Below are 55153 nucleotides of genomic sequence, written 5' to 3'. Positions count from 1 at the left end.
GAAGTTGCGGCGCTGGCGGGCGAGCATGGCTGGTCGGTCGAGCGCGATGCCGCGAACGCCGACGAGGGACGCTGGCGCGTTCGCCGCTGACCCAAAATGGGGCGGCCTTCTTCGCGACCCCCCTGACACCGTAACGTCTTTTTTACCCAACTTGGGCATGGACCGGTTGGGACCACGACCGAATTTGAACACCAAGGGACTAAAGCATTGGACGAAATCCTGGTCGATTGGGATGAGTTTCGCGCGACACGCACCCAGTTGGGCGCTGCGTTTGTGCGGATTCTCGGCTATTTTCGCGAAGACGGCACCAAATCGGTCGCCGCGATCGAAGAGGCGATGCGCGCACGCGATGCCCGCGGCCTCGTCATGCCCGCGCACACGCTGAAAAGCGAAGCGCGGCAGTTCGGCGGCGAGAAACTCGGCGCGCTCGCCGAGGATATCGAAGTCTTCGCGCGCCATTGCGTCGAAAGCCAGACCAGCCCCGAAGAATATCTGCCGCGCGTCGTCGAACTGCGCCGGCTGTTCGAAGAGACGCTCGGCGCGCTGGAGCGCGAAGCGAACCCGCTCGTTCAGCGCCGCCCGACGGGTTTCGGCCGCGCCGTGGGCTGCTGACGCATCGGTTGCAATGACCCACGCGCGAGACTGCGCCACAGCCATTCGAGCGGGCCATAGCGAAAGCGGTCGAGCCACGGCTTGGACCACAGCAGCATGACCGCCCACATGGCGATGCAGACAAGATAAAGCGTCCAGCGGCCGACGTCGCCGAACAGGCCGATCCCGTAGCCATAAAAGATGGTCGTCATCACGATGCTGGTGCCGAGATAGTTAGAGAAGGCCGCGCGGCCCGCTGCCGCGACGCGGGCTATCCATACGCTGGTAGCGGCGCGCCGGATCAGCAGCACGAGCAGCGCGGCATAGGCGATCGTCATCATCAGCCGCCCCGGCCCCGCCCACGCCATGAAGGCGTTGACCGCGACGAGATAGTCGAAGCCCGCGCGCCACTGGAGCCAGCCGACGAGCAATGTCAGCAGCACGCCCGGGGGTAGCCAGCGCAGCGCCGTCCGCCGGTAATCGGCCGCCGCCCATGCGCCCGTCAGGAAGCCGTTACGGAACAGCGCCATGCCGAGCATCATCAGCGGCAGCGTTTCGAGGATCGTCATCAGCACGCCGACGAACGGATTGATCGCTGTATCGAGCCGTGAGTTGAGGATCGGAAGATAGGGGCCGCGATAGAGCGCGAGTTCCTCGGTCACCTCGCCATCGATCTTGGCATATTCGGCGCGGACCTCGCGCCCGGCCTCGACCATCGGCGACGCGGGATTGTCGGCCGCATTTCCGACCGCGAGTTGCGCGCCGAAGAAAAGCGACGTCAGGACAACGCCCAAAGTGAAGATGCCAAGTGCCCATTTGATCAACCGGCGCGATTCCCACGCGCGAAAGCGGAAGGCGACGCAGCCGACGGCGGCATAGAGGAAAAGGATGTCACCCCACCAGAGGAAGAAATAATGGCAGAGACCGAAGACCGCGAGCCACGCCATCCGGCGGTAATGGACCGAGCCCGGATCCTGTCCCGACGCCGCCGCGCGATCGATGATCAGGACCATGCTCGCGCCGAACAGGAGGGAGAATAGCCCGCGCATCTTGCCGTCGAAGAGGAGGAAGCCGAGCGCCCAGGCGGCGATGTCCGACCGGGTTTCGCCGCCATAGGCCTTGGGCGAGACATAGGCCATTTCGGGCATTGCGAAGGCGACGATATTCATCGCCAAAATGCCCATCACGGCGAAACCGCGCAGCGCGTCGAGGGTAACGAGGCGTTCGCTCGCAACTTGTCTATCTTCGCGCATATCGCCCTCCACTGTATTATTCGCCTATAACGGCTGGGGCGATGATCCGTCCAGCGCTTTAACGTACTATTGACATCTATGTCAGTAATGCTATCTGGACAGCATCAAATGATTCGAACGGGAACGACCCATGACCCCCACCATCTTCTCTCACCCCGACCGCCAGCCGCAGAAGTTCCGCCCGTTCAAGGCGTTCCAGCACTTCCGCAAGCTTATCAAGGACAAGGAAGACACCGAGCAGGTGTTCCACATCTTTGAGAATCTGCCGCGCAAGGGCTTCATGGACGACGCGCGCGCCTTCGTCGAAAGCGATTTCGGCCAGAAGCTGATGGAACGCGAACCCTATCTGCCCGACCTGCTCGACGACCATGCATGGATCGACGAACTGCCCGAAGGCAGCGTCGGCCACGCCTATGTCACCTTCATGCGCCGCGAAGGCCTGTCGGCCGCGGGCCTTGTTGCCGAAGCCGACAAGATGGGCCGCCCCAAGTTCGACGACCAGGTACAATGGTATTCGAACCGCCTGCGCGACACGCACGACCTGTTTCACATCCTGACCGGCTATGGCCGTGACGCGCTCGGCGAACAGTGCGTGCTCGGCTTCACCTATGGCCAGACGGGCAATTACGGTAATGCCTTTATCGCTTATGCCGGCGGTTATGAAGTGAAGCGCGGCGTCAAGAGCAACGCGCCGGTGTTCGGCGCGATCCGCCAGGGCCAGCGCCACGGCAAGGCGTCGAAGGCGATCATCGAGCAGGATATCCGCTCGCTGCTCGCCGAATCGCTCGAAGCCGCGCGCGCGCGCCTCGGCATCGGCGAGCCGACGCTCTATCAGGAAGCGCACCGCGCCTACCGCAACCGCGGGATCGATCCGTATAACTTCCTCGCGGCAAAGGCCGCGATGGCCTGAACTGTTCCCCGGCGAAAGCCGGGGAGACCCAGCCAGCGCCGGGGAACCCGGTACTCAACCTACGCTTTCCGGCCAGACCCGCGGGCTGCGCGGCGTCTCCAGCCTGTAGTCGGAATAGGATCGGGAAAATATCTCGCGGCCCAGACGTTCGGCGTCCCCGATCGGGTTCGCCGGATCGTTGCGCACTTCGCCGCGGCTGTTGCCGGCCCCGCGCACCACGCTGACAAAATCCGAATTCGTGTAGCGGGAAAACTCCTGAATCTGGTGGACGATGCCGAGGGCCACGCCGGGATATGTTTCCTCGGACGCCAGCACCAGCCCGAGCCGTTTCCGCGCCATCGCCGCAAGCGCTTCCTGCGAGCCCGGATAGGAGGCCGCATAATAGCAGAAGCTGCGATCGAAGAACGCCTTGATCTGGGCGGACACGCCGTACCAATAGATGGGCGAGCAAAAAATCACCCCGCGCGCGGGCAAAAACTCGTCGAAGAACAGCGCGCGATACGGATCGTCGATCGCGCATTCGCCATCGGAGCGGCGGCATTGGCGGCAATCGCGCAGAAACCCCGAAATATGGTCATCCAGAAATCGCAGTGCGACATCGCTGCCCGCCGCCTCGGCGCCGCGCCCGACGGCTTCGGCAAGCGTCGCGGTGTTTCCGTTCCTGCGCGGGCTTCCGACAAGAATGAGCAGTTTTTCCGGCATATCGGCCGATCCTTTCGCGTGCGACACGGCGCGGCTGCCATGTCTTGTTGACGCAAAGGGGTGGCGTGATACTTTCTATTGATCAACTACCTACTATTTTGTCAGGTACATACTTTCAGGTAAGAATTGGCGATCATGTCGACACGCAATCAACCCTATAATGACGGTCTCGGGCCGGTGTTCGGGATTATCGGCGGGAAATGGAAGGCGCTGATTCTCTGGGAACTTCACGGCACGCCCGTGCGCTTCGGCGCGCTTAAGCGGCGTATTGCCGGGATCAGCGAAAAGATGCTGATCCAGCAATTGCGGGAAATGGAAGCCGATGGTCTGGTCCACCGCGAGATGTTCCATCAGGTTCCGCCGCGTGTCGATTATTCGGTCACCCCCTTGGGCGCATCGCTCAACGAAGCGCTGACGCCGCTATGCGAATGGGGGAAACATAATCTGCAACCCCCGACGACCGGCGGCCGGTGAGGTTGGTCAGCCGAGCTTCGCGATCAGCGCCTGCGCCGCCGCCGGGTTGCGGACCTTCGCGCCCGATATGAAGAAGAGATAGACGTCGCGGTCGCCCTTCGCCCAGTCGCGCGCCTGCTTCGCCCATTGGTCGAGCGCCTTGGCGTCATAGCCCGTTTCGACATCCTCTTGCGAACGCTGCAGGCGCGCATAGGTGAAGTCGGCGGTCTGTTCGTCGATGCAGGGGAAATCGTCGCTGTCGGCGAAGACGATCGCCATGTTCCGCTCGCGCACCATGTCGATAAAGGCTGGGTCGCGGAAACTTTCGTCGCGCACCTCGATCGCGTGGCGGAGCGGCAAGCCGTCCTGCGTATCGGGAAGCAGGTCGAGGAAGCCCGCGAAATCGTCGCGATCGAATTTCTTCGTTGCCATGAACTGCCAGTGGATCGGGCCGAGACGGTCGCCGAGCCTCGTCAGCCCCTGCGTCAGGAACTTCTCGATCGACGCAGCACCCTCTTTCAATACCTTGCGGTTGGTCGTGAAACGTGACGCCTTGACGCTGAACTTGAACCCGTCGGGGACCGCCTCCGCCCAATTGGCGAAGGTTTCGGGCTTCTGGCTGCCATAATAGGTGCCGTTGATCTCGATCCCGGTCAAATGCTGGCCGGCATATTCGAGCTCGCGTTTCTGTGCGAGCCCGGCGGGGTAAAAGGGACCGCGCCACGGTTCGAAGGTCCAGCCCCCGACTCCGACATAAATGCTCATCGGCCCCTCTCTTTCACGACGACGTCAGGCGAGCGCCGCGTCGGCTCCCATCAAATTCGGGAAAAAGCCCTCATGCGCTTCGCGAAGTTCCGCCAGCGTGACCTGATGGTCGCTGCCCTCCAGTTCGAAGACGATGCGGTCCTTGATCGTGCGGCCGACGGGATCGACGGGCACGTCTGCGCGGCCCGCGGCGTCGAGGAAGTCAGCAAGGCAGGTGTCGCAGACAGTGACGAGATACAGCCCCTGATCTTCGCCGAAGAAACTTTCGGCGACGCCGAACGGCTGCTCTTCGCTGACGAGCACGCCGATGTTCGACTTGAGCGCCATTTCGGCGAGGGTCACCGCCATGCCGCCGTCCGACACGTCGTGGCACGCCGTGATCCAGCCGGCGTTGATCGCGCCGCGGATGAAGTCGCCGGTGCGCTTTTCGCAGCGGAGGTTAACCTCGGGCGGCGGGCCTTCTTCGCGGCCATGGATTTCGCGCAGCCACACCGACTGGCCGAGATGGCCGGCGCGTTCGCCGACCGCGAGCACGATGTCGCCGGTGCGCTTGAAGCCGATGCCGACCGCCTTGTTCCAATCCTCGATCACGCCGACGCCGCCGATCGCGGGGGTCGGCAGGATCGCGCTGCCGCCGCCGGTCGCCTTGCTCTCGTTGTAAAGGCTGACGTTGCCCGACACGATCGGATAGTCGAGCGCGATGCACGCCTGCGCCATGCCGTCGAGACAGCCGACGATCTGGCCCATGATTTCGGGACGCTGCGGGTTGGCGAAGTTCAGGCAATTGGTGATCGCGAGCGGGGTGGCGCCGACCGCGCTGATGTTGCGCCAGGTTTCGGCGACCGCCTGCTTGCCGCCCTCGACCGGGTCGGCGTAGCAATAGCGCGGGGTGCAGTCGGTCGACATGGCGAGCGCGCGGTCGGTGCCGTGGATGCGGACGAGTGCGGCGTCGCCGCCGGTCTGTACCGTGTCGGCGCCGACCTGGCTGTCATATTGTTCCCAGATCCAGCGGCGGCTGGCGATGTCGGGGGTGCCCATCAGCGTCTTGAGGTCGGCCGCGACGTCCTTCGTCTCGGGGACATTCGTCAACTCGGCCTGTTTCGGGGTCGCAACGTGGGGGCGGTCATAGAGCGGGGCGTCGTCGGCGAGCGGCGCGAGCGGGATGTCGCAGACGATCTCGCCATGATGCTCGAGCACCATGCGGCCGGTGTCGGTGACGGTGCCGATCACGGCGAAATCGAGTTCCCATTTGTGGAAAATCGCGGCGGCGAAATCCTCGCGGCCGGGCTTCAGCACCATCAACATGCGTTCCTGCGATTCGGACAGCATCATCTCATACGCCGTCATGCCGGTTTCGCGCTGCGGCACATCGTCCATCTTGAGGTGGAGGCCGACGCCGCCCTTCGACGCCATCTCGACCGAAGAAGACGTGAGGCCCGCGGCGCCCATGTCCTGGATCGCGACGATCGCGTCCGACGCCATCAGTTCGAGGCACGCCTCGATCAGCAATTTTTCGGTGAAGGGGTCGCCGACCTGCACGGTCGGGCGCTTTTCCTCGGCATCCTCGCCGAAATCCGCGCTGGCCATGGTCGCGCCGTGGATGCCGTCGCGCCCGGTTTTCGAGCCGACATAGACGATCGGATTGCCGACGCCGCTGGCGGCCGAATAGAAGATCTTGTCCTGCTCGGCGACGCCGACGGTCATCGCGTTGACGAGGATGTTGCCGTCATACGCCTTGTGGAAATTGACCTCGCCGCCGACGGTCGGCACGCCGACGCAATTGCCGTAGCCGCCGATGCCGTGGACGACGCCCGAGATGAGATGCTTCATTTTCGGATGGTCGGGGCGGCCGAAGCGCAGCGCGTTGAGGTTCGCAACAGGGCGTGCGCCCATCGTGAAGACGTCGCGCAAAATGCCGCCGACCCCGGTCGCCGCGCCCTGATAGGGTTCGATGTACGACGGGTGGTTGTGGCTCTCCATCTTGAAGATCGCGGCGAGCTTCTTGCCGCCTTCGCCTTCGCCGATGTCGATCACGCCGGCGTTCTCGCCGGGGCCGCAGATCACCCAGGGCGCTTCGGTCGGCAATTTCTTCAAATGGAGGCGCGAGCTCTTGTAGCTGCAATGCTCGGACCACATGACCGAGAAGATGCCGAGTTCGACCAGGTTCGGCTCGCGCCCGAGCGCGTGGAGGACGCGATCATATTCCTCGGGCGAAAGCCCATGTTCGGCGACGATTTCGGGGGTGATGGCGGGCGCGTGCTGAGTCATGGCGCGCCTTTAGCCGCACAGGCGCAAAACGAACAGACCCCATGATGCGAAAACATCATGGGGTTGCTGTCGGAGAGACGGTTTAGCGCGAGGCGAGGGTGGCTGCCGGCTTCACGAGCGGCGCGACGTCGCGCAGCGCGAAGCTGACCTGCTGCGAGCCGACGGCGCCGCGCACGCGGTGCTGTCCGACGCGAAGCGTAAACGGCTTGCCGGTGCGTTCTTCGACGCCGCTGATCACGCGCGTGTCGCCAACCTGCGTGACGCTATAGCTGTAGGTGCTGCCTTCATGCTCGAAGCGGTTGGTCGGCGCATCCTTCGCGAGGGCGACGGACGGTGCCAGCGCGAGCAGGCCGAGGGCGGGGAGAATGAATTTTTTCATGATGCAAGTCCTTGTCTAATGAACAAAACTTGCCTTCGGAGCCCCTCTCTTCTTGTGCAGTGCAGCATGACTGGCTCGCGCGGCGCGAGCAATTGCAAAAAACAGAACCGCGATTGCGCGGCGCGAAGAGGTCAGGTGTGGACGGACACCACAAGCCGCCGGCGGGCGCCCGCCCACGCCGCGGTCCCGGCGAGCAGCGCATAAGCGAAGAGCATCGTTGCAGGGATGGCGAGCGAATAGGCGGGCTCCTTCGGACCGAACCAGTCGACCGCCTGCGCAAAGGCGAGCAGCCCGGCGAGTATCCACAGCCGACGGTTGCCGCCCGGCGCTTCGGTGCGGCGCAGATAATAAAGAAAGGCGCCGCCGATCAGCAGGATCTCGAGCGGCATTGCGATCAGCGGATGGTTCCAGAGCCCGAGCCCCAGTTTGGGCGGCATGCCATAGAGCGTCAGATCGGGGATATGGACGATGAGGTCGATGAACCAGTGCGACACCACGACCAGCGCGGCGCCGATCGCCGCCTCTTTGCGTTTGGTCGCGAACCAGACGAGCAGGCCGAAAATCTTCGCCCAGATCAGCGCGCCGAGCAGGCTGTGCGTATAGGGCATGTGGTACAGATCCATCGGGTTCATCGCGGCGATGCCGGGGACGATCCGCATCGCCTCGATTCCCGGGATCAGCAATGCGGCAAAGCCGACGTCGACGAGCTGCGCCGCCACGAACAATGTCCCCAGCCCCGCCGCCTTTGGACGGGCCGCGACGATCAGCGCCGGGGCGAAATGGCCGATGAACATGGCGCGACGCTATAGGGCAAAATCACCACGTCAAGCTTGACCGAACGGGGGCGAAGGGGCCAAAGCAGGGCCATGACGGACACCCCCGACACTGCTGCCGCCGCCGCCGATATCGCTTCGCTGTCGTTCGAGGCCGCGATGGGCGAGCTTGAAACGATCGTGCGGAGGCTCGAGAGCGGCGATGTCAGCTTGGAAGAATCGGTGACGCTCTATGAGCGCGGCCATGCGCTGCGTGGCCATTGCGAGGCGCGGCTCGCCGCGGCGCAGGCGCGCATCGAACAGGTCAGCCTGGGCGCCGACGGCCGGCCGGCGGGAACGACCCCCTTCGGCGAAAGCTGATCCACGGTGACGCTCGTCGACAGCGAAGCTTCGCGCGAGAGGCAATTGCTCCTTTCCACCCAGAATGAGGTTGCGGCCGGGATCGACACGCTGTTCGATCAACTGCTCGCCGTTCCGTCCGACCCGCGCCGACCGCTCTATGAAGCGATGCGCCATGCGGCGGTGGCCGGCGGCAAGCGGCTGCGTCCTTTGCTCGTTCGCGCCGCGGGCGATCTGTTCCATGTCGACCGCACGCTGACGCTGCGCGTCGGGGCGGCGGTCGAGGCGATGCACGTCTATTCGCTGATCCACGACGACCTGCCATGCATGGACGATGACGACATGCGCCGCGGCAAGCCGACGGTGCACAAGGCGTTCAACGAGGCGACCGCCGTGCTCGCGGGCGATTCGCTCCATGCGCTCGCGTTCGAATGGCTGTGCGATCCGGTGACGAGCGCCGATCCGTTCGTGCGCGGCGAGCTGTGCTGCGAACTGGCGCGCGCCGCGGGGCCGGCGGGGATGGCGGGCGGCCAGATGATGGACCTCGCCGCCGAGACGTCGAACTTCGACCTGCCGACGGTAACACGGCTCCAGCAGCTCAAGACCGGGGCGCTGATCGCCTTTTCGGTCGAGGCCGGTGCGATCCTCGCGCGCATCCCGCCCGAGGGCCGCGCGCCGCTGCGCGCCTATTCGCGCGACATCGGGCTCGCGTTCCAGATCGCCGACGACATCATGGACGTCGAGGGCGACGAGGAATTGGCGGGCAAGGCGCTGCACAAGGACGACGCCGCGGGCAAGGCGACCTTCGTCACCCTGATGGGGCTCGAGCGCGCGCGCGAACAGGCGACCGCGCTCGTCGAACAGGCAATCGGACATCTCGCGAGTTTTGGCGATGAGGCGGCGCTGCTGCGCGCGATCGCCCGTTATGTGGTGGAAAGGGACCGTTGATGCGCATTGGGGTTTATCCCGGAACCTTCGACCCGATTACGCTGGGGCATATGGACATTATCCGCCGCGGCGCGAAGCTGGTCGACCGGCTCGTCATCGGGGTAACGACCAATATCACCAAATCGCCGATGTTCGACGATGATGAACGTATCGCGATGGTGCAGGCCGAGGTCGCGTCGATCGAGGGTGACATCCGCGTCGTCGGCTTCAACTCGCTGCTGATGGATTTTGCGGAGCGCGAGGGCGCGAACATGATCGTCCGCGGGCTGCGCGCGGTTGCCGACTTCGAATATGAATATCAGATGGCGGGGATGAACCAGCAACTCAACGACCGGATCGAGACGGTGTTCCTGATGGCCGACGTCGGGCTGCAACCGATCGCGTCGCGGCTGGTCAAGGAAATCGCGATTTTTGGTGGCGACATCCAGAAATTCGTAACGCCGTCGGTCCGCGACGCCGTCGTCGCGCGCATCGCCGAGCGGGGCTTGCTCCAGGGCGAACGCTGATACCGATCATTGAGCGTTCAGCTTTTTCCGGCTAGGGCGCGCCATCGGGGCGCAAATCCAGTTTATTATCCAAAGGCCGATCCAGCATGAAATCATCCTTCCGCCCCTTGATTCTTACGGCGATGGCATTCGGTCTCGCGGCTTCGGCCGTTGCGCAGGATGCGCCGCCCGCACCGGGGCCGAACCCCGAGCAAAGCCAGCCGGCGCCGCCCGTCGAAACGCCCCCGCCCGCGCCGGTCGAAACCCCGACCGCGCCCGCGACGACCGAAGCTGGCCCGGCGACCGTGGCGCCGCCTGCAATCCCGGCGATGGCCCCCGACCAATATATGGGCGTCCCCGAATATATGCTCAACATCGACCTTTCAACGGGCGGCAGGATCGTGGTCCAGCTCTATCCGAATGTCGCGCCGAACCATGTCGAGCGCATCAAGCAACTGGCGCGCGCTGGCTTTTACGACGGGGTCAAGTTCCACCGCGTGATCGACGGCTTCATGGCGCAGACGGGCGATCCGACCGCGACGGGGCAGGGCGGATCGCAGCTCCCCGACATCAAGGCCGAATTCAACCCGACGCCGCATCTGCGCGGCACGCTGTCGATGGCGCGCGCCGAGAGTGAGGATAGCGCGAACAGCCAGTTCTTCATCATGCTCCAGCCGCGCTTCAGCCTCGACCGCCGCTACACCGCATTCGGCCGCGTCATATCGGGCATGCAATATGTCGACGCGATCCATAAGGGCGAGCCGCCCGAAGTGATGTCGCGCATGGTGCAGGTGTCGGTCGCTGCCGACAACAAGCCGATCCCGCCCGCCTCGATGCTGACCGAAACGGTGCCCGCTCCGGTCGCTGCGCCCGCGGTAACGGTCGACGAGCTCAACGCGCCGATCAAGCAGTAAGCGCGGGCGCGCGCACCAAGATTATGCGCGTCGACGCCTTCGATTTCGATCTGCCTAATGAGCGTATCGCGCTCCGCCCCGCGCGGCCGCGCGATGCGGCGCGGATGCTCGTGGTCGATGGTGACGAGATCGCCGATGCGGGGGTCGGCGACCTGCCGGCATGGCTCCGCCCCGGCGACTGCCTCGTCTTCAACGACACACGCGTCATCCCGGCGCAGCTTGAGGGGCGGCGCGGAGACGCACGGATCGGCGCAACGCTGCACAAACGGATCGACCTGCGCCGCTGGCAGGCGTTCATCCGCAACGCCAAGCGGCTGCGCGTCGGCGAGACGGTCGATTTCGGCGCGGGGGCCGCGGCGCTCGCCGACGAGCGGCTGCCCGACGGTAGCTTCATCCTCGCCTTCGCCGGCGACGAGCCGGTCGAAGTCCTGCTCGAACGTGCGGGCACGATGCCGCTGCCGCCCTATATTGCGGGCAAGCGCCCCACAGACGACGCCGACCGCGCCGATTATCAGACGATGTTCGCGCGCGAGGATGGCGCCGTCGCGGCGCCGACCGCGGCGCTGCACTTCACGCCGAAGCTGCTCGAAGCGCTCGCGGCGGCGGGCGTCCTGACCGAGACACTGACGCTGCACGTCGGTGCCGGCACCTTCCTGCCAGTAAAGGCCGACGATACCGAAGATCATGTCATGCACGCCGAGTGGGGGCGGATCGACGCCGATACCGCCGCGCGGCTCAATGCCGTGCGCGCGGCGGGCGGCCGCGTCATTGCGGTGGGCACCACCAGCCTGCGCCTGCTCGAAAGCGCGGCGCAGGATGACGGCGTGATCGCGCCCTTCGCGGGCGATACCGCGATCTTCATCACCCCCGGCTATCGCTTCAAGGCGATCGACGGGCTGATGACCAACTTCCACCTGCCGCGCTCGACGCTCTTCATGTTGGTCAGCGCGTTGATGGAATTAGAGACGATGCAGGCGGCCTATGCCCACGCCATCGAAAGCGAATATCGCTTCTATAGCTATGGCGATGCCAGCCTGCTGCTCCCGCGTCAGAGCGACCGGTCGGCGTAAACCGCCATCGCTTCCGCGATGAACTCTGGACATCCCGGTAGCTCGCCATCGTCATAGGTGCCGCGGAATTCGGGGTTCTCGACATAATAGCGGCCGAGGCCTTTGAAGGCCGCGGCGTCGGGCGTCCAGCTGTGCGAGACCCAGCGATAGTGACGATCGGTCACCGCCTGCACCGCGTCGGATGCGGGGGCGGCGCCTTCGCGGAACAGGCGCTGGAAATCGGCGCGGATCGATTCCATCTCGGCCTGGATCGCAGCGACCTGTTCCTTGCTGAACGATCGTGCCTTCGCCGCCGCCGCCGCGACTGCGTCCTTGCCCCAAAATTCCTCGGCCTCGCGCTGCCAGCGGTCGCGCGTTTCGGGGGCAATGCCCGCGTAATAGTCGTTGTCTTCCATGTCCTCGTCCTTTTCCAATGATGCGATCGTGCGATCGATGGTGCGAATGAGGGTCCGGTAATGGCCGATCCGGCCTTCGAGCGCGGCGCGATGCTCGCGCAGCGCCGTCAGCGGGTCGAAGGCGGGGTCGTCGAGCACGGCGGCGATCTCCGCCAGCGGCAGGCCAAGCTCGCGATAGAAGAGGATCTGCTGCAGCCGCAGCAACTCCTCCCTGCCATAATAGCGATAGCCGTTGGCGCCGACATGGCCGGGCTTCAGCAGGCCGATGGCATCATAATGATGCAGCGTCCTGACGCTGATGCCCGCCGCCCTAGCGACCTGCCGAACCGTGCGCATTCACCGTCTCCTCATCGTGGGACGGCCTATCGGGGATGACGCAGCGTGAGGGTCAAGTCCTTTCGTGCGCGCCTAATATTCGATCGTGATCTTGACCTTGGCCGGATCGACGCCCGCGAGTGCTGCGATCTCTTCGCGGCTCGCCCGGACCAGCGAATGCATTTGCTGCGCGCTCGCCGCGGAATCGGCATGCGCCGCCGACGGTCCGCCGGCGAGCAGTTCGTGCTCTGAAATGCCGAGAGCCTCGGCCAGCGCGGGCAGGTTGCTGCGCCGCGGTACGGTCTTGCCGCTTTCCCACGCCCAGATGCTCGGCCGGCTGAACCCCGTCTGATCCGAAAGCGCCGCGCGGCTGAGGCCGCGTTCCTTCCGGAGCCGGAGCAGGCGCTGGGCCAGCATTTCGTCGCCGTCGGGAATGCGCGCGGGATCGACGTCCCCCGGAAGCGGATTGCGCAGCTGCGCCGCGCTGAGCGCCGCGCGCGACAGCGGCCGGTCGAAACGGCAACCCGCGAGCGCCTCGCTGCGCCACACGATGGTGGCGGCGCAATCGGGCGCTTCGGGCAATGCGATCGTAAGCCGCTGACCGATGGCCAGATCGGATGCGGTTTCGATCAGCATGCCGGTCGCTGACAGGTTGTGGATCGCCACCGTCGTGCCCTCGCTGCCTTCGAGCGATCCCGCCGCTTCAAATCGCATATGCATGCGCGGCGCGCCGCGCGTGCTTCCGTCGGTCTGTTGCTTTTCGATCATCGCATGAATGGGCATGGTTTAGCGCTATGCGCGGCGATCGGTTGTCGAGTGGTTAATGGGGGGCGCCGCATCGCGGGCACATGCTCCGCCGGGTGCCCCGCAACAAGGTCCGTTCGCTGTCCCCGGGGCGAACTGTGCGCCGCTTGCGGCGGGTGAATCGGCAATCCGTCATGGGTTTCTCGGGATTTCAGTAACTCAAATTAACTTATAGCTAATTTTTCTGTTAAGATTTTAACGGCGGCTGTCCCGATTCTGAACGCCGATAGCTCGACCGGCCGATTGACGTGCGCCGGATTAACCCTCGACAGGCGCCGGAAAGCGCCGATTTACGTTGAACTTGAACGACATCGCCGGCGCCCAATTTTGGCCGGACCCAATTTGGGGGTGCGAAGCTGTCTTAATTTATGTACTAAGTTTTTATTAACAGACGGGTTGATGAGTCGGGTCGCGGCTCATCGGGCACGGGGGTGCCGATGGCCAGCCGCAAAGCGGAGCCTGAAACCGTCCGGATTTTTGGGGGTTCGAGTCATGAGGTTCATGCTTTTTGCGCTTGCCGCGGCGGCCTTTGCTGTGCCCGCGAACGCAGAAGAAATCCGGAACGTCAAATCGCTCGAAATCGCGGTCAGCGGGGCGATCCGCCAGCATTGCGCGATGGGCAGCATCGTCAATATGGATTTCGGCAATCTGGAACGCCGCGGACTGGGTATCGAAACGCGCGTTGCGCTCGATTGCAACGTCCCTTTCACGATGACGATCAAGGGCGCCCGCGGCGGCCTGACCCACACGACGATGCCGAACGGCCAAGGCCCGTACAGCGGCGTCCTGCCTTATAATCTCGCCGTCGAAATGCCCGTGCGATATCCGTCGCGGCAGACGGTGAGCCAATCCTTCAACAGCCGCCAGCTTCTGGCCGGCGGCGTCATCTCCAGCAACGGCGGCATCGCGACGGACGGCATGGTCCTCGCGGTCGAGCTTGGTGAGCCTTCGGGCGAGGCCGGGCTGCTGGCTGGCGACTATTCGGAAACGATCACGATCACGGTCTCTCCAATCTAGAAATTCGCCTGCGGCCAGGTCGCGGGCGGAATTAAGCCGGAAGGGTAGGCACCGATGCCCTCCCGGTTCTCCGACCAGACGGTGCAAAAATCACGCCGTCGCCCGGCTTTTGGGCAGGGCGTAATAATAGAGGGAAGAAGATTATGAAGAAGATCCTTAGCGGCACCGTCGCCGCCATCGCACTCATCGCGACCCCGGCCATGGCGCAGACCAACCAGCGTCACTATGCTGGCACCGGTTCGGTTTCCATTCCGTTGGTCGGCAGCGTTCCGGTGGATTACCAGATCACCAACCCGCAGCCGGGCCTTTTCGGCATCAATGCTGGTCAGCTTCTTGGCGAGCTCGGCGTCGCGCTTGAAGTTGGCACGCGCTACCGTGCAGTGGCTGACGCTCCGAGCGACAGCGAAACCGCGACGCCGACCGTCAACGTCGAATTCTCGTTGACCGGCACCGTGAACCGCGACTGCTCGTTCTACGCTGGCAACACCTCGAACGCCCGCAACATCGACTTCGGCGTGATCGGCGTTCGCACCGGCAACAACGAGAACGTCAACTCGGCGTTCGAAATGGTCGGCCCGGCCGAAGCCAACATCGACACGCTGACCGCGGGTTGCAACACCAACAACTCGGTCGAAATCAGCAAGGACGATATCCGCGGTCTCGTGAATGCGAACCCGGGTGGCTATGACACCGACGAGTTCCAGGCGAACATCCCTTACTCGGTGACCGCTTCGTGGACCGGCGTTGCGCTGAACGCGCAGACCACCGGTTCGGCTCAGTCGCTCGTCGTCCCGACGAACGGCAACGCCGGCCTGAAGCAGCAGGGTGCATGGCGTTCGCGCATGGACATCGACATCGTTGCTCCGGCCGTCACCAACAAGGGTCTGGTCGCTGGTTCGTACACCGGCAAGACCACGCTGACGCTGCGCGCTCTCTAATCCCGCGCGGTAACGAATAGGGAGAGGGGAAAGAGCGATCTTTCCCCTTTCTTTATGATTTGATGGAATATGCCGCGTGACGGCAGGGGGATGGGGAATATGACAGCTTTTGCGACGGTGAAGCGTCATGCGCGCGCGCTCTTGGCTGCGCTCGCCGCTCTCGTGCTACTGGTCAGCCCCGCGCTGGCGATGCGCGTCTCGCCGATGGTCGTCGAAATGGAATCGCGCGGCACCAATGCGGTGGCGCGAATCGAGGTCCAGAATATCAATCCCGGCAATCTGGCGTTCCAGACCCGCGTTTTCCGGATGGAGATCGACAAGGAGGGGAATATCGTCGAAACCCCCGCCGACCAGGATTTCCTGATTTTCCCGCCACAGGGCGTTTTGCCCGCCAGCGGACGGCAGGTCGTTCGTCTGCAATGGGTGGGCGGCGGCGAGTTGGCGGCATCGCAAGCCTATTATGTCTCGGTCGAGCAATTGCCCGTCGCCTTTGAGCCCGGCTCCGCCGACGCGCTCGGCGCGCAGGTCCAGGTGCTTTACAATATGCGCGCGCTGGTCGTGGTGGCGCCTCCCGGCGCGAAGCCCGACGTCAAGGCGACGACGGTCAAGCAGGTCATGTATCAACCCCCCGCTTTGCCGGGATCGAAAGAATTGCCGCCGATGCAGGACGGGGTCGAAATCACCCTGCGCAACGACGGCCGCCGCCACGCCATGATGTCGAACTTCGGCTGGCAGCTGGAGGGCACCGGCACCGACGGCAAATGGCTGCGCGTCGATATTTCACCCGAAGAACTCAATCGCGCCGTCGGCACCGGATATGTGCCCGCCCAGGGCGAGCGCGTTTTCCGCGTGCCCGTTCCCGGCTTTGGCCCCGGACCGATCAAGCTGTCGTTCAAGCAGTGAGGATCGGGTTCGCTCTGAGTACGGTGGCGCTGTCGGCGCTGTGTGCGAGCACAGCGGCGGCGCAGGTATCGATTCCGCTGCCGCAAAACCCGCGGCCTTCGCCGACCGTTCAGGATCCGGGCGCCCCGACAGTCATTCCGCTGCCGGGGACGCAGATCCCGCCGATCCCGACGCCGACGCCGGTCATGCCGCAGCTTCCGATCGGGGCGCATGGCCGCCCGGATATCAACCCGTACGACCGCGACATCGAAATGACGGTGCCGCTGACCTTCCAGAGCAGCAGCCTCGGCGATATTCCGATGATGCTGACCGCGGACGACCGCTTCCTGCTCGAATCGGCGACCTTCGTGCGGCTGATGCAGCCGGTACTGAACGAGGAAGCGCATGCCGGGCTGGCGTCGCGTCTGGCGTCGCTACCCAATTTCGGTTCGGACGACCTCGAAAAGACGGGCGTTCAACTCACCTACGACCCCAGCACCCTGGCGGTCGTCGTCGTCGAGGTGTCCGCCGAACAGCGGGCGATCAAGGATATTTTCGCGCCGCCGCGCGAAGACGCCAACGATGTGACGATGCAGCCCGCGGGGTTTTCGGCTTTTTTGAACCTCAGCGCGATTCAAAGTTATATCTGGGAGGGCAATCAGGCCGATCCGCCAACGATTAACTTCGACGGTGCGGTGCGGCTCGGCAAATTCGTGTTCGAAGGCGACGCACAGGTCGGGCAGCAATTCGGACTGGCCGGGGATTCGTATAAATTCACGCGCAACTATGCGCGCCTCGTTTATGACGAGCCGGAGGTTTACCGACGCTGGTTCCTCGGCGATCTCGACCCCGAAATCCGCGGCCAGCAATCCTTCGTCGAAATGGGCGGCGTCGGCGTGCTGCGCCAGCGGCGGCGGTTCAACAGCTTTCGCTCGGCGATCCTCCAGTCGAATCGCCAGCTGGTCCTGCAACGCGAATCGACCGTTCGTTTCCTGCGCAACGGGTCGCTTTATCGCGAGGTCCGCCTCCAGCCGGGCCGCTACGACTTCAGCTCGCTGCCGCTGATTGCGGGCAGCAACGATGTCGATATTCAGGTCACCGACAACAGCGGCGCGGTCCAGAATCTTTCCTATCAGCAATATCTCGACCCGATCGACCTCGATCCTGGCGATTATGAATATGGCGCCTTTTTCGGCCCGACCAGCCGCACCTTCGGCGGCGCGCCCGATTATCGCGGTCCGGTCGCCTTCACCGGTTTCTTTCGCAAGGCGTTTTTCAATCGCCCCGCGATCGGTGTCGGCTTCCAGGCCAGCAAGGATGTCCAGCTGCTGACCGGACAGACCCAGTTCGTCCTCCCCAACGGCGGCCGTCTGCTGCTCGATGCCGGCGGCAGCCATTCGAAAACCGCGGGCGAGGGTTTCGCCGGCGGCGTCAGCTATGAACATTTCATCGACCGCGAAGGGCTGTCGGACAGTTTCACGCTGCGCGCCGACTATCTGTCGCCCAAATTTGCAACGCTCGGCAATGTCGATGGGGTCAACACGACGTCGGCAACGGTTACGGGGCAGTATTCGCGGCAATTCACTATGCGCCTGACCGCGACGGCCTCGGCGTCCTACCTCAAGGGCCGCGGTGCGCTCGGCGACAGTTATCGCGCCGGGGTTACCAGCTTTTACCGTGTCGACCGGCGCTGGACGATCCGCGCCGGGGTCGACTACGCCAAATTTCCGTCGGCCTTTTCGCGCGGCAGCGGGGTCAGCTTCAACGTCGGCCTGGTCTTCCAGCCCGATTATCGCCGCCGCGCCGAGGCGCGTTATGAAAGCCGCGACAATCTGGGCGAGCTTTCCTACAACCAGAGCGGCCTCAACCAGCTCAACAGCCTCGGTTTCGGCGGCGTCGTCACCCGCGACGACAACAGCGCGCGCGCACTCGGTTATGCGACCTATTCGGCCAACCGCTTCGATGCATCGATTAGCCACGCGACGTTCGGGCCCAGCCTGTCCGATGTGGCAGAGCTCAATGCGACGACGGTCCGCGTCGGCACCAGTCTGGCCTTCGCCGACGGCAGCTTCGGCATCGGGCGGCGCATCAACGACAGCTTCATGCTGCTGTCGCCGCACAAGAATCTCGGCAAGCGCAGCGTCGTCGCCGGGCAGTCGCTCGCCGAGAATAATTATATCAGCAAGAGCGGTGCGCTGGGGGCAGCGGTCAACAATTTCCTCGGCTCCTATGCCACTCAGTCGGTGCAATATGACGTCGAGAATCCGCCGACGGGCTACGACACCGGCCCCGGCGTGTTCCGCGTCCATCCGCCCTACAAGAGCGGCTATGCGGCGCGCATCGGTACCGATGCGTTCGCCAGCGTGATGGGCACGTTGATCCTCGCGCCCGAAAAGCCCGTGTCGCTGATCGGCGGTCGCGTGACGCTGCTCGACGTCAAGGACGCCGAAAGCCCCAAGCCGATACCGTTCTTCACCAATTCGGTCGGACGCTTCGCGATCACCAACCTGCTGCCGGGCCGCCGCTATCTGGTGGAAACCTATGGCCCGAATGGCACGATCGACCGGAGTTTCGAATTCACAGTACCCGCGGACACCGATGGTCTATTGAACCTTGGCACCGTTCGCCCCGGTACGAAAAATTAGGAGGCATTATGCTGCGCCATACCCTGTTCCTCGCCGCCGCATTCCTCGCTGTGCCGCTTCACGCGCAGGCGCCGGCGCCGGGCGCCAACATCCGCGGCGCCGATTGCCTCATCCGCGCCAACGCGACGCCGACAAGCTGGCTGATCCAGGGCTATGATCCGTTCGACAGCGCGATTCCCGAAGGCACGTTCGGGGTCACCTTCGTCAACGAAGGCACCGCGGAATGCCGCTTCACCCCGACGTTCGAACTGAGCCAGCCGCCCTTTGGCCTGTCGAAGGGCACGGGCAAGCCGATCGGCTATGCCCTGCTCAACCTGACCGATACGCAGGACGTGACCCCGCGCGTCGGGCGGACGCAGCGCAGCCCGTCGCAGCGGATGCTGACCCTCGGCGCCAATGCATCGCGGACCTTGCTCTTCAAGCTGGTTGCCGATCCCGACGATGTGAAGGAGTCGGGCACCTTTACCCAGGACGTGACGCTGGAAGCGCAGGACGGCAATTTCCGCTCGCTCGGCGGCACGCGCATCGTCCTTGGCATCGATGTCCTGCCTTCGGCGCGGATCGGCCTCGCGGGTGCCTACACGATGAGTGACGGGCATGCGGTCGTCGATCTCGGCGAGTTGCGCCCCGGCGTCGCGCCGGTGCCGCTTCAGCTTCGCGTTGCCAGCACGGGCTCCTATGACCTCAGCGTCACGTCGGTCAATTCGGGCCGCTTGCGCCTCGGTTCGAGCGAATGGTATGTGCCTTACAGCCTCGCGATCGGCGGAAATTCGGTCAATCTCACGGGCATGCGCACCATATCGGGTTCGACGAACGGCAACCTCCGCCGCGACGCGCTGCCCATCCAATTCCTGATCGGCAACACGTCCGATCGCCGCGCGGGCGTTTACAGCGACGTGATCTCGATTGCGGTGACCGCACGCTGACTCATCCGCTGCGGTCGCGCCTTCCGGCGGCGCGCTTTAACTGAATGTTAGATTTGCGAGCCTAAACAATCATCCAACAGCTTCGGCCTACAGGCGGAAAGGTTTGGCGGATGATTCAGAAATTCTCGCTCGGCGTTGCGAGCTTCGTACTCGCTGCGGCACCGACGACCGCCACGGCGGCCACGTTCGGCTTCAACCTCAGCCTGACGGTTCCCGTTCATTGCACGGTGCAGCATCAGGCGACGGGATTCGGCGCGATCAGCGGCAATGCCGTGTCGCTGGGCAGCTTCCGCGAATATTGCAATGCGCCGACGGGCTATGATCTTGTGATCAACTATGCGCCGGGTTCGCTGGAAGGCGCCCGGATCATCGCCGGAAATGACGAGATCGTCCTCAACGGCTCGGGCCGTGCGGTTCTCAGCCGCGCGACCGGCCCGCGGGTCCGGGAACGACCCATCGCGGCAGTGCCCGGTGAGCAGGGCTTCGATACCGATCGTTTCGAACTGACGATCATTCCCACCTGACGTCAGCCAGTTACGGCCAAACACAAAACCCTCCGGCGACGTCGGAGGGTTTTGTGTTGCGCGACCTGCGGGTCACATCTCGATCGTGAACTTGATGTTCTCGGGGCTGACGCCGGCCGCCTTGGCGATTTGCGCCTTGGCTTTCGCGACCAGCTCGTTCAGATTTTCGGCCTCGTCAATGCCGAGGAGTTCGGCGATTTCGACGCCGAGCGCGAGCGACAAGGCTTCCATGCGGCCGGCTTTGGGCCGCGCCTTGTCGAGTTCCCATGCGGAAATCGACGGTTCGCTGACCCCCAAATGGATGGCGAGCTGTCCCTGAGTCAGTTCCCTTGCCGTTCGCAGCCGCTGCAGGCGGACGCCGAAGCTTTCCGCGGCGGCGGGCCGGTGGTCGGGCGCGGGCGCATCCGGGCCCACCACGCTTCGCAGCTGTGCGGCGCTGAGCGTTGCGGGCGAGATCGGCATTTCGAACTGGCATCCGGCGATGCCCTCGCTGGTCCAGATCACGCGGGCGGCGGTTTTTCCGCTGTGCGGCAGATTGACCTCGACCATCTCGCCGACCTCGAGCGGCACCGTGCTTTCGACGAGCATGCCCGTGGCGGAAATATTGTGGACCAGCGCCTCGATTTCGGCGCCCGCCGCCTTCGACCCGTGGAGCGGAAGGCGCAATTGCCGGCGCGACGCACGGCCATTTCCGGCCGATCGCAGCGTGTTGTCGAGATACACAGTCATCGCCATGAGCGCATCCATCGCGAGCCCGATATTAACATTTGGCTTCGCCGAAAGGTTAATAGGGCAGGGCGCCCGAAAGTCACGGGGACGGCCCCGGGCCGCGGGCAAGCGATGCCGGCAACATCCTCGAATGGCACGGTTTCCGGAAAACCCTTAGATATTTACACTATCGCAATTCCTTGTCGGCATAGCAGCGGGCGTGTGGGGATCAGGTGAAGAGTTTGTTTGATGGACGGGCCATCGCGGATGGATTCCAGCGACCGGGGGGATGACCAAGTCGATGAGGGCCAGCGCGGCTTTTTCGGCTTGATCGGCTCGCGTATCGGCAAGCAGCGCGATACCGCGGCGAACTTGCACACCCATGAAGCGCTGCTGCTGCTCCAGAATTACGAGGAGAGCGGCCAGGGCTGGTTCTGGTCGACCGACGCCAAGGGCCGGCTGACCTATATCACCGATTCGGTGGCGCGATTGATGGGGCGAACGACCGGCCAGCTGCTCGGCACCGCTTTTACCGACCTGTTCCTGCCCGGCGACAATCACGGCGAGCGCCAGCGCACCTTGCCCTTCCTTCTCACCAGGCAATCAAAGTTCGACGAACTGCCGCTGCGCAGCGCGTTCGAGGGCGACGATCGCTGGTGGGCGATTTCGGGCCGGCCGCAGTTTGACGGCGGCGGCAAGTTCACCGGCTATCGCGGCAGCGGGACCGACGTGACCGCACAGCGCCGCTCGGCCGAGGACGCCTCGCGGCTTGCGCTCTATGACTCGCTGACCGGGCTCGCCAATCGGTTCGCCATTTCGAAAAAGCTCGACGCGACGCTCGCGGCCTTCGCGCAGCAGCAGCGTTCGTGCGCGATCATGCTGCTCGACCTCGACCGCTTCAAGCAGGTCAACGACACGCTCGGCCATCCGGCGGGCGATGCGCTGCTGAAGCAGGTCGCCGAACGGCTGCTCAAGATCGTCGGCGACAGGGAGATGGTCAGCCGGCTGGGCGGCGACGAGTTCCAGATCATCCTTCCCGACATCGAGGATCGCGGCAAGCTGGGCGACATGGCCGCCGACATCATCGCCAGCCTGTCGCAACCCTATTCGGTCGAGGGCAGCCGCTGCATCATCGGCGTGTCGGTCGGCGTCGCGATCGCGCCCTTCGATGGTCTGAGCAGCGATGACCTCGTCCGCAACGCCGACCTTGCGCTCTATGCGGCAAAGGGGAACGGCCGCGGGCGGTTCAGTTTCTATTCGAGCGACCTCCACACCGCGGCCGAGGATCGCCGCGCGCTGGAGGACGATCTGCGCGACGCGCTGGTGCGAGATGAGATGACGCTGATCTATCAGCCGGTCGTCAATTCCAAATCGAACCTGGTGAGCGGGGTCGAGGCCCTGATCCGCTGGACCCACCCCGAACGCGGCGTGATCTCCCCCGCGGTGTTCATTCCGATTGCCGAAGAGGCCGGCCTGATCTGGAAACTTGGCGAGTGGGTGCTGCGCACCGCGTGCGAAGATGCGGCGCGCTGGCCGGGCGACATGCGGGTGGCCGTCAACGTCTCGCCGATCCAGTTCGCGAATGCGGACCTGCCGAAGATCGTCGCGAAGGCGCTCGCGTCGACCGGGCTTGCTCCGGGCCGGCTCGAACTGGAAATCACCGAAAGCGTGTTTCTGGGCGATACCGCCGAGACCGCGCGGATGTTCAAGGCGCTGAAGGAGTTGGGAGTTCGCCTGGCACTCGACGATTTCGGCACCGGCTATTCGTCGCTCGCCTATCTGCAATCCGCCCCGTTCGACAAGATCAAGATCGATCAGAGCTTTGTTCGCGATGCCACGATCCCGGGGTCGCGTAACGGCGCGATCATCGCCGCGATCGTCGCCCTTGCCGAGGCGCTCGAAATGGAGACAACCGCCGAAGGCATTGAATCGCTCGACCAGCTCGACCTCGTCCGCAAGCTGAACGTCAGTCACGTCCAGGGCTATGTCTACAGCAAGGCGGTGCCGCAGGCCGAACTGCTCGACCATGCCGAGGGGGCGTGGACGATCAAGCCGGCGGGCCCCGCGCGCCAGCGCAACGACCGCTTCTCGCTGTTCCGCAAGGTTGGCGCGATCCACGACAACCACCGTTATGCCGTCGTGATCCGCAACCTGTCGGCCACCGGCGCCTTCATCGAGGGGCTGCTGGATGTGCCCGTTGGCACGCGCTTCGTGATCGATTTCGGTGAGGGGCAGCTTGTCACCGCGACCGTCCGCCGGTCGATGAGGCATCAGCAGGGCGTTGAATTCGAACAGACGATGGTCAGCGACGGCAATGGCGGGCTCTGCACGCGTCACCGCGTTTCGCCCTATCTGATCGCGGCTGCGACCCAATCGACTTCCGCGCTCGCGCTGCCCTCGTTCACGACGACGAGCGACTGGAAAGCCGCCTAGGGTCGGAACCCCCTCGGCGCTGACCCGTTCTGTCTCCAACCGCCAACGGACGGAGACCGACATGACCGAGACCAGAATCTTTGCGCGGCTGAAGGCCGATCACGACCGGCACCGCGAGTTGCTGGCCCGCATCGATGAAACGCAGGGCGACAGTGACGAGCGCCGCTATCTGTTCGAAGCCTTCCGCGTCGAGGTGACCGCGCACGCCGCGTCGGAAGAAATGTCGCTCTATGCGACGATGCTCGCGAATCCCGATTTACGCGACGAGGCGCAGCATAGCGTCGCCGAGCATAAGGAAATCGAGGATTTTCTGATCGAGCTTTACGAGATGGACTTTTCCTCGACCGGCTGGCTCACGCGCTTCCGCACGATGAAGGAACGTTATCTCCACCATATCGACGAGGAGGAGGAAGAGATGTTCCCGGAAGCCGAAAAGGGGCTGTCCGACGCGAAGAAGCGCGAGCTCATCAAGATATTCGAAAAGGAAAAGCCGAAGGAAAAGGCGAAGGCGGCCGAGGAGGAACCCTCGAGCGAAGAGGCGAAGGCTTAACGGCTCGATCCTCGACTTTTGGCGCGCGCCTCTGCATAGGCGCGCGCGATGACAAGATTCGCCTTTACGATCGCCGCGACCGACGGCGCCGCGCGCACCGGCACGATCGCGATGCAGCGCGGCGAGATTCGCACGCCCGCCTTCATGCCCGTCGGCACCGCCGCGACGGTGAAGGCGATGCGCCCCGCCGAAGTGCGCGCGACCGGTGCCGACATCATCCTCGGCAATACTTATCACCTGATGCTGCGCCCGACCGCCGAGCGGATGGCGCGGCTGGGCGGCCTTCATAATTTCATGGGCTGGGACCGCCCGATCCTGACCGACAGCGGCGGTTATCAGGTGATGAGCCTGTCGGCGCTGACCAAGCAGAGCGAGGAGGGCGTCGCTTTCAAGAGCCACCTCGACGGCTCGCGCCACATGCTGACCCCCGAACGATCGATGGAAATCCAGCGCCTGCTCGGCAGCGACATCGTGATGGCGTTCGACGAATGCCCGCCGAACGGCGTCGATGGCAAGCGCGCCGAGGCGAGCATGGAACGATCGATGCGCTGGGCGGCGCGCAGCCGCGCGGGTTTCGACGCGGGCGAGGAGCATGCGGCGCGCTCGGCGCTGTTCGGCATCCAGCAGGGCTCGCTCGACGCGAAGCTGCGCGCGCGTTCCGCAGCGGCGCTGACCGACATCGGGTTCGACGGCTATGCGATCGGCGGGCTTGCGGTGGGCGAGGGGCAGGAAGCGATGTTCGGGGTGCTCGATTATGCGCCGGGGCAGCTACCTGCCGACAAGCCGCGCTACCTGATGGGGGTGGGCAAGCCCGACGACCTCGTCGGCGCGGTCGCGCGCGGGGTCGATATGTTCGATTGCGTGCTGCCGACACGGTCGGGGCGCAACGGACAGGCCTTCACCTGGGACGGCCCGATCAACATTCGCAATGCGAAATTCGCCGAGGATCCGGCGCCGCTCGATTCAAGCTGTGGTTGCCCCGTCTGCACGACCTGGTCGCGCGCCTATCTGCATCACCTTGTCCGCTCGGGCGAGATGCTCGGCGCGATGCTGATGACGCAGCATAATCTGCATTTCTATCAGGATCTGATGCAGGGGATGCGCGACGCGATCGCCGCAGGAAGCTTCGCATCGTTCCGACAAGATTTCGACGCGCGCTACCGCCGCTGAAAATCAGTCGAGCTTGCCGAGCAGGTCGAGCAAGGACTGCGGAATATCTTCGTCGACGGTGGACTCATAGGCGCGGCGCAGGGCGCCGTTGACGTCCTGCCCCTTGGCGGAAGGTTTTTTATCCGCGTCCTTTCCGGAGGTCTCGCTGCGCGGCGAACCGGTTTTAGACGACATTATCAAAGTATCCGCTGGACATGGGGCCTTTTGCTAACCGCGCATACACCAAAGAGCAATGCGTGTTTGTTCCTTCGAGATGAAACTATTTTCCCGCTAAATCGTTCCCAAATGTTGAAATATATCGGATGGTGACGGGGAAGCACGGGCGTATGTCCCTTTTCCGGACTCGTCCGTCAAAGTTTGTGCGACTATCAGGAGGTAAAATATGTCATTGGGTCAGTCGGTTGCGCCGCATCTTCCCTATTTGCGGCGTTATGGTCGATCCATTTCCGGAAGCCAGCAAAGCGGCGATGCGTTGGTTGCGCGGTTGCTCGAAACGCTGGTGGCCAACCCCGGAGCGGTTGATACCGGCAGCGATTTGCGCATCCAGCTTTATCGAATGGTTCATGACAATTTCGGTCTGATGACCGAACAGGCGGCCGCCAACGACGACGGCGCGCTGAGCGATATGGCGATTGCCGATGCCCGCTTGCGCCGTATTCCGTCGCTCGCGCGGCAGGCGCTGCTGCTCACCGCGGTCGAGGGTTTCAGCTTCGAAGACACGGGCCGCATCATCGGCCGCGACGCCGAGGCGGTGCGCGCGTTGATCGCCGATGCGACCGACGAGATCGACCGCCAGACGCGCGCGCGCATCCTGATAATCGAGGACGAACCGATCATCGCAATGGACATCGAAATGATAGTTCGCGAACTCGGTCACGACGTCGTCGGCGTCGCGACGACGCACCGCGAGGCGGTCGCCGAGGCGCAAAAGCACCAGCCGGGCCTCGTGCTCGCCGACATCCAGCTCGCCGACAACAGTTCGGGGATCGAGGCGGTGCAAGAAATCCTGACCGACCTCAAGGTGCCGGTCATCTTCATCACCGCCTTCCCCGAACGGCTGCTGACCGGCGACCGGCCCGAGCCGGCCTTCCTGCTCACCAAGCCCTACCAGCCCGCAACATTGCGCGCGGCGATCTCGCAGGTGCTGTTCTTCGACGAAAGCACGATCCCAGCCTGAGCTGGTGTCGCCCGCCCTTGTCACGCGCCGAGGCGCGGGCGATAGGGCGGGGCGATGACACTATTGGACGCTTCTCGCCGCCAGTCGGCGCTCGACCGGCTAAGCGCGCATGCACCCTTCCTCGCGCGGCTCGCCGAACTGTATCCCGATGACGTTGCGCGCTACCTCGGTGACGGCACCGAGGCCGCGCTCGCGGACGTCAGCGCGCCGCCGGTCAGCGACGACATCATGCGGACGCTCCGCCAATGGCGCGGGCGGATGGCACTGCTTCTCGCGCTCGGCGATCTGTCGGGCGAGCATGATGTGGCGACGACGACGCGGCTGCTCTCCGACTTTGCCGACCAGGCGTGCGATGCGGCCCTCGCCGCCGCTTTTGCCGAACGCGTACCCGGCGAGGAGCCACGCGGCCTCGCGGTGATCGCGCTCGGAAAGCTCGGCAGTTATGAGCTCAACTACTCGTCGGACATCGACCCGATCCTGATCTTCGATCCCGAAACGCTGCCGCGCCGCCAGCGCGACGATCCGGGCGAGGCGGCGGTGCGGATCGCGCGGCGGATGACCGAAATATTGTCGGCGCGCACAGGCGATGGCCATGTGCTGCGCGTCGATCTCCGCCTCCGTCCGCATCCCGAGGTAACGCCGATCGTGCTGCCGGTGAACGCCGCGATCTCCTACTATGAATCCGAAGCGCTCGCGTGGGAGCAGGCGGCGTTCATCCGCAGCCGCGCGTCGGCGGGCGACCGGATGCTCGGCGAGCAATTCCTGTCGGCGATCCAGCCCTTCATCTGGCGCCGCAGCCTCGATTTCCGCCAGCTCAAGGAAATCGGCGCGATGAGCGACCGGATCCGCGACCATTTCGCGCAGGGACAGGCGTTCGGTCCGGGTTTCGACCTCAAGCGCGGGCGTGGCGGGATCCGCGAGATCGAATTTTTCGCGCAGGTCCACCAGCTCATCTACGGCGGCCGCGATCCGTCGCTGCGCGTGCCCGCGACGGTCGATGCGCTCGCCGCGCTCGCCGTCGCAGGGCGGATCGAGCCGGGCGACGCCAACCGCCTGTCGGGCCATTATGCGACGCTGCGCCGGATCGAGCATCGGCTCCAGATGATCGAGGATCAGCAGACGCACAGCCTGCCCACCCAGGAAGCCGCGCTTGACTGCGTCGCGCGCCTCGACGGCGAGGCCGATGGCGCGGCGCTGCTCGCGGCGCTCAAGCCCGTCGTGAACGACGTTGGCGGCTGTTACGACCGGCTTGTCGCCGAGCGCGCGGTGACGACGGGGCTGCCGCGCGATGAGGACAGCCTCGCGGTGCAATTGGTCGCGGCGGGGTTCGACCCGCCCGATGCCGCGCTGCGCACGATCGCCGAATGGCGCGGCGGCAAGCTACGCGCGCTGCGCAGCACAGCGGCGCTCGACGCGCTCGAGACGATGCTGCCCGAACTGGTCAAGGCGCTGGGCGCGGCGCCCGATCCGCAAGCGACGCTGACGCGCTTCGACAAGCTGGTGGGGGGCCTGCCGAGCGCGATCAATTTTTTCCACCTGCTCGCCGCGCAGCCGGCATTGGCGCGCATCGCGACCCGGATATTGTCGCTCGCGCCAACGCTCGCCGACGCGCTCGGCACGCGGGTCGAGCTGATTGAAGGGCTGATCGACCAGCGCGCCTTCGATGCGCCGGCGAACAAGGAACAACTGGCAGCCGAATGGGCGCCGGGGCTTGCGGCGCTCGATTATGAGCGGTTGCTCGACCGCGTTCGCGACCATGTCGGCGAGCGGCGCTTTGCCTATGGCGCGCAACTCGTCGCGGGCGCGACCGACCCGCTGACGATCGCATGCGGCTATTCAGAGCTTGCCGAAGCGGCGCTGCAGGTGCTTGCCGACGCGACCGTCGCCGAATTCGTCGCCGCGCACGGGCGCGTCCCCGACAGCGAACTCGTCGTGCTCGCGCTCGGGCGACTCGGGGGCAGGGCGCTGACGCATGCGTCGGACCTCGACCTCATCTATCTCTTCACCGGCGATCATCTCGCCGAATCCGACGGGCCGCGCCCCCTCGGTGCGACGACCTATTACAACCGGCTCGCGCAACGCGTGACCGGCGCGATGTCGGTGCCGACCGCGGCGGGCAAGCTCTACGACGTCGACACAAGGCTGCGCCCGCAGGGCGCGCAGGGGCCGCTCGTCGTGACGGTTGACAGCTTCGAACGCTACCAGCGCGAGGAAGCGTGGACGTGGGAACATATGGCGCTGCTCCGCGCGCGGCCGGTCTATGGCTCGGATGCGACGAAGGCCGAGGTCCAGCGCATCATCGACGAACTGCTCAGGGTCCCGCGCGATTCGGCGAAGCTCGCGGCCGACGCGGCCGAGATGCGGAGCAAGATCGCCGCGCACAAGCCCGCGAACGGCGCGCTCGACATCAAGGGCGGGCCGGGCGGCCTCGTCGACCTCGAATTCGCGATGCAGGTGACACAGCTTGTCAGCGGCCAGTGCCACGATCCGAATATCTCGGCGGCGCTTGGCTGCATGAAGGCGGCGGGGCTCGTCCCGCAAGAGGTGATCGAGGCGCACGGCCTGCTCGCGCGGATGCTCGTCATGCTGCGCCTCACCGCGCCCGAGGGCGAGCCGCCGACGGCGGCGGCGCGGCAGCTGGTGGCGAGCCAGTGCGGCGAGCCCGGCTGGCCGCAACTGCTTGCCGCGCACGACGCGGCGCGGCAGGAGATCGCGAACTGGTGGGCGTCGATTCGCCCGGCGCAGCAGGAGACCAAGTCATGACCCTCGCAATCGGCGACACCATTCCCGCCGTGACGCTTCTCGATGCCGACGGCGCGGCGATCGACGTTGCCGCGATGAAGGGCGCACCTTTGGTGGTCTATTTCTACCCCAAGGCCGATACGCCGGGCTGCACGACCGAAGCGCAGGACTTTACGCGCCTCGCGCCCGAATTCGCGAAGCTGGACGCTCAGATCCTCGCGGTATCGCGCGACGCGCCGGCGAAACTCTGCAAGTTCCGCGACAAATATGGCCTGACCGTCCGCCTTGCCTCCGACGAGGAAGGAGCGGTGTGCGAAGCGTTTGGCACCTGGGTCGAAAAGCAGAATTACGGCCGCACCTATATGGGGATCGAACGCTCGACCTTCCTGTTCGGCGCCGACGGCAAGCTCTTCAGAGAATGGCGGAAGGTGCGCGTGAAGGGCCATGCCGACGCCGTTCTGGAGGCGGCAAAAGCCCTCTGACATGCCGACTCTGGGTGAAGCCGCGCGCGCGGTCCTGCTGACGCCGGACCCGCACGACAAGCGCCGCGCGGCGCGCCGCCTCGCGCGCGCATGGCGGCAGGGAAAGCTCGCGCATCGCTGCGATACGGCGATGCCCGACGAGCCGGCGTGGCCCGCCGCGCCCGAACTGCTTGCGCCGAACCGGATGCCGCGGCGTGGCAAGGGAGGATCGGAGCGGGGGCGTGTCGCGCTGCTCCACGCGCTCGCGCATATCGAATTCGTCGCGATCGACCTGGCGGTCGACCTGATAGGCCGTTTCGGCGGTGAATTTCCGCGGGCATTCGTCGATGACTGGATCGGCGTCGCCGCCGATGAGGCGATGCATTTCGCCTTGCTCGACCGGCGCCTCCGCCAGCTTGGCAGCTATTATGGCGCGCTGCCGGCGCACGCCGGATTGTGGGAATCTGCGCAGGACACGGCGGATGACGCGCTCGCGCGGCTCGCAATCGTGCCGATGGTACTCGAAGCGCGGGGACTTGACGTCACGCCGTCAACCGTCGAGCGCTTCCGCGCCGCCGGCGATGAGGCGTCGGCAAGGATTTTATCGCGTATTTACAACGACGAAATCCGCCATGTGAGCGCGGGCACAGTCTGGTTCCGGGAAAAGTGCGACGAAAGGGGATTCAACGTCGTTGAAACGTGGCAGGCCCTAGTAAAATCGCGCTTTCGGGGCAGTTTGAAGCCTCCGTTCAACGACTCGGCGCGCCACGACGCCGGTTTAACGCAAGAATTCTACGCCGTTATTGCTTCGTAAGGATTGGGGCAGCACACAGGCTTCCGCGGGGGATGAGCAATCATCCAAACCAAGAAACACCGGCGCCAAGGCCCATTTTACGGACTTTGGCGACATGGCAGATGCGGGGTCGTAGTTTTGATCAACACTCTTCTGGCGCAGAAGTTGCACCAAGTCGCAATAATCTGCGCGGCAGCATGTTTTGGACTGGCCACACCGGCCGCCCACGCTGCCGAAACCAGTGCCGACGCCGGCATTGTCGCTCCCGACGAACCCGATGACGACAGCTTTACCGCTGGCGTCCCCTCGGCCAGCGAAGACAGCGAAGCCCGGGCGATTTTCCAGGCATGGAAGCGCCTCGACACCGGCCTGACCGCCTCGATCGGCGTGGCGGTGCCTTCGCGCCGCCCGATCGATCAGATGTCGCTGTCGTCGTCGTACGGCATGCGCGTCCACCCGGTCACCGGCAAGGTCGCGCGCCACAACGGCATCGACATCCCGGCACCGCGCGGTACCCCGATTTACGCGACCGCCGACGGCATCGTCGGCCGCGCCCAGCGCCTCGGCGGTTACGGCAATTATGTCGAAGTCGAACATGGCAACGCCATCCAGACGCGCTACGGCCACATGTCTTCCTATGTCGTCACCCCTGGCCAGTCGGTCAGAAAGGGCGATGTCCTCGGTTACGTCGGTTCGACCGGCCGTTCGACCGGCAACCACCTCCATTATGAAGTCCGCATCGAAGGCGCACCGGTCAATCCGATGCCGTTCGTTCGCTCGGACCAGATGGCGATCGCCGCCATCACCGGCAAGAATGTCGCGATGGGCGGTCCCGAATAAAAGAGCTTTCCTGGGTCGGAGAGGAGGGGCGCCAGGCGGGTTAACCGTCGAGGCGCCCTTTTTATTTGTGCATAAGGCTCCTATCTAGCGATCATGGCCACGCAGCTTTCAGAAATCACCCTGTCGCCCGCCGCGGCGGCGCGCGTCCGCTGGATCGCCGACCGCAAGGGCGGAACCGAGGCTGCGCTCCGCCTCGCGGTCGATGGCGGCGGATGTTCGGGCTTTACCTACCGCTTCGGGTTGGCCGAAGGAATCGATGCCGATGACATCGTAACCGAAACCGACGGAGTGAAGCTGGTGGTCGATCCGGTCAGCATCGACCTCGTGCGCGGCTGCATCGTCGATTTCGTCGATTCGCTCGGCGGATCGTCGTTCAAGGTCGAAAATCCCAACGCGGCCTCGGGCTGCGGTTGCGGGTCCAGCTTCTCGATCTGACGCCTTTCACAGCGCCGTGCTTGCTGGCATAGGTGCGCCATGAAAATCGCGACCTTCAATATCAACGGGATCAAGGCCCGTTTGCCACGCCTCGTCGAATGGCTCGAGGAAACGCAGCCCGATATCGCCTGCCTGCAGGAACTGAAATCGAGCGACGAAACGATGCCGACGAAAGAGATCGAGGCGGCGGGATACGGCTTCCTCTATCATGGGCAAAAGGGCTTCAACGGCGTCGCGATCCTCGCGAAGGGGACTCAACCGGTCGAGACGCAGCGCGGGCTCGCGGGCGAGGCCGAAGACGAACAGTCGCGTTATCTGGAGGCCGACGTTCACGGCCTGCGCGTCGCGTCGATCTATCTTCCCAACGGCAATCCGCAGCCGGGGCCAAAATTCGACTATAAGCTCCGCTGGATGGCGCGGCTGCGCGAGCGCGCGAAATTCCTCCTCGCGTCCGAAATTCCGACGATCCTGACCGGCGACTATAACGTCATCCCGCACGACGACGATGTGTGGGACCCGCGCGTCATGGCGACCGACGCGCTGATGCAGCCCGAATCGCGCGATGCCTGGTTCCGCCTGCTTGGCGACGGCTGGACCGACGCGCTTCGTAGCCGCCATCCGGCGGGCGGGATCTGGACTTTCTGGGACTATCAGGCGGGCGGCTGGCAGCGCGACCATGGGTTCCGCATCGACCATCTGCTGCTCAGTCCCGCGCTTGCGGACCGGCTGGTCGATGCCGGGGTCGACAAGGATCATCGCGGCCGCGAGAAGGCCAGCGACCATGCGCCTACGTGGGCGATCCTCGAGTAGGCATCCGGATACAGCGTCGTCATCACCCGCTTCGGGTCGAGCGCATAATGATGCGCGACCGCACCCGCGATCACGCTTTCGAGGCTGCGCGTCGGTTTGAGGTCGCGGCCTTCGTAGCGCGCCGCGGCGCCGAGCCCCGGCCAGTCGGCCGACACCTTGCCGCCCGCCGCCAGCCCGCCGCCGAGCAGCATCGCGGTCGATGCGGTGCCATGGTCGGTGCCGCCAGTGCCGTTGACCTCGACGGTGCGGCCGAATTCGGTGGCGACGATGATGAGCGTATCGTTCCACGCGGAACCAAGGCCAGTTTGCAATGCACCGACGAGCTGGTCGAGCCCGCGCAGCTGCGCCGCAAGCCGCCCGCGCTGGCCGCTATGCGTGTCCCAGCCGCCGGTTTCGACCATCATCACGCGCGCGCCGTCCTCGGGCAGCATAAGCGACGCGGCGAGCTTGCCGAGGTCGGCACCGTTGCGGCCATTGTTGCCGCCGATGTCGCTCGCGAGCTCCTGCGTCTTGACCGCGCTGTCCCACAGCGGATGGAGCAGCGGGTCGTCCTGATAAAGTGCGGTCAGCCGCGCGATCAGGTCGGCGTCGGCCTGCGGCAGGCGGCTCGGGGCATAGGTCCCCACCTGCACCGTCCCGCGCAGCGCGAGCGGGACCGCCGGGGCAATCGCGATCGCATCGCGCTCGGCGGCGGGCAACAAGGTGAGCAGGCGCCCGACCCAGCCGGTGTCGCGTCCATAGGGACGCGCCCCGCCGCCCTCGAGCATATTCTGGCCGTCGAAATGCGAGCGGTCGCGGTACGCCGTGGCGACGGCATGCGCGAAATGCGCCTGCTTGCCGGTGTACAGGCCAGCGGTTGCGGCCATCGCGGGATGCAGCGTGAACATCGCGTCGAGTTTGGCGCCGCCCATAGTCTCGTCGGCCATCGCGCGGCGCGCGGCGGCAAAGGCGGGGTCGCCCGTTGGCGCGACCGTCGCGAGCCCGTCGGCGGCGCCGCGCTGGATGATGAAGACGAGGCGTTTGGGCGTGCCCGCGGCGGCGTAGGCAAAGTGGGGCAGCGCGCCCGCGGTGGCGACGGTGATCCCCGACAATATGATCGAACGGCGTGAGAGGATCATCGTCTATCTCCGCAAAAAGGCCGGGCTGGCGAACAGAATCGCGATGCCCTGACCCGGGCTGTCAGCGCGCGCGATCGCTTGGCGCGTTTCGGGGGTGAGGGCGTCGGCGAGGACGAGCGGCGCGAGCTGGCGCGCATCGGCGCGGTCGCCGATCCGCCCCGCGATCCGGCTCGCGAGTTCGACGCGCTGCATCAGCGCCGCCGATCCCGCCCAAGTGGCGACCTTGTCGTCATAGCCCGCAGGCGATCCGGGGCGCCACACCGGCTGGCCGAGCTGGGTGAAAATCGCGGCGATATTCTGCCGCTCGCCAAACGCGGGGACCTTCAGCGCGCGGAGCATCGACACCGTCCAGTCCCACGGCGATTTGAACATCACGGGCGTGGCTGCCCACGGCTCGGGCGAGGCGATCAGCGTTCGGTAGAGCGAAGGCAAGTCGCCGCCGGTCTTGAGGAAGTCGGCCGACAACCGGTCGACTAATGCCGCAGGCGGCACGTCGCCCGTAAAATGGCGCGCCAGCTTGGCGGCGATATGCTTCGCGGTCGCGGGATGAACGGCCAGGTCGCGCAGCACGGCTTCGGCCTGCCGGGCACCCGCATCGTCGTACCGCTTGCCGAGGATCGTCTGTGCACCGGGTTCGTGAAGCGGGCCGATGAACACCGTTTCGCCGGGCCGCGCATCGGCGGGCATCAGCCGCTGCCCTGCGCCGCGCCCGAGGCCCGCGACGGTCAGGCCGGTGAGCGCCTTTGCAAAAGCCGTCACGTCGGTTTGCGTATAGCCCGTGCGCACGCCGAGCGTGTGCAGCTCCAATATCTCGCGCGCGAGATTCTCGTTGAGCCCCGGCGCCTTGCCCTTGCCGCGGTTTCGCACGCGCGTCGCGAACGGGCTGGCGGGACCGAAGCTCTGCGCCTGATCGAGATAGAGCAGCATTGCGGGATGATGGACCGCGCCCATGAGGAGGTCGGAGAATTTGCCCATGATATGCGGGCGGATCGCGTCATTCTCGTAATGGCCCGCGAAGCCGACGACGGTTTGCTTGTCCGCCGACACCGCGAAATGATTCGCCCAGAAATGGACCAGCCGCTCGGGAAAGGGGGTGGATGTTGCGACGGCCGCGGACAGGCGCGCGGCGCTTGCGTCGACATAATGGCGGCGGATCGCCGAGCGCAACAGGCGGCGGAGTTCGGGGTCCATACCCTTTTCCTCCTCGGTCATCGGCATGGCGGCGGCCTCGCGGCGCATCGCCTGCCGCTCGTCGCGATATTCGGCATAGGCGGTCGCAATCGCCTCGCGTCCGGCCAGCCCCGCCAACGCCGGGGGGGCGGGGTCATAGTCGCCGATCTGGCGCGTCAGCCAGTCTTTCGGGTCATCAATCGCCGGATCGTCGAACCGACGGCCAAGGCCGAAGCGATTGGCGGCAAGATATAGGGTCGCCACGACAAAGCCTTTCCATGCCTCCAATGCACGGTGGCCCCATTTTGTCGCAAAGCTGTCCCATCACGCCGGGTGCGGCTTTGCCGCGGTGCAGCGGCTTGTCAGGGGGGGCACGCGATCGCATCCATCAGAATGAAGGTCCCCTCTTGTCGCTGGTGCGCGTTGATCAGCGGGACCAGCCGGGTGAAATGTTCGGACTGGCAGTGGATATCGAGCGCCGCGCGGTCGGGCCACTCCTCGATGAAGATGAAGTGGCCGGGGTCCTTCCGGTCTTCGAACAGGTCATAGGCGATGCACAGCGGCTCCAACCGCGTCTTTTCGACCAGCTCGCGATAGAATGGCAAAACGACGTCGACGGCGTCGGGCTTTATGAAATCCTGCGCGATGACCTTGAGCATGGGCGCACCTAGCCCAGCGCTTTGTCGTAGATCTGGTACACGCGGTTGACCCTGGCCTCGATCGCCTCGGCGACCGCGTTCATCCCCTGATTGTCGTCGAGCACCCAGCCGATATCGCCGCGCTTGGTACCATAATCGGCGACCGCGTCGCGGCGGATATATTCGATCATCATGAAGGCGAGGGTGCTCGCCATCCGGCTGTTCTGCAACTTCTTCGCGACGCCCATCAGCGGCACGCGCAGGATATGGCTCTGTGGTTTGCGCAGCCACCAGAGCAGCCGTGCCCAGTTGAAAGGCAGCAGCGAACCGTCCATGTCGATCAAGAGCTGGTTGATGTTCGGCAGCACGATCATGAAGGCGACGGGCTCGCCGTCGACTTCGGCGACGCGGATCAGATCCTCGAAGACGATGTCTTTCAGCTTCTTGCCGACATAGGCGATTTCGCTGTCGGTCAGCGGGACAAAGCCCCAATTGTCGGACCATGCATCGTTGAGCAGCCCCATGATCAGGCTCGCCTCGGCGGCGAAGCGGCGCTTGTTCACCTTGCGGATGCGGATGCGCGCATTTTTTTCGCCCGCCGCGACGATGCGGTTGACGATCGGCGGAAACCCCTCGTCGATCGCGACATCATAGTTCAGCAGCTGCTTCACGGGCCGATAGCCGGCACCCTCGACCCAGCCGCGATAGAGCGGGCTATTGTGCCCCATCATCACCGTCGGCCGGTTGTCGAACCCCTCGATCAGCAGGCCGGGTTCGTCCCAGATCGAGATCGACAGCGGCCCGAGCGCGCGGTGCATGCCCTGGCCGCGCAGCCAATCCTCGGCCGCGGCGAGCAACGCCTGCGCGCTATCCTCATCTTCGGCTTCGAGCAGGCCCCAGTTGCCAGTGCCCGGCCCCATGCCCTGCTCGGCGGGCTGCGCGAGCGCGAGTTCGTCGATATGCGCCGAGATGCGCCCGATCGTGCGGCCCTCGCGCCGCGCGAGAAAGAACTGCGCCTTGCCATGTTCGAACCACGGATTCTTGCCCGGGGTCAGCAGGCCGTAGACCTCGCCCTTCAGCGGCGGCACCCACGACGGATCGCCGCGATTGAGGCGAAAGGCGAGCTCGACGAATTCGCGCAAATCGTCCTTGGTCTTGACCGGGTGGATGGTGATCGGGCCGTCCGAATGTCCGCTCATACTGGTTTCCTGAATTGGCTGACCTATATTATTGGCGACGCATTAGGGCATAGAAATGGCGCTGGCGACCCGCATTCGGCCATTTTGCTGCCACGAAATAATGGTGAAGACACCCATATGACGACGATCAATCCCCCTGCCGATCGGGTCGCGACGCCTTTCGCGAAGTCGATTGCCAAGACTCCCAAGTCGGCGATTGCCGACGATATGACGATGATCCGCGCGGCTTCGGAGCTGACGCGCGATCTCGTGCAGCCGAGCGCGCGTATCTATTGGACCGATATGCTGGCTTCGGCCTTTGTCGGCTATGCGGGCATCGCGGCGGCGATCCTTGCGCCCTCGACCGCGTGGATGCTGGTCGCTGCGGTGATTTCGGTCGTTGCGCTCTATCGTGCGGGCAGCTTCATCCACGAGCTCACGCATATCCGTAAAAATGCGCTGCCGGGTTTCCGCCTCGGCTGGAACATCCTCGTCGGCGTGCCGATGTTGATCCCGTCCTTCATGTATGAGGGCATCCACAGCCTGCACCACAACCGCACCAAATATGGCACGGTCGAGGATCCCGAATATTTGCCGCTCGCGCTGATGAAGCCGTGGACGGTGCCGTTGTTCGTCGTCGCCGCGGCGTTCGCGCCGGTCGCGCTCGTCTTTCGCTATGCAGTGCTGACCCCGCTGTCGTTCCTGATCCCGCCGCTGCGCCGGATCGTCGTCGAACGTTATTCGGGCATGATCATCAACCCGATGTTCCGCCGCAAGCCGCCCGAGGGCGAGTTCCGCCGCCAATGGGCGTGGCAGGAAGGCGGCGCGTGGGCGTGGTCGAGCCTGCTGATCGCCGCGGGCGCCTTCGGCTGGGTGCCGCTGCGCGCTCTCGTGATTTTCGGCGCGATCGCCGCCGCGACGCTGGTTCTCAACCAGATCCGCACCCTCGTCGCGCATCTGTGGGAAAATGACGGCGCGGTGCTGACCGTGACCGGCCAGTTCCTCGACAGCGTCAACGTCCCGCCGCCGGGCCTGCTGCCCGAACTGTGGGCGCCGGTGGGCCTGCGCTATCACGCGCTGCACCATCTGCTGCCGGGCGTGCCCTATCATTCGCTGGGCGAGGCGCACCGCCGCCTGAAAGACGCGCTGCCCGCGGATTCGCAATATCATGGTGCGAATTACGACAGCCTGCCGAAGCTGGTGATGAATCTGGTTGCCGGGTCAGCGAAGGGCGCTGCGGCTTGATTTTCAAGGTTGCGGGCTTGCCCGCTCCTCTTTTGCCCTTTTCGACATGATGGAATCTCTGACCCGAGATCCGATGACAACGGCAAGCCCTACGCCTACAAGCGCCATCAGAACTCGTCGCCAAACCACCTCGATATGCCCTGCGCGGCAAGGATCGACAGGCAAATTAACGTCAGCTCTTGCCGCCAATTCATCGACTGCTCTCCTCGAAACCGTCCCTATTCCTCGGTCCGGATCAAAATCATCTCGCCGATCAGCGCAAATAATATGAACGGCCCCCACGCCGCGAGGAAGGGCGAGTAGGCGCCTAAATCGCCCATCGCGAGCGCGAAATTGTCGGCGACGAAATAGGCGAAACCGAGCCCCATGCCGATGATCGCGCGGATGAAGAGCTTGCCCGAGCGGGCGAGGCCGAACGCCGCGACCGCGCCGAGCAGCGGCATCAATATCGCCGACAGCGGCCCCGAAATCTTGTGCCAGAGCACGCCTTTCAGCGCATCGACCGGACGCCCCGCGGCCTCGAGATCGGCGATCGCCGACTGCAGCTTCAGGAAGGGCAGTTCGTCGCCGTCGACCTGTGCCAGCGTGAACTGGTCGGGGCGGACATCCTTCGCCGCGACGATCGTGCCGAGCGGTTCGAGCGTGCCCGAGCGGCGCAGGAAACGCCGCGCATTGGTCAATTCCCAGCCGCCCGTCGCAAGCGCGCGCGCGCTGTCGGCCGACAGCATCGACGACAGCACCCCGCCGGTGCGCTCGTAAATCGTCACATAGCCGAGGATGATCACCGGGCCGCTGGTATCGACCGTCGCCGCGTTGATCAGATTGTCGCCGTCGCGGACCCAGATGTTGGTGCGTATGCCGCTGTCCTTGGGGACTTGCTTATATTCGACCTTTTGCCAGGCGCTGAGCGCCGCGGTCGAGCGCGTGACGATGCGTTCGTTGAACGCAAAGCTGATCCCCGCAACGAGCAAGGCCGCGAGGAACAGGGGCGCGAGCACCTGGTGGGCCGACATGCCCGACGCCTTCATCGCGATGACCTCGCTGTTCTGGTTCAGCGTCACCATCGTCAGGATCGTGCCGAGCAGCACCGAAAAGGGCAGGAAGGTCTCGACGATCTGCGGCAGCCGCATGCCGACATAGCGCCACACGTCGGAGTCGCTGTTGCCCGCGACCGCGAGGATCTTGCCGCTTTCGCCCAGGAGGTCGAGTGTCTGGAGAATCAGCACCAGCGCGAACAGGATCGAGAAGGAGCGGACGAGGAAAAGGCGGCCGACGTAGAGCGCCATCGTCCGCGACGGGAAAAAGTGGAGCTGATGCATTTAGTTCACACTCTCCACCAGCCCCGGCTTGCGCTGGAACATCGTCAGCATTTTGCGGATCTTCTGCGCCGCCTTCGCCGCGACGCGCTCGAGCGCACCGATCGGCTGGCCGCCGGGCACATGCGCAACGACATAATACATCCAGATCGCGAGCGCCGCGAACAGCAGATAGGGTACCCACAGCGCGATCAGCGGGTCGACCACTCCGCGCGCCCCCATATCTTCGGCATATTGATTGATCTTGTGTTGCGTCACCAGCAGCACGATCGACAGGAAGACGCCGAGGGACGAGGTCGATCGTTTGGGCGGGATGGCGAGAGCGATCGCGATCAGCGGGATCAGGAACATCGACATCACTTCGACGATGCGAAAATGGAAATTCGCGCGCGATTCGAGTCGCGTCTGCACCGACTGGCTCTTGTCCTTCCCCGCGACGAACAATTCGGGGATCGTCATTTCGCGGTCGGCCCCGCCGCGCAGGCGGAATGCCTCGATCTTGGGCAGCGGGATAGGCAGGTCGTGATTGTCAAACGTCAGCACGCGCGGCACCGCGAATTTGGGCGATTCATGGATCAGCACGCCCTGCGACAGGCGCAGGATGATCGTATTCGGATCGTCGGTGGCGAGGAACTGTCCGCGCGCCGCGGTGGCCGACACGCGCTGTCCGTCCTTCTGCTCGCCGCGCACGAAAATGCCGCGCAAGCTGCGCCCGTCGTTGTAGCTTTCCTCGATCCTGAGCGTCATGCGGTCGCCCAATTTGGTGAATTCGCCGACCTTGATCGACGCGCCCAGCGCGCCCGAGCGCAGTTCGAATTGCAGCCCTTCATAGGCGTAGCGCGCGACGGGCTGGATGAAGCCGACGATCGCCAGATTGAGCGCGGCGAGCGCGATCGCATAGGCGAACGGCACGCGCATAAGCCGCCCGAAACTCATCCCCACGCCTTTCAGCACGTCGAGTTCGCTCGAAGTCGCAAGGCGCCGGAAAGCCAGGAGAATCCCCAGCATCAGCCCGATCGGAATACCGAGCGAAAGATATTCCGGGATGAGGTTCGCGAGCATCCGCCACACGACGCTGACCGGGCCGCCCTCGGTCGCGACGAAATCGAACAGGCGCAGCATCTTTTCGAGCACGAGCAGCATCGCCGACAGGACGAGGGTGCCGAGCATCGGGAAGAAGATGAGCCGCGCGATGTAGCGGTCGATGGCAGGAAGCTTATTCAATCTTTGGTCGCCCCATCACCATGATTTGGCCGCAGTTGTTTCCGATATGTCGATTCAAGGGCGACAGGGACCCGTGTCAGCGTGCGCTTTTGCGCTTGCTGGGATGGCTATAGCCTCTGGAGGTTTTGAGGTCATGTCGAAAATGTTTCTCGCCGGACTGCTTGGCGCCGGTGCTGCCGGAGCGCTGATCGCGCCCGTCGCGGCGCAGGGTGCCGCGCTGGGTCCGAGCGCCGCGCTGTGCAACAGCAACGCCACCGCCGTCCAGGTCGACGTGCGCGGTTTCAAGCAGCGTACGGGAACCGTGCGCGTGCAGATTTACAGCGCGAACAGCAGCTATCTCGAAAAGCGCAAATGGCTCGAACGCGTCGATGTGCCCGTGTCGCGCGCCGGCACGATGTCGGTCTGTGTGCCTGTGAAGCAGCAGGGCAGCTACGTCATTTCGGTGCGGCACGACATGAACGGCAACGGCAAGTCGGACCGCAGCGATGGCGCGGGCCTGTCGGGCAATCCCGACATGAAGGTCAGCGACTTCATCTTCAAGCGGAAGCCCAAATTGGCAACGGTCAGTTTCGCGGTCGGCGGCGCCACCAAGCGCGTTCCGGTCGTGCTGAACTATGTCAACGGCCTGTCCTTCGACCCCGTCGAATAGAGAGACTTTAGGGATTATATGGCAAGCGTCGCGCTCCTTTCGAATCCGCGCTCCACGGGCAACCGCTCGCTGTTGCCGCGGGTTCGCGAATATTGCGCGGCGCACCCCGACATCTTTCATTATGAGGTAGAGGACGTCGACCAGATCGAAAAGGCCATTCGCACCATGGCGATGGTCGGCCCGCGCGTCGTCGTGATCAACGGCGGCGACGGCACGGTCCAGGCCGCGCTGACCGAGATTTATTCGGGCGACCATTTCGGCGGCTCGCCGCCGCCGGTCGCGGTGCTGCCCAACGGCAAGACCAACCTCATCGCGCTCGATCTCGGCGCCGAGGGCGATCCGATCAAGGCGCTGGAGCGCGTGCTCGAACTCGTCGCGAGCGGCCGGCTCGAAGATCATGTGATCGAACGCCAGCTGATCTCGCTCGACAGCGGCGGCGAAGCGCGGCCGGTGCTCGGCATGTTCCTCGGCGGCGCCTATCTTGCCGACGTGATGCTCTATTGCCGCAACCGCATCTACCCGCTCGGCCTGCCGAACGGAATTTCGCATTTCCTCGCGGCGATCCTCGGGCTGTTCGCGATCATCTTCGGGATCGGCGGCGGCCGCCTGCCGCCCAAGCCCGAAAACATGACCGTGTCGCTGATCCGTCAGGGCGAATTCAAAGGCAAATTCTCGCTGCTGATCGTCACCACTCTGGAAAAATTGCTGCTCAGCATCCGTACGAGCGACGGCGGCGGCACCAACGGCCATATGAAATTGCTCGCGACCGACAGCAATGTCGGCGCGGTGTTTCGCATGCTCGGCGCGACCTGGCGCGGCACGCTCGGGCAGAACCAACTCGACGGCGTGCATTTTCAGCAGGGCGACGAAATTCGCATCGAGGGTGAGCGCTCGAACGTCATCCTCGACGGCGAAATCTTTCAGGCCAAGCACGGCATGCCGATCATCCTGACCTCGACGCAGCCGGTTCCGTTCCTGCGCCTCGCGGCCTGAGTCCCCGCGCGTGTCCGACCTGATCGATCTGGTCCGTGCCGAACTGGCGGTCCCCGTAGACCCGCGCGCCGCCGCGATGGCAGCGGCGATCGCCGCCCAATATCCCGGCAGCGCGCGCGCGGTGCTGTTTTACGGCAGCTGCCTGCGCGAGAGCGAGCTCGACGGGCTGATGCTTGATTTCTACCTGATCGTGTCGGACTATAGCGACGCTTATCCCAAACGCTGGATGGCGGCCGCCAACCGCCTGATCCCGCCCAACGTCTTCCCTTTCCAGTCGGGCGGGCTGATCGCCAAATATGCGGTACTCAGCGAAGCCGATTTCGACCGTCTGAACGGCGCGGAGACGCGCAACGTGTCCGTGTGGGCGCGCTTTGCGCAGCCGTCGCGCCTCGTGTGGGCGGTCGACGATACCGCGCGCGATCGGGCCGTCGCGGCGGTGGCGCGCGCCGCGCCGACGCTGCTCGCTGCGGCGGGCCGGGTCGATGGTGAAGCGCCGCTCGATTGGTGGCGGCGCGCCTTTTCGCTCACATACTCGGTCGAACTGCGCGCCGAGCGCGCGAGCCGCGCGCAGTCGGTGGTCGACGCCGATGCGGGGCGCTATGAGCGGTTCAGCGTTCCCGCGATCGCCGCGATCCCGGCCGATGCCCGCGCCGGCGGCTGGGCGCGGCGGCGGATGGAGGGCAAGGCGCTCAGCATCGCGCGGCTCGCCAAGGCCAGCCTGACCTATGCGGGCGGGATCGATTATCTGGCATGGAAGATCAACCGCCACGCGGGGACCAAGATCGAGATCAAGCCGTGGCAGCGCCGCTGGCCGCTCGTCGCCGCACTAACGCTGGTGCCGCGCCTGATGAAGAGCGGGGCGATCCGCTAAGCATTTTCACCCGGAAAATGCGGCAAACGAAAATCAGCTCGCGAGCCGCTGTCCTTCGGTCGACCGCGCCTCGCCGCGCCGGCGGATGGCCTGGTCGAGCGCGGTCAGGGTGAAGGGTTTGCGCAGCACATCATGGTCGCCGAAGCTTTCGACCTCGCTCGCGTCGCCGGCATAGCCGGTCACGAACAGCACCGACAGGTCGGGCCAGCGCTGTTTCAGCTGCGCGACCATTTCGGGGCCGGTGAGCTGGGGCATCAGCACGTCGGACAGGATCAGGTCGAAGCCGCCCTCTCCCTCCGCCAGCCGCCGCTCGACCAAGGCTTCGGCGTCGAGCGGGTTGCCGCAGGCGACCACACTATGGCCCAGCTCGCTGACCGCATCGACCGTCGCCGCGAGGACGCGTTCGTCGTCCTCGACGACAAGGATGCTAAGGGCGTCGGCGGGCGACGCGGGGCCGTCGGCATCGCCGGGCAACGTTTCGGTGGCCGCATCGGCCTCCGGCTTGGCGATCGGCAGCAGCATCGCGACGCTGGTGCCTTCGCCCTCGGTCGATGAAAGCTGCACTTCGCCGCCCGACTGGCGGCAGAAGGCGAAGACCTGGCTCATGCCGAGCCCGGTGCCCTGGCCCGCGGGCTTGGTCGTGTAAAAGGGGTCGAACACGCGTTCGAGCACTTCGGGTGACATGCCGCATCCGGTGTCGATCACCTGCACCGCGAGCGCTTTGCCTTCGCCGTCGTCGAGCGTCTGGATCGTGAGCGAACCATGGCTGTTCATCGCATCGCGCGCATTGACCGCAAGGTTGAGCAGCGCATTTTCGAATTGCTGCCGGTCGACCCAGCAGGCAAGGCCCGGGGCCTGCAGGTCGAGCGTCAGCGCGATCCGGTCGCCGATCGTGCGTTCGATCAGCTCGGCAAAGCTCGTGATGCATTCGTCGATCGCGACCATCTCGGGCCGCGCGGGTTCCGACCGGGCGAAGGTCAGCAGCCGGCGGGTCAGGTCGGCGGCGCGATTGGCGCCGTCGAGCGCGTTGGCGAGGTGGCGCGGCGCCTTTTCGGGGGATCGTTGCGCCAATTCGAGCCCGCCGACGACGACGGCCAGCATATTGTTGAAATCATGCGCGATGCCGCCCGTCAGCTGGCCGACCGCCTCCATCTTTTGCGCCTGGCGCAGCTGCGCCTCGGCGGCTTCACGCTCGATCATTTCGCCGCGCAGCGCGTCGTTCGCGTGCGCAAGTTCGGCGGTTCGTTCTTCGACCGCCGCTTCGAGCTGCATCGCACGGTCGCTCTCGAACAGCTGCTCGTTCCGCGCGAGCCGCCGCTCGCCTTCGGCGCGGATCAAAGAGAAGGTCGTGCCGATCGCGATGACTGCGGCGCCCGCTCCGAGTAACGAAAAGAGCAGGATCGCCTGGTTGAGGCTGGCGCGATCGGCCACGGCAAGCCGGTTGCGCTCGCGCAGCAACGCGCGCTCGTTCGCGATGATTTCGCTGAGCAGCTTGTCGATCTGGCTGACGCCCTGACCTTTGCCGGCCGCGTAATATTTCGAAATGGCCGCGACGGTCTGGTTGTAGTTGGCGCTGAGCGCCGCGTCGCCGAGCTGCGCTCCGCGGCTGTCCATTTCGCGCGTCAGCTGTTCGACCAGCGCCATCTGTTTCGGATTGTCGCGGACGTTGCGCCGCAATTGGGCGAGAAACTGCCGCGCGCGCCCCCACTGATATTCATAAACGCGCCCGTCCTCTTTCTGCAGCCCGACCGCGAAGCGGCCAAGCGACGCCTCGGCGCGCGCGATCGCGGCGTCGACCGACCGCGTTTGCGAAATGACTTCCATGCTCTGCGTCTGCCAGCCGAGCGAGCGGTCGTAATTGTCGTTGGCGCGCGCAAGCAGCAGCACGAGCGCCCCGACCACACCGGTCAGGATCGCACCGAGGACGATCGTCAGCCAGAAGCGTACACGCTCCCGCCGGCCGTCATTTTCGCTATCGCCATCCCGCTCGAACACGTGTTTCTCTTACCGGACAAGCACGGCGCCGCAAAGCACCGAAGCCGCCGCTGTTCTAACACCGCTTCAACTCGCCCCGAAAAGGAATCCGCTGGTCGGCGGATGACCTCGGTTCAGCCGATGATGCCGACGCGCTGGCCCGCGCGCTCGAACCGGCCGAGGATCTCGCCAACCTGTTCGATACTGTGCTCGGCGCACAGCGAGCAGCGCAGCAAGGTCATGCCCGCGGGGGTCGCGGGCGGGCGCGCGAGATTGACGTAAAGCCCTTCCTCGAGCAGCGCTTCCCACATCATCGCGCCGCGTTCGAGGTCGGGCATGATCACCGCGATGATCGCCGACTGCGGCTCTTCGGTGCCGAGCTGAAAACCGAGGTCGCGCAGGCCCTTGTGCAAAACCTTCGAATTTTCCCACAGGTGCGCGCGCTTGTTCGACCCGTGCATCAGCTTGCGGATGCTCGTCGCCGCGGTCGCGACGACGCTCGGCGGCAGCGAGGCGGTGAAGACGTACGGGCGGCAGACGAGCCGCAGGATTTCGAATTTCGGATGGTTCGACACACAGAAACCGCCGACGGTGCCGACGCTCTTTGAAAAGGTGCCGATGACGAAGTCGACGTCGTCGAGCACGCCCTGCGCTTCCGCGACGCCGCGGCCATTCTCGCCGATGAAGCCCATCGAATGCGCCTCGTCGACGAGCACCATCGCGCCGGCTTCCTTCGAAACGCGGATCATTTCCTTCAGCGGCGCGACGTCGCCGAGCATCGAATAGACGCCTTCGAGCACGACGAGCTTGCCCGCTTCGGGGGGCAGGCGCTTCAGGCGCTTTTCGAGCGCTTCGACGTCATTGTGGCGGAAAGCAACGATTTCGGCATTGCCCATCGCGCATCCGTCATAGATCGACGCATGGCTGTCGATGTCGAGGATGACATAGTCGCCCTTGCCCGCGATCGTCGAAATGATGCCGAGGTTCGCCTGATATCCGGTCGAAAACACCATGGCATGGTCCATGGCGTAGAATTCTTTCAGCGCGTCCTCGCACTCCTTGTGCCCCTGATAGGTGCCGTTGAGCACCCGGCTGCCGGTGGTGCCGCTGCCGAATTTGTCGAGCGCATCCTTGCCCGCGGCGATGACATCCTCGTCGAAGGTCATGCCCATATAATTATAGGTGCCGAGCAGGATCGTCTCGCGCCCGTTGCAGATCGCGACGGTCGGCGAGATCACCTTTTCCATCACCAGATTATACGGATCGGTAACCCCGGTCGCGAGCAGATCCTCGCGCTGCTGGATCAGCGGGTCGAATTTCGAGAAGAGATCGCTCATCGCCGTCAGCCCTGCAGCTTCTCGACCGCGGCGACCAGCTGGCCGACGGTTTCGATTTCGGCCTGCATGTTCATGCTGATGATGATGTCGAACGTATCCTCGACCTCGGCGACGAAATCCATCACCGTCAGGCTGTCCCATTCGAGATCGCCGGCAAAGGTCGTGGCATCGGTCAGCTCGACGCCCTTCTTGTTGAAAGGGGCAATCAGCCCGAAAATCTGATCGCGCAGGGCGGTGCTCATGTGGTGCGTCCCATATGGAATGAAGTTGCGTGCGGCATGCCGCGAAGGTTTCCGATTGGCAAGCGAATGCGGCGGGAACAGGGCAGCATCTTGCCGCTCGCGGGACTTCGTGGCATCCCGGTGGCGGGTCGCTGGCAGGGGCAGGGAAGCATGGACAGCGCAGATTCAAAGACATCGGCGGACCTGCCGGCGATTTCCTTCCCACCGAACGCCGTGCACCTCGTGCGCACCAACCAGCAGATCACGATGCAATTGTCGCAGATGGCGGATCAAAAGGCGTCGATCCTGATGGGCGCGACCTTCGTCGTCTTCACGCTCGCGATCGGGCAGGCCCGCGCCGGCGCGGGCGCGCTCGCGATACCGCTCGCGATCCTCGCGACCTTTTCCTTCCTGTCGGCGCTGCTCGCGGTGTCGGCGGTTCTGCCACGCGTCGGCAAGGCGCCGCCGGTCGTCTACAAGGACGGCAAGGATCACAGCAACATCCTGTTCTTCGGCCGCTTCGAACAGATGGACGAGGATGAATTCATCGCCGCGGTGAAGGCGCGCCTGCGCACCGAGGAAGGTCTCTACGAGACGATGCTGCGCGATACATACCAGAATGGCGTCGTGCTTGCGCGGCGCAAATATCGCTATCTTGCCTATGCGTACCGCCTTTTCGTCGTCGGGCTGACGCTGACTTTCGTCGCATTCGCGGTCGAGATGGTGATGCTTTGGAGCAAATGATCCCTCAAAGCATTGTCCCGGCATGACCGACGTCTTCATCAGCTACAAGCGCGAGGAGCGCGCGCGCTGCGTGGCGATCTACAACGCGCTCGTCGACCTGAAACTGTCGGTGTGGTTCGACGCGCATATCGAACCCGGCACCGATTTCGATCGCGAGATCGAGCGCGAGGTGCGCCGAGCCAGGGCAGTGCTGGTCCTCTGGTCCGAACTGGCGGCCGACAGCGACTGGATCCGCGCCGAAGCGCGCACCGGACGACAGAGCGAAAGGCTGGTCGCAGCACGGCTCGACGACTGCCTTCCTCCGCTCGAATTCGCCTCGGTACAAACGGTAGACCTGTTCGACCGCCCCGATTTTCAGGCGGGTGAGGGCTGGCGGCAAATCGCCGCGCGGATCGGCCGCCTCGTCGGACGGCCGGGGCTGGGCGATTATGCGCGCTGCGAACAATCGGCCGACGCGGGACAGTGGCGCGGCTGGGTTGCGGATAATGCAGGCGACCCGCTGCTCGGCAAGGCGCGCGAACGGCTGGCGGCGCTCGCGGGTGCCAAGGTCGCAGGCGCGGCTTCACCGATTGCCGATCGTCCCGAAACGACAGCGGCGGCGCCCGATATCGCTCCGGCCCGGCTCGGCCATGTCGCCGCGTTCGTGCGCCGTCACCGCCTGATTGCACTCGGCGCGATTGGCGCCGCGCTGCTGGTGTGGGCGGCTTCGGCCTATTGGTCCGGACAGCCCATGGGCGTGCCAGCCGATAGCGAAGCGCCGACGGGAGTGGAGATACCTGCGGGGCCGCCACCGGCGGTCGCCTCCGACATGGCCGAGGCATTCGTCCCGAAAGATCTGGGCTCGGCGGTCTGTAACACGGGACCTTATCCGATCGCATTCGACAGCGGGATGACGGCGATCACGCCAGATTCGCGCGGCATGCTCGACATGCTGGGCAAGGTTGCGCGCGATTGCGGCGGTGGGGTCGAGATCGCCGGACCGAGCGACCGGATGACCGCGGTCGTGCAAAATTATCTGGAGGCGCGGGGCGTCGCGTCGCGAAATATCACCCGCCGTACTTCGGCAGCGACGGGATTGTCGGTGGAAATTACCCTGCGCTGATCCGCACGCACCGCCGGTTGTTGCCTTTTTGCCACCCCATGAGCCGAAAAGCGGGGTGATCGACGCGCGCAATTGAAAGCGCCGCGCCGCTCGCCTATCCGGGCCGGCTATGCTGCAGCAGGCCATCCCTCTGACCGCGGAACCGCCGCAGAGTCTTCGCAAGGAATTCCGGGCGACGCTGGCGCTCGCCGTGCCGTTGGCAGCCGCGAACCTGCTGCAAATGCTCGTCCATGCGATCGATGTCATTTTCGTCGCGCGGCTCGGCGATGCGGCGCTCGCCGCTTCGTCGCTCGGCGTCGCGATCTTCGGGCTCCTGCTCTGGACCGGTTCCGGTCTCATCGGCGCGTCGGCGCCACTGATCGCCGCCGAACTCGGGCGCCGCAAACATGCGGTGCGCGAGGTGCGGCGGACGGTGCGCATGGCGTTGTGGCTCGCGGTGCTGGTTTCGGTGGTCTTCATGGGCATCTGCGCGGCAGGCGGTCCGATCATGCTCGCGACGGGGCAGCCGGCCGAAACGTCGGCGCGCGCCGCGGGTTTCCTGCTGATCCTGATGTGGGGCCTGTTCCCGATGATCGCGGCGGCGGTGCTGCGCATCTTCGTTTCGGCGCTGGGGCGGCCGACGATCGCGACCGCGATCACCTTCGGCGCGCTTTTCGTCAATGCGCTCGGCAACTGGGTGCTTGTCTTCGGCCACCTCGGCATGCCCGCGCTTGGCCTCCACGGCTCGGCGATATCGAGCGTGACGACCAGCTTCCTCATGCTGCTCGCCTATGTCGTCGTCATCCAGAGCGACCGGCGGCTGCGGCGCTATCATCTGTTCGGCAACTGGTGGCGGTCCGAATGGACGCGCTTTTTCGATATGCTGCGCATCGGCACCCCGATCAGCCTGACCATTCTGGCCGAGGCGGGATTGTTCACCGGCGCAGCTTTCCTGATGGGCCGCATCGGCGAGACCGAACTGGCCGGGCACACGATCGCGCTGCAGGTCGCGGCGCTCGCCTTTCAGATCCCATTCGGCGTCGCGCAGGCGGCGACGATCCGCGTCGGCCTCGCCTATGGCGCGCGCGACCATAGCGGTATCGCGCATGCGGGACAGGCGTCGCTCATCCTCGGTATCGGCTTCATGGGGCTGACCGCGCTCATCATGTGGCTTTTCCCGTCGCTCGTGCTGTCGATCTATGTCGACGTCGATGCGGCGCGCAACGCCGCGCTTGTCGGTTTCGCGATGCAGTTCCTCGTCGTCGCCGCCGCTTTCCAGCTCTTCGATGGCGCGCAGGCGGTAGCCGCGGGCGTGCTGCGCGGGTTGCAGGATACGCGCACCCCGATGATCATCGCGATCTGCGGTTACTGGATCGCGGGTTACGGCACCGCCATCTATCTCGGCTTCTGGACGCCGCTTGCCGGAGTCGGCGTGTGGATCGGGCTTGCCGTCGGACTGATTGTCGTCTCGGCGGTGCTGCTCCTGCGCTGGCGGATGCGCGGCCGCCTCGGCCTCCTTCCGGCGTAATTTTCCACTGACGTGGAAAGACTGCACCGGCCCGCTCTCCCCCCGGCCTCCCATAGGCTACGATCGTCAGGGAGGCCGGGAGGGGGAGCGGGCCGGTGCAGCCCGTCGTTTCAGCCTCGCTGAAACGACATCCACAAAAACTTCGCACGAATCTTGTAGCGCGGCGCTTGACGCCTATCTGACTCCCACCCATATGGCCGACTGTTAGCACTCGCACCCTGTGAGTGCTAAACGACATCATTTCCATCTGGAGGGATATCCATGCAATTTCGTCCGCTGCACGACCGCGTGCTTGTTCGCCGTATCGAAGCCGAAGAAAAGACGGCTGGCGGCATCATCATCCCCGACACCGCCAAGGAAAAGCCGCAGGAAGGCGAAGTCGTCTCGGTCGGCACCGGCACCCGCGCCGACGACGGCAAGGTGACCCCGCTCGACGTCAAGGCGGGCGACCGCATCCTGTTCGGCAAATGGTCGGGCACCGAAGTCAAGGTCGACGGCGAAGAGCTGCTGATCATGAAGGAATCGGACATATTGGGCGTCATCGCCTGAACCGTCTCCGCGTCCGCTGCGGACGCGATTTCAGTGTGAAGTTGCGCAGTTTTCTGCGCCTTTGAAAGGAATAGCCACATGGCTGCTAAAGACGTCAAATTTTCGCGCGACGCGCGCGAACGCATCCTGCGCGGTGTCGACACCCTCGCCGACGCGGTGAAGGTCACCCTCGGTCCCAAGGGCCGTAACGTCGTGATCGACAAGAGCTTCGGCGCGCCCCGCATCACCAAGGACGGCGTCACCGTCGCCAAGGAAATCGAACTCAAGGACAAGTTCGAAAATATGGGCGCCCAGATGCTGCGCGAAGTCGCATCGAAGGCGAACGACAAGGCCGGCGACGGCACCACCACCGCGACCGTTCTCGCCCAGGCGATCGTGCGCGAAGGCATGAAGTCGGTTGCCGCCGGCATGAACCCGATGGACCTGAAGCGCGGCATCGACCTCGCGGTCACCAAGGTTGTCGAAACGATCAAGGCGCAGTCGAAGCCCGTCTCGGGCACCGCTGAAATCGCCCAGGTCGGCATCATTTCGGCCAATGGCGACACCGAAGTCGGCGAGAAGATCGCCGAAGCGATGGAAAAGGTCGGCAAGGAAGGCGTGATCACCGTCGAGGAAGCCAAGGGCCTCGATTTCGAACTCGACGTCGTCGAAGGCATGCAGTTCGACCGCGGCTACCTGTCGCCTTACTTCATCACCAACCCCGAAAAGATGCTCGTCGAGCTCAGCGATCCGTACATCCTGATCTTCGAAAAGAAGCTGTCGAACCTCCAGTCGATGCTTCCGATCCTCGAAGCCGTGGTGCAGTCGGGCCGTCCGCTGCTGATCATCGCCGAAGACATCGAAGGCGAAGCGCTCGCAACGCTGGTGGTCAACCGCCTGCGCGGCGGCCTGAAGGTCGCTGCCGTCAAGGCACCGGGCTTCGGCGATCGCCGCAAGGCGATGCTGCAGGACATCGCGATCCTCACCGCCGGTGAAATGATCAGCGAAGACCTCGGCATCAAGCTCGAAACCGTCACGCTGAACATGCTCGGCCAGGCCAAGCGCGTCACCATCGACAAGGACAACACCACCATCGTCGACGGTGCGGGTGACCATGACACGATCAAGGGCCGCGTCGAACAGATCCGTGCACAGATCGAAACGACCACGTCGGATTACGACAAGGAAAAGCTGCAGGAACGTCTGGCGAAGCTCGCCGGCGGTGTTGCCGTGATCAAGGTCGGCGGCGCTTCGGAAGTCGAAGTGAAGGAACGCAAGGATCGCGTCGATGACGCCCTCCACGCGACCCGCGCTGCGGTCGAAGAAGGCATCGTCCCCGGCGGCGGTACGGCGCTTCTGTACGCGACCAAGGCCCTCGAAGGCCTGTCGGGCATCAACGAAGACCAGACCCGCGGCATCGACATCATCCGTCGCGCGCTGCAGGCTCCGGTTCGCCAGATCGCCGAAAACGCAGGCTTCGACGGCGGTGTCGTCGCCGGCAAGCTGTTCGACCAGAAGGACAGCAACTTCGGCTTCAACGCTTCGACCGACGTCTATGAAGACTTGGTCAAGGCCGGTGTCATCGACCCGACCAAGGTCGTTCGCATCGCGCTTCAGGATGCTGCCTCGGTTGCCGGTCTGCTGATCACCACCGAAGCCGGCATCGCCGAATCGCCCGACGACAAGCCCGCCATGCCCATGGGCGGCGGCGGCATGGGCGGCATGGGCGGCATGGACTTCTAAGTCCAATCCGTTCGGCACTCAGCCAGTGAAAAGAGGGCCGGGGGAGAAATCCTCCGGCCCTTTTTCATGCCTGCCGTGCCCCTGCCTTCGCAGGGGCACGGCAGTTCTCTCATTGCCAGTCAATGCGATGCGGCATAGCTAGGGGCGATGATGTTCGTCCTCGCCTTCGCGCTCGCGGACCCCTCGGCCGGCACGCCTCCGGCACCGCCACCCGTCGAACGCTGCGGATACCGCATCGTCGAAACCTTCCCGCACGACGCGATCAGCTTCACCCAAGGCCTTTTCTGGGACGAGGGGCATCTTTACGAGGCGACCGGTCAATATGGTCAGTCCCGCGTGGCACGGCTCGACCTCAAGACCGGCAAGGCGCTGGCGCAGACAAAGCTGCCGTCGGATCAGTTCGGCGAGGGCATCACGCGCTGGGGCGACCAGATCATCGGCGTGACCTGGCAGGGCGGCGTCGGCAACCGCTGGTCGATCAAGGATTTGAAACCGGCCGGCACCTTCAAATATGAGGGCGAGGGCTGGGGTCTCACGATGGTCGAAGGCAGCCTGGTACTCAGCGACGGCACGACCGACCTCCGCTTTTTCGACCCCGCGACGATGAAGGAGCAGAAGCGCGTCACCGTGCGTTTCGGCGGCCGGCCGATCTCGATGATCAACGAGCTTGAGACGATCGACGGCCAGATCTGGGCGAATATCTGGATGACCGATTTCGTCGTCCGCATCGATCCCGCCACCGGCAACGTCGTCTCGCTCGTCGATCTGACGGGACTCAAGGCCGATGCCGGTGTGAGCGGGACCGACAGCGTGCTCAACGGCATTGCATGGGATGCGAAAACGAAGCGCCTGTTCGTCACCGGCAAATATTGGCCGAAACTTTACGAAATCGCGCTGTCGGGCTGCCGTTAGTCGCGCGTCAGCGCCGCCTCCATGCGCGCCGCGGCGGCGTCATAGACATGCTCTTTCAATCCCGCGGTGATCGCCTTCGGCGCGCGGTCGGGATGGCCGCCGGGGAAGGGCGGCGCGGGATCATATTCGATCGCGAGCTGGATCGCCTGCGCCACCGCATCACCGCGCAGCCGGGCGATCAGGGTCAGTGCGAAATCGAGCCCCGAGGTGACGCCGCCGCTGGTGACGACATTCCCGTCCTCGACGACGCGTGCCTTCACCGGCTCGGCGCCGACCAGCGGCAGCAGATGGGTATAGGCCCAGTGCGTCGTCGCGCGCTTGCCGTCCAGCAGTCCGGCGCGGCCGAGCAGGAAGGCGCCGGTGCAGACGCTCGTCACCCACTGTGCGCCCGCCGCATGCCGCGTGATGAAATCGATCGTGGCGGTATCGCGCAGCGCGTCGGCGACGCCGTGCCCGCCGGGGATGCAGAGGATGTCGGCCTGCCGTGCGCCCGCGAAATCATGCGTCGGTACGATCGCGAAGCCGCTGTCGGTCATGATCGGATCGAGGGTCGCGGCGGCACCCGTCAGCGTCGCGCCGGGCATGCGTGAAAGCGCCTGTGCGGGAGCGGTAAAGTCGAGCTGGGTAATGCCGGGAAAGAGCAGGAAGACGATATTGGTGCTGGGCGTATCGGTCATGCGGATGTCCTTGCGCTGGCAGTGGATCACCCAGGCGCGCGGCTCATGACGGCCTGCCGGCCGGTCCCGCTTCCCGATGGGATACCATCTTCAGCGCCAGTCGCGGGGCGCGTTCAACCTAACCCCTCGGTGCGGCGAGGGGAAGGCGCTATTTGTCGGTCTTCGCCGCATCGTCAGCCGTCTTGCCCGTTTCGGCCGGCGCGGCGCTGTCGCGGCTTTCCAGCATTTCGGCGGCATCGTCGAGCGCCTTCGCCTCGCTGACGGTCACGCCGCCGGGGCCGGGCTCATTGTCGGTGCGGCTGCATCCCGTCGTCAGGATCAGCATCGCGAGCGCGGCGCTCGTCATCCGAAGGTCGATCATCGCATGCTCTCCCATGAAAAAGGGCTCCATCCACGGTGGATGGAGCCCCGATATCAGCCCGAAGGCGTGCCGACGACTTACTTCTTGTCGTTGGCTTCGGCCTTCTTGGTTTCTTCGGCGATCTTGTCGCCGGCCTTGTCTGCGGCTTCGCCAGCGGCATTCACGGTGCCTTCGACGGCGTTGCCAGCCTTATCGGCGGCGGCGGCGGTCGCATCGGCGGCTTCGTCGGCGGCGGCAGCCGTCGCGTCGGCAGCGCCAGCGGCGGCATCGGCAGCGACATCGCCAGCGGCGGCGGCGTCATCCGCTGCCGAAGTGGCGGTTTCCGAAGCGGCGTCCTGGGTCTTTTCCGAGCAGGCGGCGAGGCTGAAGGCCGCGGCGGCCATCGAGGCGATGATGATCTTGCGCATGATATTCCTTTCGAATGCAATGGCCGGGCGACGACCATAGGGACTGAGAGGTAACGACGGATCAGAGGCTTGGCAACTGCGCCGATTGATACCTTCCCGAATAAAAAAGGGGCCACCGGCGAACCGGCGACCCCCCTTTGTCTTTAGCATTTCTTCGGCCTGAAAGGCCGAAAAGACGCTTACTTCTTGGCTTCTTCCAGCGCGCCCTTGGCAGCGTCGGCAGCTTCCTTGGCAGCGCCGGCAGCTTCGGTTGCCTTGTCGGCAGCCTTGGCAGCGGCGTCGGCACCTTCGCCAGCAGCGGCAGCACCGGCGGCGTCGGCAGCGGCGCCGGCTTCGCCAGCGGCAGCGGCGGTCGCGTCGGCAGCGCCTTCGGCCGCTTCCATCGCGCCATCAGCAGCGCCTTCGACGGTCGCAGCTGCGTCTTCGGTTGCGGCAGCCGTGTCGTCGGCGGCCTTTTCGGCGCAAGCAGCGAGGCCCATCGAGGCGGCGAGGACGAGCGACAGAGTGATCGATTTCTTCATTTGGGAATACCCCTCTCGGTTGAACTGACCGATCGGCACAGGAACTGATCGATCCCGAAATTTGCCAATCGGGCGCAGAATTACCCCCTCGCCAAATGGCGTGCAACGCCATTCTTGCGAGAGCCCCGGTGTTTCGTCGTAATTCGGTCCCGGCTGGAGGGTGTGTGGCGGAAATAGGGGAGCGGCGCTTGGTTGACCGGATATAAAGAAAGCTTTATATGTTATTCCATGAGCGAGCTGATCGACATTTTCCGCGCCCTCGCGGACCCGACGCGATTGCGAGTCGTCGCGCTTTTGCGCGA

General features: G+C 64.8%; 59 protein-coding genes and 1 riboswitch (2 of these 60 cut by a window edge). Of the genes, 36 read left to right on the top strand and 23 right to left on the bottom strand.

What is annotated here, in order from left to right:
• Positions 1–90, top strand: partial view of a sulfurtransferase TusA family protein gene (locus ASD73_RS10935; RefSeq protein ID WP_056372243.1) — the 3' portion only. The gene continues 141 nt to the left of window position 1, outside the view; 90 of the gene's 231 nt are visible here — the last part of the coding sequence; the start codon falls outside the window, past its left edge; it ends in the stop codon at positions 88–90.
• A gap of 117 nt (positions 91–207) precedes the next feature.
• On the top strand, positions 208–612 hold the full coding sequence (locus ASD73_RS10930) for an Hpt domain-containing protein (protein WP_200934932.1): 405 nt from the start codon (positions 208–210) through the stop codon (positions 610–612).
• Here ASD73_RS10930 and ASD73_RS10925 read toward each other — a convergent pair.
• On the bottom strand, positions 570–1844 hold the full coding sequence (locus tag ASD73_RS10925; RefSeq protein ID WP_056373513.1) for a DUF418 domain-containing protein: 1275 nt from the start codon (positions 1842–1844) through the stop codon (positions 570–572). The two genes, ASD73_RS10930 and ASD73_RS10925, sit on opposite strands and share 43 nt — an antisense overlap.
• A gap of 130 nt (positions 1845–1974) precedes the next feature.
• Here ASD73_RS10925 and ASD73_RS10920 point away from each other — a divergent pair, with 130 nt between their 5' ends.
• Complete coding sequence (locus ASD73_RS10920; protein WP_056372241.1) at positions 1975–2754, top strand: Coq4 family protein; 780 nt, start codon at positions 1975–1977, stop codon at positions 2752–2754.
• A 54-nt stretch (positions 2755–2808) separates the two neighbouring features.
• On the opposite strand, the gene ASD73_RS10915 is transcribed toward ASD73_RS10920, so the two are convergent.
• A complete protein-coding gene (locus ASD73_RS10915; protein ID WP_056373511.1) occupies positions 2809–3456 on the bottom strand; it encodes a flavodoxin family protein in 648 nt (215 codons plus the stop codon).
• 135 nt (positions 3457–3591) lie between these two features.
• Here ASD73_RS10915 and ASD73_RS10910 point away from each other — a divergent pair, with 135 nt between their 5' ends.
• Positions 3592–3930 (top strand): winged helix-turn-helix transcriptional regulator, encoded by a 339-nt coding sequence (locus tag ASD73_RS10910; RefSeq protein ID WP_056373509.1) that lies wholly within the window; start codon positions 3592–3594, stop codon positions 3928–3930.
• Between the two features lie 6 nt (positions 3931–3936).
• On the opposite strand, the gene ASD73_RS10905 is transcribed toward ASD73_RS10910, so the two are convergent.
• From ASD73_RS10905 to ASD73_RS10890, 4 genes are all read right to left on the bottom strand, one after another.
• Positions 3937–4674, bottom strand: coding sequence for a DUF72 domain-containing protein (locus tag ASD73_RS10905; RefSeq protein WP_056372239.1), 738 nt, complete (start codon positions 4672–4674; stop codon positions 3937–3939).
• A gap of 24 nt (positions 4675–4698) precedes the next feature.
• Complete coding sequence (gene purL, locus ASD73_RS10900) at positions 4699–6942, bottom strand: phosphoribosylformylglycinamidine synthase subunit PurL (RefSeq protein WP_056372237.1); 2244 nt, start codon at positions 6940–6942, stop codon at positions 4699–4701.
• 82 nt (positions 6943–7024) lie between these two features.
• A complete protein-coding gene (locus ASD73_RS10895) occupies positions 7025–7321 on the bottom strand; it encodes a hypothetical protein (RefSeq protein WP_056372235.1) in 297 nt (98 codons plus the stop codon).
• Positions 7322–7452: 131 nt separating this feature from the next.
• Positions 7453–8115 (bottom strand): hypothetical protein, encoded by a 663-nt coding sequence (locus ASD73_RS10890; protein ID WP_056372230.1) that lies wholly within the window; start codon positions 8113–8115, stop codon positions 7453–7455.
• A 72-nt stretch (positions 8116–8187) separates the two neighbouring features.
• On the opposite strand from ASD73_RS10890, the gene ASD73_RS10885 reads away from it, so the two are divergent.
• From ASD73_RS10885 to queA, 5 genes are all read left to right on the top strand, one after another.
• On the top strand, positions 8188–8454 hold the full coding sequence (locus ASD73_RS10885; protein ID WP_056372228.1) for an exodeoxyribonuclease VII small subunit: 267 nt from the start codon (positions 8188–8190) through the stop codon (positions 8452–8454).
• Between the two features lie 45 nt (positions 8455–8499).
• On the top strand, positions 8500–9381 hold the full coding sequence (locus ASD73_RS10880) for a polyprenyl synthetase family protein (RefSeq protein ID WP_056373507.1): 882 nt from the start codon (positions 8500–8502) through the stop codon (positions 9379–9381).
• Positions 9381–9887 (top strand): pantetheine-phosphate adenylyltransferase, encoded by a 507-nt coding sequence (gene coaD, locus ASD73_RS10875; protein ID WP_056372226.1) that lies wholly within the window; start codon positions 9381–9383, stop codon positions 9885–9887. Before ASD73_RS10880 ends, coaD begins: the two co-directional genes overlap by 1 nt.
• A 122-nt stretch (positions 9888–10009) precedes the next feature.
• The gene (locus tag ASD73_RS10870; RefSeq protein ID WP_235534333.1) at positions 10010–10780 is read left to right on the top strand and encodes a peptidylprolyl isomerase; all 771 of its coding nucleotides are present in this window, start codon (positions 10010–10012) and stop codon (positions 10778–10780) included.
• 23 nt (positions 10781–10803) lie between these two features.
• Positions 10804–11850, top strand: coding sequence for a tRNA preQ1(34) S-adenosylmethionine ribosyltransferase-isomerase QueA (gene queA, locus ASD73_RS10865; RefSeq protein WP_056372222.1), 1047 nt, complete (start codon positions 10804–10806; stop codon positions 11848–11850).
• On the opposite strand, the gene ASD73_RS10860 is transcribed toward queA, so the two are convergent.
• Both ASD73_RS10860 and ASD73_RS10855 read right to left on the bottom strand, forming a co-directional pair.
• Entirely contained in the window at positions 11829–12581 is a 753-nt protein-coding gene (locus ASD73_RS10860) for a MerR family transcriptional regulator (RefSeq protein ID WP_056372221.1), read from the bottom strand. The genes queA and ASD73_RS10860 overlap by 22 nt on opposite strands.
• Positions 12582–12653: 72 nt before the next feature.
• Positions 12654–13343, bottom strand: coding sequence for a helix-turn-helix domain-containing protein (locus tag ASD73_RS10855; RefSeq protein WP_056372219.1), 690 nt, complete (start codon positions 13341–13343; stop codon positions 12654–12656).
• A gap of 513 nt (positions 13344–13856) precedes the next feature.
• Here ASD73_RS10855 and ASD73_RS10850 point away from each other — a divergent pair.
• The 6 genes from ASD73_RS10850 (at position 13857) to ASD73_RS10825 (ending at position 20296) form a co-directional block, all read left to right on the top strand.
• Positions 13857–14381: a hypothetical protein gene (locus ASD73_RS10850; protein ID WP_056372217.1), complete on the top strand. Its 525-nt coding sequence runs from the start codon at positions 13857–13859 to the stop codon at positions 14379–14381.
• A 143-nt stretch (positions 14382–14524) separates the two neighbouring features.
• A complete protein-coding gene (locus tag ASD73_RS10845) occupies positions 14525–15319 on the top strand; it encodes a hypothetical protein (protein WP_056372215.1) in 795 nt (264 codons plus the stop codon).
• 99 nt (positions 15320–15418) lie between these two features.
• Entirely contained in the window at positions 15419–16222 is an 804-nt protein-coding gene (locus ASD73_RS10840) for a fimbrial biogenesis chaperone (RefSeq protein ID WP_056373505.1), read from the top strand.
• A complete protein-coding gene (locus ASD73_RS10835; protein WP_235534331.1) occupies positions 16219–18846 on the top strand; it encodes a hypothetical protein in 2628 nt (875 codons plus the stop codon). The genes ASD73_RS10840 and ASD73_RS10835 overlap by 4 nt, the downstream gene beginning before the upstream one ends.
• A gap of 8 nt (positions 18847–18854) precedes the next feature.
• Positions 18855–19772 carry a hypothetical protein gene (locus ASD73_RS23200; protein WP_056372214.1) on the top strand — a complete coding sequence of 306 codons (918 nt, stop codon included), beginning with the start codon at positions 18855–18857 and terminating at the stop codon, positions 19770–19772.
• 110 nt (positions 19773–19882) lie between these two features.
• A complete protein-coding gene (locus ASD73_RS10825; RefSeq protein ID WP_056372212.1) occupies positions 19883–20296 on the top strand; it encodes a hypothetical protein in 414 nt (137 codons plus the stop codon).
• Between the two features lie 72 nt (positions 20297–20368).
• Here the strand turns inward: ASD73_RS10825 and ASD73_RS10820 are convergent, their stop codons facing one another.
• A complete protein-coding gene (locus ASD73_RS10820) occupies positions 20369–21031 on the bottom strand; it encodes a helix-turn-helix domain-containing protein (protein WP_162248149.1) in 663 nt (220 codons plus the stop codon).
• A gap of 240 nt (positions 21032–21271) precedes the next feature.
• Between ASD73_RS10820 and ASD73_RS10815 the strand changes: the two genes are divergently transcribed.
• From ASD73_RS10815 to tgt, 3 genes are all read left to right on the top strand, one after another.
• Positions 21272–23437: an EAL domain-containing protein gene (locus ASD73_RS10815; protein WP_235534329.1), complete on the top strand. Its 2166-nt coding sequence runs from the start codon at positions 21272–21274 to the stop codon at positions 23435–23437.
• Positions 23438–23498: 61 nt separating this feature from the next.
• Complete coding sequence (locus tag ASD73_RS10810; RefSeq protein ID WP_056372206.1) at positions 23499–23987, top strand: hemerythrin domain-containing protein; 489 nt, start codon at positions 23499–23501, stop codon at positions 23985–23987.
• A 48-nt stretch (positions 23988–24035) separates the two neighbouring features.
• Positions 24036–25157, top strand: coding sequence for a tRNA guanosine(34) transglycosylase Tgt (gene tgt, locus ASD73_RS10805; RefSeq protein ID WP_056372203.1), 1122 nt, complete (start codon positions 24036–24038; stop codon positions 25155–25157).
• Between the two features lie 3 nt (positions 25158–25160).
• On the opposite strand, the gene ASD73_RS22770 is transcribed toward tgt, so the two are convergent.
• Entirely contained in the window at positions 25161–25331 is a 171-nt protein-coding gene (locus tag ASD73_RS22770; protein ID WP_156377358.1) for a NepR family anti-sigma factor, read from the bottom strand.
• A 208-nt stretch (positions 25332–25539) separates the two neighbouring features.
• On the opposite strand from ASD73_RS22770, the gene ASD73_RS10800 reads away from it, so the two are divergent.
• From ASD73_RS10800 to xth, 7 genes are all read left to right on the top strand, one after another.
• Positions 25540–26334, top strand: a complete 795-nt coding sequence (locus tag ASD73_RS10800) for a response regulator (RefSeq protein WP_056372202.1) — start codon at positions 25540–25542, stop codon at positions 26332–26334.
• 54 nt (positions 26335–26388) lie between these two features.
• A complete protein-coding gene (locus ASD73_RS10795; protein ID WP_056372200.1) occupies positions 26389–29097 on the top strand; it encodes a bifunctional [glutamine synthetase] adenylyltransferase/[glutamine synthetase]-adenylyl-L-tyrosine phosphorylase in 2709 nt (902 codons plus the stop codon).
• Complete coding sequence (locus tag ASD73_RS10790) at positions 29094–29558, top strand: peroxiredoxin (RefSeq protein ID WP_056372198.1); 465 nt, start codon at positions 29094–29096, stop codon at positions 29556–29558. The genes ASD73_RS10795 and ASD73_RS10790 overlap by 4 nt, the downstream gene beginning before the upstream one ends.
• 1 nt (position 29559) lies before the next feature.
• Positions 29560–30351 carry a ferritin-like domain-containing protein gene (locus tag ASD73_RS10785; RefSeq protein WP_056372196.1) on the top strand — a complete coding sequence of 264 codons (792 nt, stop codon included), beginning with the start codon at positions 29560–29562 and terminating at the stop codon, positions 30349–30351.
• A gap of 117 nt (positions 30352–30468) precedes the next feature.
• Positions 30469–31170 (top strand): M23 family metallopeptidase, encoded by a 702-nt coding sequence (locus tag ASD73_RS10780; RefSeq protein ID WP_056372193.1) that lies wholly within the window; start codon positions 30469–30471, stop codon positions 31168–31170.
• A gap of 93 nt (positions 31171–31263) precedes the next feature.
• Complete coding sequence (gene erpA / locus ASD73_RS10775) at positions 31264–31605, top strand: iron-sulfur cluster insertion protein ErpA (RefSeq protein ID WP_056372191.1); 342 nt, start codon at positions 31264–31266, stop codon at positions 31603–31605.
• Between the two features lie 39 nt (positions 31606–31644).
• On the top strand, positions 31645–32415 hold the full coding sequence (gene xth / locus ASD73_RS10770; RefSeq protein ID WP_056372189.1) for an exodeoxyribonuclease III: 771 nt from the start codon (positions 31645–31647) through the stop codon (positions 32413–32415).
• Here the strand turns inward: xth and ASD73_RS10765 are convergent.
• The 4 genes from ASD73_RS10765 to ASD73_RS10750 form a co-directional block, all read right to left on the bottom strand.
• The gene (locus ASD73_RS10765; RefSeq protein WP_056372187.1) at positions 32358–33533 is read right to left on the bottom strand and encodes a DUF1501 domain-containing protein; all 1176 of its coding nucleotides are present in this window, start codon (positions 33531–33533) and stop codon (positions 32358–32360) included. The two genes, xth and ASD73_RS10765, sit on opposite strands and share 58 nt — an antisense overlap.
• Positions 33534–33536: 3 nt before the next feature.
• Entirely contained in the window at positions 33537–34967 is a 1431-nt protein-coding gene (locus ASD73_RS10760; RefSeq protein WP_056373501.1) for a DUF1800 domain-containing protein, read from the bottom strand.
• 98 nt (positions 34968–35065) lie between these two features.
• Positions 35066–35362, bottom strand: coding sequence for a putative quinol monooxygenase (locus ASD73_RS10755; protein WP_056372185.1), 297 nt, complete (start codon positions 35360–35362; stop codon positions 35066–35068).
• A gap of 8 nt (positions 35363–35370) precedes the next feature.
• Complete coding sequence (locus ASD73_RS10750) at positions 35371–36540, bottom strand: hypothetical protein (protein WP_056372183.1); 1170 nt, start codon at positions 36538–36540, stop codon at positions 35371–35373.
• A 117-nt stretch (positions 36541–36657) separates the two neighbouring features.
• Here ASD73_RS10750 and ASD73_RS10745 point away from each other — a divergent pair, with 117 nt between their 5' ends.
• Positions 36658–37764, top strand: coding sequence for a fatty acid desaturase family protein (locus ASD73_RS10745; protein WP_056372181.1), 1107 nt, complete (start codon positions 36658–36660; stop codon positions 37762–37764).
• A 218-nt stretch (positions 37765–37982) separates the two neighbouring features.
• On the opposite strand, the gene lptG is transcribed toward ASD73_RS10745, so the two are convergent.
• A complete protein-coding gene (gene lptG, locus ASD73_RS10740; protein WP_056372179.1) occupies positions 37983–39083 on the bottom strand; it encodes an LPS export ABC transporter permease LptG in 1101 nt (366 codons plus the stop codon).
• Entirely contained in the window at positions 39084–40304 is a 1221-nt protein-coding gene (lptF, locus tag ASD73_RS10735; RefSeq protein WP_082521485.1) for an LPS export ABC transporter permease LptF, read from the bottom strand. It abuts the gene before it with no gap.
• Positions 40305–40437: 133 nt separating this feature from the next.
• Here lptF and ASD73_RS10730 point away from each other — a divergent pair, with 133 nt between their 5' ends.
• Genes ASD73_RS10730 through ASD73_RS10720 form a run of 3 tightly spaced genes read left to right on the top strand, consistent with a single transcriptional unit; the run spans position 40438 to position 42817 of the window.
• The gene (locus ASD73_RS10730; RefSeq protein ID WP_235534327.1) at positions 40438–40953 is read left to right on the top strand and encodes a DUF2141 domain-containing protein; all 516 of its coding nucleotides are present in this window, start codon (positions 40438–40440) and stop codon (positions 40951–40953) included.
• A gap of 18 nt (positions 40954–40971) precedes the next feature.
• Positions 40972–41946, top strand: coding sequence for a diacylglycerol/lipid kinase family protein (locus tag ASD73_RS10725; RefSeq protein WP_056372178.1), 975 nt, complete (start codon positions 40972–40974; stop codon positions 41944–41946).
• 10 nt (positions 41947–41956) lie between these two features.
• The gene (locus tag ASD73_RS10720; protein ID WP_056372176.1) at positions 41957–42817 is read left to right on the top strand and encodes a hypothetical protein; all 861 of its coding nucleotides are present in this window, start codon (positions 41957–41959) and stop codon (positions 42815–42817) included.
• A 33-nt stretch (positions 42818–42850) separates the two neighbouring features.
• Here ASD73_RS10720 and ASD73_RS10715 read toward each other — a convergent pair whose 3' ends face one another.
• The 3 genes from ASD73_RS10715 to ASD73_RS10705 form a co-directional block, all read right to left on the bottom strand.
• Entirely contained in the window at positions 42851–44812 is a 1962-nt protein-coding gene (locus tag ASD73_RS10715; protein ID WP_056372174.1) for an ATP-binding protein, read from the bottom strand.
• A 113-nt stretch (positions 44813–44925) separates the two neighbouring features.
• The gene (gene spt / locus ASD73_RS10710) at positions 44926–46128 is read right to left on the bottom strand and encodes a serine palmitoyltransferase (protein WP_056372172.1); all 1203 of its coding nucleotides are present in this window, start codon (positions 46126–46128) and stop codon (positions 44926–44928) included.
• A 5-nt stretch (positions 46129–46133) separates the two neighbouring features.
• Positions 46134–46370 carry an acyl carrier protein gene (locus tag ASD73_RS10705; protein ID WP_056372169.1) on the bottom strand — a complete coding sequence of 79 codons (237 nt, stop codon included), beginning with the start codon at positions 46368–46370 and terminating at the stop codon, positions 46134–46136.
• Positions 46371–46436: 66 nt separating this feature from the next.
• On the opposite strand from ASD73_RS10705, the gene ASD73_RS10700 reads away from it, so the two are divergent.
• From ASD73_RS10700 to ASD73_RS10675, 6 genes are all read left to right on the top strand, one after another.
• Positions 46437–47093: a Pycsar system effector family protein gene (locus ASD73_RS10700; protein WP_235534325.1), complete on the top strand. Its 657-nt coding sequence runs from the start codon at positions 46437–46439 to the stop codon at positions 47091–47093.
• A 22-nt stretch (positions 47094–47115) separates the two neighbouring features.
• Entirely contained in the window at positions 47116–48195 is a 1080-nt protein-coding gene (locus tag ASD73_RS10695; RefSeq protein WP_056376033.1) for a TIR domain-containing protein, read from the top strand.
• A gap of 109 nt (positions 48196–48304) precedes the next feature.
• Positions 48305–49702 (top strand): MATE family efflux transporter, encoded by a 1398-nt coding sequence (locus ASD73_RS10690; protein ID WP_056372165.1) that lies wholly within the window; start codon positions 48305–48307, stop codon positions 49700–49702.
• Positions 49703–49963: 261 nt separating this feature from the next.
• Entirely contained in the window at positions 49964–50251 is a 288-nt protein-coding gene (gene groES, locus ASD73_RS10685) for a co-chaperone GroES (protein ID WP_037514464.1), read from the top strand.
• Between the two features lie 78 nt (positions 50252–50329).
• Positions 50330–51973 carry a chaperonin GroEL gene (gene groL, locus ASD73_RS10680; RefSeq protein ID WP_056372164.1) on the top strand — a complete coding sequence of 548 codons (1644 nt, stop codon included), beginning with the start codon at positions 50330–50332 and terminating at the stop codon, positions 51971–51973.
• A gap of 147 nt (positions 51974–52120) precedes the next feature.
• Entirely contained in the window at positions 52121–52885 is a 765-nt protein-coding gene (locus ASD73_RS10675; RefSeq protein ID WP_056376030.1) for a glutaminyl-peptide cyclotransferase, read from the top strand.
• Here the strand turns inward: ASD73_RS10675 and ASD73_RS10670 are convergent.
• The 4 genes from ASD73_RS10670 to ASD73_RS10655 all read right to left on the bottom strand — a co-directional run bounded on the left by ASD73_RS10670 (position 52882) and on the right by ASD73_RS10655 (position 54851).
• Positions 52882–53562, bottom strand: a complete 681-nt coding sequence (locus ASD73_RS10670) for a DJ-1/PfpI family protein (protein WP_056372161.1) — start codon at positions 53560–53562, stop codon at positions 52882–52884. The genes ASD73_RS10675 and ASD73_RS10670 overlap by 4 nt on opposite strands.
• 21 nt (positions 53563–53583) lie before the next feature.
• A riboswitch (ZMP/ZTP riboswitch) is annotated at positions 53584–53676 on the bottom strand.
• A 34-nt stretch (positions 53677–53710) separates the two neighbouring features.
• Entirely contained in the window at positions 53711–53923 is a 213-nt protein-coding gene (locus tag ASD73_RS10665; protein ID WP_235534322.1) for a hypothetical protein, read from the bottom strand.
• Positions 53924–54000: 77 nt separating this feature from the next.
• Entirely contained in the window at positions 54001–54330 is a 330-nt protein-coding gene (locus ASD73_RS10660; protein ID WP_056372157.1) for a hypothetical protein, read from the bottom strand.
• Positions 54331–54509: 179 nt separating this feature from the next.
• The gene (locus ASD73_RS10655; protein WP_056372155.1) at positions 54510–54851 is read right to left on the bottom strand and encodes a hypothetical protein; all 342 of its coding nucleotides are present in this window, start codon (positions 54849–54851) and stop codon (positions 54510–54512) included.
• Between the two features lie 228 nt (positions 54852–55079).
• Here ASD73_RS10655 and ASD73_RS10650 point away from each other — a divergent pair, with 228 nt between their 5' ends.
• Positions 55080–55153, top strand: the beginning of a protein-coding gene (locus ASD73_RS10650; protein WP_056372154.1) for an ArsR/SmtB family transcription factor. The gene runs 913 nt beyond the window's last position; the window shows 74 of its 987 coding nt (coding positions 1–74); the start codon lies at positions 55080–55082; the stop codon falls past the right edge of the window.

The organism is Sphingopyxis sp. Root154 (assembly GCF_001427105.1).
Taxonomy (GTDB): domain Bacteria; phylum Pseudomonadota; class Alphaproteobacteria; order Sphingomonadales; family Sphingomonadaceae; genus Sphingopyxis.
The sequence above is the reverse complement of the archived record's forward strand: the minus strand, read 5'-3'. Positions and strand labels throughout refer to the sequence as shown.

Bases quoted from the DNA above. Each gene is read 5' to 3' on its own strand.
- ASD73_RS10925 (WP_056373513.1), bottom strand. From the start codon at position 1,844: ATGCGCGAAGATAGACAAGTTGCGAGCGAACGCCTCGTTACCCTCGAC.
- ASD73_RS10920 (WP_056372241.1), top strand. From the start codon at position 1,975: ATGACCCCCACCATCTTCTCTCACCCCGACCGCCAGCCGCAGAAGTTC.
- ASD73_RS10915 (WP_056373511.1), bottom strand. From the start codon at position 3,456: ATGCCGGAAAAACTGCTCATTCTTGTCGGAAGCCCGCGCAGGAACGGA.
- ASD73_RS10910 (WP_056373509.1), top strand. From the start codon at position 3,592: ATGTCGACACGCAATCAACCCTATAATGACGGTCTCGGGCCGGTGTTC.
- ASD73_RS10905 (WP_056372239.1), bottom strand. From the start codon at position 4,674: ATGAGCATTTATGTCGGAGTCGGGGGCTGGACCTTCGAACCGTGGCGC.
- purL (WP_056372237.1), bottom strand. From the start codon at position 6,942: ATGACTCAGCACGCGCCCGCCATCACCCCCGAAATCGTCGCCGAACAT.
- ASD73_RS10895 (WP_056372235.1), bottom strand. From the start codon at position 7,321: ATGAAAAAATTCATTCTCCCCGCCCTCGGCCTGCTCGCGCTGGCACCG.
- ASD73_RS10890 (WP_056372230.1), bottom strand. From the start codon at position 8,115: ATGTTCATCGGCCATTTCGCCCCGGCGCTGATCGTCGCGGCCCGTCCA.
- ASD73_RS10885 (WP_056372228.1), top strand. From the start codon at position 8,188: ATGACGGACACCCCCGACACTGCTGCCGCCGCCGCCGATATCGCTTCG.
- coaD (WP_056372226.1), top strand. From the start codon at position 9,381: ATGCGCATTGGGGTTTATCCCGGAACCTTCGACCCGATTACGCTGGGG.
- ASD73_RS10870 (WP_235534333.1), top strand. From the start codon at position 10,010: ATGGCATTCGGTCTCGCGGCTTCGGCCGTTGCGCAGGATGCGCCGCCC.
- queA (WP_056372222.1), top strand. From the start codon at position 10,804: ATGCGCGTCGACGCCTTCGATTTCGATCTGCCTAATGAGCGTATCGCG.
- ASD73_RS10860 (WP_056372221.1), bottom strand. From the start codon at position 12,581: ATGCGCACGGTTCGGCAGGTCGCTAGGGCGGCGGGCATCAGCGTCAGG.
- ASD73_RS10855 (WP_056372219.1), bottom strand. From the start codon at position 13,343: ATGCCCATTCATGCGATGATCGAAAAGCAACAGACCGACGGAAGCACG.
- ASD73_RS10850 (WP_056372217.1), top strand. From the start codon at position 13,857: ATGAGGTTCATGCTTTTTGCGCTTGCCGCGGCGGCCTTTGCTGTGCCC.
- ASD73_RS10845 (WP_056372215.1), top strand. From the start codon at position 14,525: ATGAAGAAGATCCTTAGCGGCACCGTCGCCGCCATCGCACTCATCGCG.
- ASD73_RS10840 (WP_056373505.1), top strand. From the start codon at position 15,419: ATGACAGCTTTTGCGACGGTGAAGCGTCATGCGCGCGCGCTCTTGGCT.
- ASD73_RS23200 (WP_056372214.1), top strand. From the start codon at position 18,855: ATGCTGCGCCATACCCTGTTCCTCGCCGCCGCATTCCTCGCTGTGCCG.
- ASD73_RS10825 (WP_056372212.1), top strand. From the start codon at position 19,883: ATGATTCAGAAATTCTCGCTCGGCGTTGCGAGCTTCGTACTCGCTGCG.
- ASD73_RS10820 (WP_162248149.1), bottom strand. From the start codon at position 21,031: ATGGCGATGACTGTGTATCTCGACAACACGCTGCGATCGGCCGGAAAT.
- ASD73_RS10815 (WP_235534329.1), top strand. From the start codon at position 21,272: ATGGATTCCAGCGACCGGGGGGATGACCAAGTCGATGAGGGCCAGCGC.
- ASD73_RS10810 (WP_056372206.1), top strand. From the start codon at position 23,499: ATGACCGAGACCAGAATCTTTGCGCGGCTGAAGGCCGATCACGACCGG.
- tgt (WP_056372203.1), top strand. From the start codon at position 24,036: ATGACAAGATTCGCCTTTACGATCGCCGCGACCGACGGCGCCGCGCGC.
- ASD73_RS22770 (WP_156377358.1), bottom strand. From the start codon at position 25,331: ATGTCGTCTAAAACCGGTTCGCCGCGCAGCGAGACCTCCGGAAAGGAC.
- ASD73_RS10800 (WP_056372202.1), top strand. From the start codon at position 25,540: ATGTCATTGGGTCAGTCGGTTGCGCCGCATCTTCCCTATTTGCGGCGT.
- ASD73_RS10795 (WP_056372200.1), top strand. From the start codon at position 26,389: ATGACACTATTGGACGCTTCTCGCCGCCAGTCGGCGCTCGACCGGCTA.
- ASD73_RS10790 (WP_056372198.1), top strand. From the start codon at position 29,094: ATGACCCTCGCAATCGGCGACACCATTCCCGCCGTGACGCTTCTCGAT.
- ASD73_RS10785 (WP_056372196.1), top strand. From the start codon at position 29,560: ATGCCGACTCTGGGTGAAGCCGCGCGCGCGGTCCTGCTGACGCCGGAC.
- erpA (WP_056372191.1), top strand. From the start codon at position 31,264: ATGGCCACGCAGCTTTCAGAAATCACCCTGTCGCCCGCCGCGGCGGCG.
- xth (WP_056372189.1), top strand. From the start codon at position 31,645: ATGAAAATCGCGACCTTCAATATCAACGGGATCAAGGCCCGTTTGCCA.
- ASD73_RS10765 (WP_056372187.1), bottom strand. From the start codon at position 33,533: ATGATCCTCTCACGCCGTTCGATCATATTGTCGGGGATCACCGTCGCC.
- ASD73_RS10755 (WP_056372185.1), bottom strand. From the start codon at position 35,362: ATGCTCAAGGTCATCGCGCAGGATTTCATAAAGCCCGACGCCGTCGAC.
- ASD73_RS10750 (WP_056372183.1), bottom strand. From the start codon at position 36,540: ATGAGCGGACATTCGGACGGCCCGATCACCATCCACCCGGTCAAGACC.
- ASD73_RS10745 (WP_056372181.1), top strand. From the start codon at position 36,658: ATGACGACGATCAATCCCCCTGCCGATCGGGTCGCGACGCCTTTCGCG.
- lptG (WP_056372179.1), bottom strand. From the start codon at position 39,083: ATGCATCAGCTCCACTTTTTCCCGTCGCGGACGATGGCGCTCTACGTC.
- ASD73_RS10730 (WP_235534327.1), top strand. From the start codon at position 40,438: ATGTCGAAAATGTTTCTCGCCGGACTGCTTGGCGCCGGTGCTGCCGGA.
- ASD73_RS10725 (WP_056372178.1), top strand. From the start codon at position 40,972: ATGGCAAGCGTCGCGCTCCTTTCGAATCCGCGCTCCACGGGCAACCGC.
- spt (WP_056372172.1), bottom strand. From the start codon at position 46,128: ATGAGCGATCTCTTCTCGAAATTCGACCCGCTGATCCAGCAGCGCGAG.
- ASD73_RS10705 (WP_056372169.1), bottom strand. From the start codon at position 46,370: ATGAGCACCGCCCTGCGCGATCAGATTTTCGGGCTGATTGCCCCTTTC.
- ASD73_RS10700 (WP_235534325.1), top strand. From the start codon at position 46,437: ATGCGGCGGGAACAGGGCAGCATCTTGCCGCTCGCGGGACTTCGTGGC.
- ASD73_RS10695 (WP_056376033.1), top strand. From the start codon at position 47,116: ATGACCGACGTCTTCATCAGCTACAAGCGCGAGGAGCGCGCGCGCTGC.
- ASD73_RS10690 (WP_056372165.1), top strand. From the start codon at position 48,305: ATGCTGCAGCAGGCCATCCCTCTGACCGCGGAACCGCCGCAGAGTCTT.
- groES (WP_037514464.1), top strand. From the start codon at position 49,964: ATGCAATTTCGTCCGCTGCACGACCGCGTGCTTGTTCGCCGTATCGAA.
- groL (WP_056372164.1), top strand. From the start codon at position 50,330: ATGGCTGCTAAAGACGTCAAATTTTCGCGCGACGCGCGCGAACGCATC.
- ASD73_RS10675 (WP_056376030.1), top strand. From the start codon at position 52,121: ATGATGTTCGTCCTCGCCTTCGCGCTCGCGGACCCCTCGGCCGGCACG.
- ASD73_RS10670 (WP_056372161.1), bottom strand. From the start codon at position 53,562: ATGACCGATACGCCCAGCACCAATATCGTCTTCCTGCTCTTTCCCGGC.
- ASD73_RS10665 (WP_235534322.1), bottom strand. From the start codon at position 53,923: ATGATCGACCTTCGGATGACGAGCGCCGCGCTCGCGATGCTGATCCTG.
- ASD73_RS10660 (WP_056372157.1), bottom strand. From the start codon at position 54,330: ATGCGCAAGATCATCATCGCCTCGATGGCCGCCGCGGCCTTCAGCCTC.
- ASD73_RS10655 (WP_056372155.1), bottom strand. From the start codon at position 54,851: ATGAAGAAATCGATCACTCTGTCGCTCGTCCTCGCCGCCTCGATGGGC.